This is a genomic window from Rahnella sp. PAMC25617 (assembly GCF_050606005.1).
Taxonomy (GTDB): Bacteria; Pseudomonadota; Gammaproteobacteria; order Enterobacterales; family Enterobacteriaceae; genus Rahnella; species Rahnella variigena.
In genome coordinates this window covers 1-57671 of record NZ_JBOCUM010000008.1, presented here as the reverse complement: position 1 = coordinate 57671, position 57671 = coordinate 1, and the positions used below count along the sequence as shown (strand labels likewise).

General features: G+C 49.8%; 45 protein-coding genes (1 of these 45 running past the window's edge). 21 read left to right on the top strand and 24 right to left on the bottom strand.

The annotated features are described in order from the left end of the window. On the top strand, positions 1–14 hold the final stretch of the coding sequence (gene fbaB, locus ACM615_RS11695) for a class I fructose-bisphosphate aldolase (protein WP_112286672.1). Its footprint begins 1036 nt before the window's first position; the window shows 14 of its 1050 coding nt (coding positions 1037–1050); the start codon falls outside the window, past its left edge; its stop codon occupies positions 12–14. 91 nt (positions 15–105) lie between these two features. On the opposite strand, the gene ACM615_RS11690 is transcribed toward fbaB, so the two are convergent. After that, positions 106–711 carry a helix-turn-helix domain-containing protein gene (locus ACM615_RS11690; RefSeq protein WP_112286673.1) on the bottom strand — a complete coding sequence of 202 codons (606 nt, stop codon included), beginning with the start codon at positions 709–711 and terminating at the stop codon, positions 106–108. Between the two features lie 383 nt (positions 712–1094). Here ACM615_RS11690 and ACM615_RS11685 point away from each other — a divergent pair, with 383 nt between their 5' ends. Together ACM615_RS11685 and ACM615_RS11680 are read left to right on the top strand one after the other, a co-directional pair. Then, positions 1095–2780: an Hsp70 family protein gene (locus ACM615_RS11685; protein ID WP_431011933.1), complete on the top strand. Its 1686-nt coding sequence runs from the start codon at positions 1095–1097 to the stop codon at positions 2778–2780. Between the two features lie 4 nt (positions 2781–2784). Beyond that, a complete protein-coding gene (locus tag ACM615_RS11680; protein WP_431011932.1) occupies positions 2785–4098 on the top strand; it encodes a hypothetical protein in 1314 nt (437 codons plus the stop codon). A gap of 45 nt (positions 4099–4143) precedes the next feature. Here ACM615_RS11680 and amyA read toward each other — a convergent pair whose 3' ends face one another. Both amyA and proP read right to left on the bottom strand, forming a co-directional pair. Continuing rightward, entirely contained in the window at positions 4144–5625 is a 1482-nt protein-coding gene (gene amyA, locus ACM615_RS11675; RefSeq protein WP_426784800.1) for an alpha-amylase, read from the bottom strand. Positions 5626–5747: 122 nt separating this feature from the next. Then, complete coding sequence (proP, locus tag ACM615_RS11670; protein ID WP_431011984.1) at positions 5748–7250, bottom strand: glycine betaine/L-proline transporter ProP; 1503 nt, start codon at positions 7248–7250, stop codon at positions 5748–5750. 283 nt (positions 7251–7533) lie between these two features. On the opposite strand from proP, the gene ACM615_RS11665 reads away from it, so the two are divergent. Next, entirely contained in the window at positions 7534–8715 is a 1182-nt protein-coding gene (locus ACM615_RS11665; RefSeq protein ID WP_431011931.1) for an oligogalacturonate lyase family protein, read from the top strand. Between the two features lie 3 nt (positions 8716–8718). Then, positions 8719–9039, top strand: coding sequence for a cupin domain-containing protein (locus ACM615_RS11660; RefSeq protein WP_431011930.1), 321 nt, complete (start codon positions 8719–8721; stop codon positions 9037–9039). 60 nt (positions 9040–9099) lie between these two features. On the opposite strand, the gene ACM615_RS11655 is transcribed toward ACM615_RS11660, so the two are convergent. The 3 genes from ACM615_RS11655 to ACM615_RS11645 all read right to left on the bottom strand — a co-directional run bounded on the left by ACM615_RS11655 (position 9100) and on the right by ACM615_RS11645 (position 11300). Beyond that, complete coding sequence (locus ACM615_RS11655) at positions 9100–9738, bottom strand: RpiB/LacA/LacB family sugar-phosphate isomerase (RefSeq protein ID WP_113878279.1); 639 nt, start codon at positions 9736–9738, stop codon at positions 9100–9102. 68 nt (positions 9739–9806) lie between these two features. Then, positions 9807–10568, bottom strand: coding sequence for a 2-dehydro-3-deoxy-D-gluconate 5-dehydrogenase KduD (gene kduD / locus ACM615_RS11650; protein WP_113878278.1), 762 nt, complete (start codon positions 10566–10568; stop codon positions 9807–9809). Between the two features lie 375 nt (positions 10569–10943). Continuing rightward, positions 10944–11300 carry a helix-turn-helix domain-containing protein gene (locus tag ACM615_RS11645; protein ID WP_112286681.1) on the bottom strand — a complete coding sequence of 119 codons (357 nt, stop codon included), beginning with the start codon at positions 11298–11300 and terminating at the stop codon, positions 10944–10946. A 357-nt stretch (positions 11301–11657) separates the two neighbouring features. On the opposite strand from ACM615_RS11645, the gene ACM615_RS11640 reads away from it, so the two are divergent. Continuing rightward, complete coding sequence (locus tag ACM615_RS11640; RefSeq protein ID WP_431011929.1) at positions 11658–12881, top strand: efflux RND transporter periplasmic adaptor subunit; 1224 nt, start codon at positions 11658–11660, stop codon at positions 12879–12881. Between the two features lie 16 nt (positions 12882–12897). Next, positions 12898–16050, top strand: coding sequence for a multidrug efflux RND transporter permease subunit OqxB (gene oqxB, locus ACM615_RS11635; RefSeq protein WP_112286682.1), 3153 nt, complete (start codon positions 12898–12900; stop codon positions 16048–16050). Between the two features lie 87 nt (positions 16051–16137). Here oqxB and ACM615_RS11630 read toward each other — a convergent pair whose 3' ends face one another. The 4 genes from ACM615_RS11630 to ACM615_RS11615 form a co-directional block, all read right to left on the bottom strand. Further along, positions 16138–16623 carry an RrF2 family transcriptional regulator gene (locus tag ACM615_RS11630; RefSeq protein WP_113878276.1) on the bottom strand — a complete coding sequence of 162 codons (486 nt, stop codon included), beginning with the start codon at positions 16621–16623 and terminating at the stop codon, positions 16138–16140. Positions 16624–17298: 675 nt separating this feature from the next. Beyond that, complete coding sequence (ompC, locus tag ACM615_RS11625; RefSeq protein WP_129640054.1) at positions 17299–18435, bottom strand: porin OmpC; 1137 nt, start codon at positions 18433–18435, stop codon at positions 17299–17301. A 605-nt stretch (positions 18436–19040) separates the two neighbouring features. Continuing rightward, complete coding sequence (locus ACM615_RS11620; RefSeq protein WP_113878274.1) at positions 19041–19229, bottom strand: hypothetical protein; 189 nt, start codon at positions 19227–19229, stop codon at positions 19041–19043. Positions 19230–19388: 159 nt separating this feature from the next. After that, positions 19389–19802, bottom strand: coding sequence for a hypothetical protein (locus tag ACM615_RS11615; RefSeq protein WP_113878273.1), 414 nt, complete (start codon positions 19800–19802; stop codon positions 19389–19391). A gap of 159 nt (positions 19803–19961) precedes the next feature. Between ACM615_RS11615 and ACM615_RS11610 the strand changes: the two genes are divergently transcribed. Next, positions 19962–21440: a glucosyltransferase domain-containing protein gene (locus tag ACM615_RS11610; RefSeq protein WP_431011928.1), complete on the top strand. Its 1479-nt coding sequence runs from the start codon at positions 19962–19964 to the stop codon at positions 21438–21440. Positions 21441–21636: 196 nt separating this feature from the next. Further along, entirely contained in the window at positions 21637–22416 is a 780-nt protein-coding gene (locus ACM615_RS11605) for a (S)-acetoin forming diacetyl reductase (RefSeq protein ID WP_129640057.1), read from the top strand. Positions 22417–22496: 80 nt separating this feature from the next. Here the strand turns inward: ACM615_RS11605 and ACM615_RS11600 are convergent, their stop codons facing one another. From ACM615_RS11600 to ACM615_RS11585, 4 genes are all read right to left on the bottom strand, one after another. Continuing rightward, the gene (locus ACM615_RS11600) at positions 22497–23363 is read right to left on the bottom strand and encodes a helix-turn-helix domain-containing protein (RefSeq protein ID WP_120163806.1); all 867 of its coding nucleotides are present in this window, start codon (positions 23361–23363) and stop codon (positions 22497–22499) included. Positions 23364–23398: 35 nt separating this feature from the next. Beyond that, positions 23399–23734 carry an SMR family transporter gene (locus ACM615_RS11595; RefSeq protein ID WP_113878269.1) on the bottom strand — a complete coding sequence of 112 codons (336 nt, stop codon included), beginning with the start codon at positions 23732–23734 and terminating at the stop codon, positions 23399–23401. Beyond that, entirely contained in the window at positions 23727–24344 is a 618-nt protein-coding gene (locus tag ACM615_RS11590) for a TetR family transcriptional regulator (protein WP_132964128.1), read from the bottom strand. The genes ACM615_RS11595 and ACM615_RS11590 overlap by 8 nt, the downstream gene beginning before the upstream one ends. A gap of 171 nt (positions 24345–24515) precedes the next feature. Beyond that, positions 24516–26024, bottom strand: coding sequence for a tannase/feruloyl esterase family alpha/beta hydrolase (locus ACM615_RS11585; RefSeq protein WP_431011927.1), 1509 nt, complete (start codon positions 26022–26024; stop codon positions 24516–24518). A 506-nt stretch (positions 26025–26530) separates the two neighbouring features. On the opposite strand from ACM615_RS11585, the gene ACM615_RS11580 reads away from it, so the two are divergent. Further along, a complete protein-coding gene (locus ACM615_RS11580) occupies positions 26531–26698 on the top strand; it encodes a YhfL family protein (RefSeq protein ID WP_112289511.1) in 168 nt (55 codons plus the stop codon). Positions 26699–26994: 296 nt separating this feature from the next. Here the strand turns inward: ACM615_RS11580 and ACM615_RS11575 are convergent, their stop codons facing one another. The 10 genes from ACM615_RS11575 to ACM615_RS11530 all read right to left on the bottom strand — a co-directional run bounded on the left by ACM615_RS11575 (position 26995) and on the right by ACM615_RS11530 (position 40707). Next, positions 26995–27816: an alpha/beta fold hydrolase gene (locus ACM615_RS11575; RefSeq protein ID WP_431011926.1), complete on the bottom strand. Its 822-nt coding sequence runs from the start codon at positions 27814–27816 to the stop codon at positions 26995–26997. A gap of 133 nt (positions 27817–27949) precedes the next feature. After that, a complete protein-coding gene (locus ACM615_RS11570; RefSeq protein WP_431011925.1) occupies positions 27950–28705 on the bottom strand; it encodes an alpha/beta fold hydrolase in 756 nt (251 codons plus the stop codon). A 732-nt stretch (positions 28706–29437) separates the two neighbouring features. Next, entirely contained in the window at positions 29438–31579 is a 2142-nt protein-coding gene (gene ovoA / locus ACM615_RS11565) for a 5-histidylcysteine sulfoxide synthase (RefSeq protein ID WP_431011924.1), read from the bottom strand. Between the two features lie 144 nt (positions 31580–31723). Then, positions 31724–32848 (bottom strand): tyrosine-type recombinase/integrase, encoded by a 1125-nt coding sequence (locus ACM615_RS11560; protein WP_113876418.1) that lies wholly within the window; start codon positions 32846–32848, stop codon positions 31724–31726. A gap of 211 nt (positions 32849–33059) precedes the next feature. Continuing rightward, positions 33060–33857: a fimbrial biogenesis chaperone gene (locus tag ACM615_RS11555; protein ID WP_431011923.1), complete on the bottom strand. Its 798-nt coding sequence runs from the start codon at positions 33855–33857 to the stop codon at positions 33060–33062. Further along, the gene (locus ACM615_RS11550; RefSeq protein ID WP_159282738.1) at positions 33854–34936 is read right to left on the bottom strand and encodes a fimbrial protein; all 1083 of its coding nucleotides are present in this window, start codon (positions 34934–34936) and stop codon (positions 33854–33856) included. The genes ACM615_RS11555 and ACM615_RS11550 overlap by 4 nt, the downstream gene beginning before the upstream one ends. Positions 34937–34952: 16 nt before the next feature. Next, positions 34953–37505 (bottom strand): fimbria/pilus outer membrane usher protein, encoded by a 2553-nt coding sequence (locus ACM615_RS11545; RefSeq protein ID WP_431011922.1) that lies wholly within the window; start codon positions 37503–37505, stop codon positions 34953–34955. Further along, positions 37489–38223, bottom strand: a complete 735-nt coding sequence (locus ACM615_RS11540) for a fimbrial biogenesis chaperone (RefSeq protein WP_132964123.1) — start codon at positions 38221–38223, stop codon at positions 37489–37491. The genes ACM615_RS11545 and ACM615_RS11540 overlap by 17 nt, the downstream gene beginning before the upstream one ends. A 60-nt stretch (positions 38224–38283) precedes the next feature. Beyond that, positions 38284–38841 (bottom strand): fimbrial protein, encoded by a 558-nt coding sequence (locus ACM615_RS11535; RefSeq protein ID WP_431011921.1) that lies wholly within the window; start codon positions 38839–38841, stop codon positions 38284–38286. Between the two features lie 318 nt (positions 38842–39159). Next, positions 39160–40707, bottom strand: a complete 1548-nt coding sequence (locus tag ACM615_RS11530) for a methyl-accepting chemotaxis protein (protein ID WP_132964122.1) — start codon at positions 40705–40707, stop codon at positions 39160–39162. An 875-nt stretch (positions 40708–41582) separates the two neighbouring features. Between ACM615_RS11530 and tssB the strand changes: the two genes are divergently transcribed. The 11 genes from tssB to ACM615_RS11475 all read left to right on the top strand — a co-directional run. Further along, positions 41583–42077 (top strand): type VI secretion system contractile sheath small subunit, encoded by a 495-nt coding sequence (gene tssB / locus ACM615_RS11525; protein ID WP_112289522.1) that lies wholly within the window; start codon positions 41583–41585, stop codon positions 42075–42077. Between the two features lie 31 nt (positions 42078–42108). Beyond that, on the top strand, positions 42109–43656 hold the full coding sequence (gene tssC, locus ACM615_RS11520; protein WP_112289523.1) for a type VI secretion system contractile sheath large subunit: 1548 nt from the start codon (positions 42109–42111) through the stop codon (positions 43654–43656). 14 nt (positions 43657–43670) lie between these two features. Next, positions 43671–45029 carry a type VI secretion system baseplate subunit TssK gene (gene tssK / locus ACM615_RS11515; protein ID WP_431011920.1) on the top strand — a complete coding sequence of 453 codons (1359 nt, stop codon included), beginning with the start codon at positions 43671–43673 and terminating at the stop codon, positions 45027–45029. Further along, positions 45026–45712 carry a type VI secretion system protein TssL, short form gene (gene tssL, locus ACM615_RS11510; protein WP_431011919.1) on the top strand — a complete coding sequence of 229 codons (687 nt, stop codon included), beginning with the start codon at positions 45026–45028 and terminating at the stop codon, positions 45710–45712. The genes tssK and tssL overlap by 4 nt, the downstream gene beginning before the upstream one ends. Beyond that, on the top strand, positions 45712–47403 hold the full coding sequence (locus tag ACM615_RS11505; protein ID WP_431011918.1) for an OmpA family protein: 1692 nt from the start codon (positions 45712–45714) through the stop codon (positions 47401–47403). The genes tssL and ACM615_RS11505 overlap by 1 nt, the downstream gene beginning before the upstream one ends. Positions 47404–47435: 32 nt before the next feature. Further along, positions 47436–47927 (top strand): Hcp family type VI secretion system effector, encoded by a 492-nt coding sequence (locus tag ACM615_RS11500; RefSeq protein WP_112289529.1) that lies wholly within the window; start codon positions 47436–47438, stop codon positions 47925–47927. A 162-nt stretch (positions 47928–48089) separates the two neighbouring features. Beyond that, the gene (gene tssH, locus ACM615_RS11495; RefSeq protein WP_431011917.1) at positions 48090–50744 is read left to right on the top strand and encodes a type VI secretion system ATPase TssH; all 2655 of its coding nucleotides are present in this window, start codon (positions 48090–48092) and stop codon (positions 50742–50744) included. Then, positions 50741–53074 carry a type VI secretion system tip protein VgrG gene (vgrG, locus tag ACM615_RS11490; protein WP_431011916.1) on the top strand — a complete coding sequence of 778 codons (2334 nt, stop codon included), beginning with the start codon at positions 50741–50743 and terminating at the stop codon, positions 53072–53074. Before tssH ends, vgrG begins: the two co-directional genes overlap by 4 nt. A gap of 11 nt (positions 53075–53085) precedes the next feature. Further along, entirely contained in the window at positions 53086–54009 is a 924-nt protein-coding gene (locus ACM615_RS11485; RefSeq protein WP_431011915.1) for a hypothetical protein, read from the top strand. Beyond that, on the top strand, positions 53999–57079 hold the full coding sequence (locus ACM615_RS11480) for a T6SS effector BTH_I2691 family protein (RefSeq protein ID WP_431011914.1): 3081 nt from the start codon (positions 53999–54001) through the stop codon (positions 57077–57079). Before ACM615_RS11485 ends, ACM615_RS11480 begins: the two co-directional genes overlap by 11 nt. Before the next feature lie 8 nt (positions 57080–57087). Beyond that, positions 57088–57671, top strand: a 584-nt coding sequence (locus ACM615_RS11475) for a DUF6708 domain-containing protein (protein ID WP_431011913.1), incomplete at its 3' end; no start/stop codon positions are given.

Here is a 57671-nt window from a genome sequence, read left to right as displayed (position 1 = left end):
TCACTATTGCCTGATGGTTTTTTAGCAATGTAAGTCTGACAGTGTAAGTTGAGCAATATGTGTCTGCTGGCCGGAAGGTTTCTTCCGGCTTTTTCAGGCATCATCTCAGAATATTTTGTTTTTAATTAACTTCAGACAGCTGAGTAATTCCGAATCTGATAGAAGATTGAATTTCGCCATTATCTTTCTTTTATGCACGCTGACGGACTTCTCCGCTATCTGCAATTTTCTGGCAATATGCCCCACATCATTACCCGCGTGGATCAGCGTTGCAACTCTGGCCTCTTTTGCAGACAACTCTGGTTGCCTGCAGTTGGCACAATCACGTGGCAACTGGTCAGGACTGCCTGTCGTGTGGTTCGCCCAGCCGCTGATCACCCGTTTTCTGATGTGTTCCAGAGAACTTTTACGGTTAATAAAAATAATGTTAGTAATACACAATGGCAGGTCTGTCATGAACGGCACTGTCCGGCAGTCGTACACGGCAATAATCAGACTGTGCGGAGTGCGTTGCTGAAATAGTGGCTGGCAAATAGTACTTTCGCCAGCGCTGAATCTTTTAACGATAATGTTCGCAGCAGGAATGTTTTCTTCAGTCAAATCAGATATCTGTACAGGAATTTTCTTTTCCAGAGAAAATATCTGCGTAAGGAAATTCTCCATACCATAACGATATGCTGCATTCGGATCATCAAAAATAATATTTAACATGACGGGCTTCAGCTTATTAAGATAATAAATAGCGCCTGTTATCCTCTTGCAGGCTTGCGGCTGATATTACTCAGTTATGGGGAGTGCTCAACATTTTTCGAGTCTACTTTTACACCATAAAAACTGTTGATTTTAAAATTCCCCTGTTCAATGAGTGAATTGTATCTTACGGATACTCCTTTTCTGTAATAACCCCGGATAAAGATAATCCCATGAGGGGTGGTTAATGACTCGCTTCGCCTGCCGCTTAATCTGATTAAACAAAATTCAAAAATTTTATCGGAACATCAAAGCAGTAACGCTAGAATGTTCACTATATTTTCTGCATTCAGCCGATCAAAATTCTCACGGTTGTTTCTCCGACTGTCTCAGGGGGCATACGGATGTTGATAGGGATAGATTTAGGTACTTCAAACTGTGCTGTTTCGATTTGGCAGGACGGTCAGTCTCTGCTGGTTCCCAATGTCTATGGAAAAAATCTGACCCCTTCGGTGGTCGGGATAGACGATGACGGGCATATGCTGGTCGGGGCCCCCGCACATGCACGCTTATTTACTCATCCGGAACTTACCCTCGCCAGTTTCAAACGTTTCATGGGAACGGATCATTCATTCCGACTGGGTAACCAGCATTTTCGTGCTGAAGAACTGTCCGCCCTGCTTCTGCGTAGCCTGAAAGCAGACGTGGAACAGCACTGTGGCTGCAAGTGTGACCGCGCCATCATCACCGTCCCTGCTTACTTCAACGATGTACAACGTAACGCGGTCAGGGCTGCGGGTGAACTCGCAGGGCTGCATGTTGAACGTTTGCTTAACGAGCCGACCGCCGCATCGCTGGCTTACGGACTGGCAAATCAGCAGGAACATAAATTTCTGGTGTTTGACCTGGGCGGCGGCACTTTTGATGTCTCGATCATCGATATGTTTGAAGGCGTGATCGAAGTCCGCGCCAGCAGCGGCGATGTCTTCCTTGGCGGTGATGATTTCACGCGCAGTCTTGCCAGCTGGATGTTGAACCAATATCCCCGTCTGGATAAAGAAAATACCGCATTGTTCGGACAATTACTGACACTGGCTGAAAAAGCCAAGTGCCAGCTGACGACTGAAGAGAGCACCACGCTGCAATACCAGTGGCAGGGCGAAACTCTTAGCTGGAACCTCACTACTGACATTCTGTTGCAGTGCTGCGAAAGCACGCTGGAGCGGATGAAAAAGCCGGTGATGCAGGCACTGCGTGATGCCAGATTCTCGGCCGATGAAATGGATCACATCGTGCTGGTTGGTGGTGCCACGAGGATGCCGCTGGTACGTCAGGCGGTAGCTCGTCTGTTCGGGCGCTTCCCACGCTGTGAGTTGCAACCCGATGAAGCCATTGCAATCGGGGCCGGTATTCAGGCCGGACTGGTGCTTCAGGATCAGGCACTCGACGATATTGTTCTCACTGACGTGATGCCATTTACACTCGGCATCGCTACTTCGCGTCGCAAGGGCGAAGGTTATGAAGATGGTCATTTCCTGCCGCTGATTGAGCGCAACAGTTTTGTGCCAGTGAGCCGGGTCGAAACCATCATAACGGTGTTTGACCAACAGAAACATCTGGATATCTGCGTTTATCAGGGAGAGTCCCGGCTTGTTTCCGATAACGTACTGCTCGGCATGCTCAGAGTTGATGTTCCTCCTCTCCCTGCCGGTGAGGCCAGCGCTGACGTCCGTTTCACTTACACTCTGGATGGTATTCTGGAGGTGGAGTGCAAGATCAACAGAACGGGTCTGAGCGAAAAACTGGTCATAGAAAAAGCGCCGGGCAGCCTCACACCCGAGCAAATTACAGAAAGCCTGCGAAAACTCGATGCCATCAAACAGCATCCGCGTGAACAACTGGTTAACCGGCAACTGGTGGCCGAAGCGAACGCGTATTATGAGCAGAGCCTCGGTGAACAGCGACAATATATTGCCGATCACCTGTACCACTTTGAACGAATTCTTGATACGCAGGATGCCCGCCAGATCGCAGCAGCCCGCGAGGAAATCGAGGAACTGATCGCGTATCTGCGCAAGGAATGGGAGTAAACGGATGGGCATCTGGTCAGTCTTAGACATCGAACCTACTGATGATCTGAGCATTATCAAACGCGCTTACGCCCGGAAATTGAAAACCACGCGGCCAGATCAAGATCCAGAAGGCTATCAGCGGCTGAGGGAGGCGTTCGAGCAGGCGAAGGGTTATGCGGCGCGCTCTTTGCAGAGTGACGTTGCCACGGAGATTGTCGATGAATCCCCTTCTTTCACCTTACCGACGCCGGTTCACATTGAGCCTTTAAAAGAGCTCACGCCAGATATTGATGATGCGCTGGAGCAAGAATTAGAGGCGTTAAAGCCGGTGACAGAAATCATTGATGTCATGATGGAAGATGAAACCGAAGGCCTGAGCCTGCTGAAATCCGCGCTATCCGGCGGGCTTTTACAAAATCTGCGTCTGCGGGAAGTATTCAGTCAGGAACTGGCTGCGCAACTGAGTGAGCGCGAGGGACTGTATTCGGCACTGCTTATTCATGTTTCAGAGGTCATGGGTTGGGATATTGACCATTATCAGCCGGAAGGTATTTCCCCATACCGGCTGGCGGCACTTCAGCATCAGGTTGAAATGACCGGTGCGAACTATTACTGGTCGCTCATGGAACGGGAGTATCAGAATTCAGCGCTTAACCGTTTGCGCCTGAGACTTCTGACAGTTGAAGGCGCTACGTTGCCGTGGTGGGCCAGACTGGTGCCAGATTTTATGACATCGCTGCACGACAAGCTCAGAGACATCAGGACTTATTATCCTGCACTGTTGCCGCGTTTAAATTCAGTTTTAGTGAAAACGTTGTCTGAAACCCGAGTGGTTTTGCGCTGGGGAATGGTATTTCTGACGGGCTTCTGGCTGTTGCTCATCATGCTGGCGACACGCGAACATCCGGATCCCTGGCGGTCACGTATCATACTCATTGCCATCATTGGCTTGTATATTCACGGCTACAGTTTTCTTGAACAAAAACTCCGTCGGTGGCCGCGAATATTGTGTGGCACGGTGTGCGCGTTCTCGCTGCTGTCGGTCGGTATTATTGTGAAGATAATGTTGGGCTTTTTCACGATGTTTAAGCCTGAAGCGGGAAACCTGGCTATGGCCGTCACCAATTACGCGGTACTCAGTGCCAGCAGTTTTTGCGTGCTATGGATGATGGCGCCAAAACACTGGAAGTGGTATGGCGTTCCACTTAACTCGATGATTATTTTAGTGATTTTTCCCTGGGAGTGTATGAAAAAAGCCTCAGGAGTGGTGGGTGTTGTGGCCTTCATTTTGCTGCTGGGAATGTATTCCCTGCTGATCGCTTTCGGCTTCCGTTAGTTATTGCGGGCGGGCTGCTTTTGATAAGCAAGCCCGCCCGGGTACTTATTCTGTCAGCACCCAGACACTGACACTGCCCCCGGCGCAGAAGAATACTGCCGATCCTTTTTCGTCAGTTTCGATGATCTCTTCGCGGTTACCCAGCAGGTCATGCCATTTTTTATGGCCGAAATTATCGCCCAGTTCGATGGCTTTTTCTCCGGCTTCACTGTTTGACATCACGACGACACAGCCCGGATGCTCGGCGGTACCGCTGCGGCTGAAGGCCAGACAGTTCGGGTGATCAAAATAATCGGTCTGAACGCCCCATGCGTGGGTTTGCCGCGCCTTGATCAGCGTTTCGAGTCCAGGGATCACCGGCATGTCGATGGTGTAACTGTTGCCATCATCGCCTTCATCTTCGTAATTCGCACCGCATAAGTCCGGATAAAAGACGATCGGCACGCCCTGTTCACGCAGTAAGATCAGCGCATAGGCCAGCGGTTTGAACCAGGGTTCAATAGGCGCTTCCAGTGACTGCAACGGCTGGGTGTCGTGGTTTGCCACCAGCGTGACGGCGTGCGCCGGATCGGCGGCTACCAGCGTATTGTCGAAAATCTGGCTCAGGTTGTAATCTGCGCCTTGCTTTGAAGCGTGATGAAAATTCAGCTGCAACGGCGCATCGAAAAGCATGGTTTTGCCTTCGACCTGCTCAATATAATTTTGCAGCGTCGGCACATCGTGCGACCAGTATTCAGCCACGATATAAATCGGTTCTTCTGCCTCATTCTGGACATGATCGATCCAGTCTTTATAAAACCATGCCGGTATGTGCTTGACCGCATCCAGACGGAATCCGGTGCAACCGGTTTGTTCCAGCAGCCAGCGCGCCCAGTATTTAAGCTCTTCGCTGACCGCATTGTTGCGAAAATCGACGTTGGCGCCCATCAGATAATCGTAGTTACCGAATTCGTCATCGACCTGATCATTCCAGCCGCCGCCGGTGTAATCATTAATGATTTTGAAGATGCCATTCTCGTCAGGATTTTCGATATGATCGACGCCGCTGAAGCAGTGAAAATCCCAGATGAATTTCGAATACTGGCCGTTGCGGGCAGCGAATATAAAGCGCGTCCAGGCATCTGCCTCAATGATGTCGTCACTGATTTCTTCACGATTATCGATATTGACGCGGTTTACCTGCACGCGCTCTTTCTCATCCGCACCCATTTTATGATTGAGCACCACATCGAGGATCACGCCCATTCCGTTAGACTTCAGCGCGTCGATGGCGGCGAGTAACCCCTCTTTGTCGCCGTATTTTGTTGCGCGGCTTCCCTTCTGGTCGAATTCACCCAAATCGAATAAATCGTAGGTGTCATAACCAACCGAGTAACCGCCGGAATCCCCTTTATAGGCAGGCGGGAGCCACGCGGCGGTGATACCGGTTTCTGCCAGCCATGCGGCCTTTTCGGCGACTTCCGGCCAGAGTTGTCCTCCGTCCGGGTAATACCAGTGAAAGAACTGAAACAACGTAGGATTCTGCATACAGGCTTTCCATTCAGATGACCGGGAAATGAAGTATGGAGCAGGAATGGAAAAAATGCGGCGCGGAGCAAAAAAAAGCCGGTCAGCGAGGTGACCGGCTTTGAGATTGCGCGGGATTATGATCAGTCAATATCAGGATGCTGCGCAATCAGGTTCTTTCTTTTAGCTTCAAGTTCAACAATCTGCGCGTCAATATCTTCGATTTTCTGTTCGATATTGTCGTGATGTTCCTGAAGGATTTCTTTCGCTTCTGCGCGATCCGACGCGGCTGGCGTCGCACCTTTCAGCGGACGGTTAGCGGTTTCTTTCATGAAGATACCGGTCACCAGGCCGATGATAGCCACCACCATCAGGTAGTAAGCAGGCATATACAAGTTGCCGGTGGCTTCGACCAGCCAGGCGGCGATGGTCGGTGTCAGACCGGCAATCAGCACGGAGATGTTGAAAGCTATCGCCAGCGCGCTGTAGCGGATGTGCGTCGGGAACATGGCCGGCAGGGTCGATGCCATGACGCCGATGAAGCAGTTCAGCAATACCGCGAGGATCAGAAGTCCGGCGAAAATCAGCCCGACAACACCGCTGTTAATCAGAATGAAGCACGGGATAGCCAGAATGAACAGACCCACGCTGCCGACCAGAACAAACGGCTTACGGCCAAAGCGGTCACTCAGCAAGCCCATGAACGGCTGTACAAACAGCATACCGACCATGATGGCGATGATAATCAGCACGCCGTGGTCTTCTGAGTAATGCAGGCTGTGAGACAGGTAGCTCGGCATGTACGTCAGCAACATGTAGTAAGTGACGTTAGTCGCAATCACCATCCCGACGCAGACGATCAGCGGTTTCCACTGCTTGGTCAGAATTTCACGGAAAGAGACTTTCGGCGGCTCTGCAATGTCCTTACGGGAATCGCTGTCGATTTTATCGACGTGCTGCTGGAACGTCGGGGTCTCTTCCAGTGCGTGACGCAGGTAGATACCGATCAGGCCAAGCGGTGCGGCGATGAAGAACGGAATACGCCAGCCCCATTCGAGGAAGTTGGTTTCACCGACAATGCTGGAAATCAATACCACCACGCCCGCGCCGAGGATAAAACCGGCGATAGAGCCGAAGTCCAGCCAGCTGCCGAGGAAGCCACGTTTTCTGTCAGGAGAATATTCGGCAACGAATATCGCTGCGCCGGTGTATTCGCCCCCGACAGAGAAGCCCTGTGCCAGTTTAGCCAGTAACAGCAAAATCGGAGCCCAGATACCGATGGTGGCGTAACCGGGGATCAAACCGATACAGAAGGTACTGACCGACATGATAATGATGGTGACGGATAATACTTTCTGACGGCCAAACTTATCACCCAACGCACCAAAGAACAGGCCGCCCAGAGGCCTGACGAGGAACGGAACGGAGAAGGTAGCCAGTGCGGCAATCATCTGAATGCCCGGATCGGCGCCCGGGAAGAAGACCTGACCCAGTGCAAAAGCGACAAAGCCGTATACACCGAAGTCGAACCACTCCATTGCGTTACCTAACGCAGCTGCGGTGATCGCCTTCTTGAGCTTGGAATCGTCAATGATAGTAATATCGTTGATTTGCATCGGTTTAACGCGTTTCTTTCTTAATCTAATCATGTACATCCCTTTTCTAAAATAACTTCACTGTGTAAAGCGTGAGGTATGTGTTCAGCACCCTTAATCTATTTTGGGTATCAATTGTTATTTACGAAACCATGACATTATAGAATGTTTTTTACAGAAGGGAAAAATGTGATCAATGTTGCATTTTCGGCAGCGACCGCCGCCAGTGTGCAACGGTAAGTGGTAATGTGTTTTCAATTTAATGAAATTGCATTTCAATTAATAAACAAAAGCCTAAACACGGCTGATTTTATTGCCACTTATGAGGTGAATCATGGCGAAAGGTTCTCAGATTCAATTCAATTTTCACACGGTTCAGGACGTACAGACCGGCGCGCGCGTGACGCGTCTGACCCCGCCCGATGTGCTTTGCCATCGCAACTATTTCTATCAGAAATGCTTTACCCGCGACGGCGGCAGGCTGCTGTTTGCTGGTGAGTTTGAAGGTAACCGCAACTATTATCTGCTGGATCTGCAGACGCAAAAGGCGGTTCAGTTGACGGAAGGCAAAGGTGACAATACCTTCGGTGGCTTCCTGTCACCCGACGATCAATATCTGTATTACGTGAAAAATGAGCGCAGTTTGCAGTGCGTAAAACTGGACGATTTCAGCGAAAAAACCGTTTATACCGTGCCGGAAGATTGGGTCGGATACGGCACCTGGGTCGCGAACAGCGAATGCACCAGTCTGGTGGGCATTGAAATCAGTCGTAAAGACTGGACGCCGCTGTCTGACTGGAAAATCTTCCAGGAGTTTTATCATAGTAATCCCCGCTGCCGCCTTTTGCGTGTCGATCTCATCAACGGCAAGTCCCACGTGATACATGAAAAGAATGAATGGCTCGGGCATCCGATTTATCGTCCCTTTGACGACCATACCGTCGCATTCTGTCATGAAGGCCCGCACGATCTGGTGGATGCCCGCATGTGGCTGGTGAATGAGGATGGCAGCAATGTGCGCAAGGTGAAGGAACATGCACCGGGTGAAAGCTGTACGCACGAATTCTGGGTACCGGACGGCTCCGCGCTGATGTATGTGTCTTATCTTAAAGGCCAGCATGACCGCCATATCCGCCGTTTTGATCCGCAAACCGGCGAAGATATTTGCCTGATGACCATGCCTGCGTGTTCGCATCTGATGAGTAATGAAAACGGAACGCTGCTGGTCGGCGACGGTTCCGGCACGCCGGTTGATGTGAAAGATACCGCCAGCCATACGATTGAAAACGATCCATGGCTGTATATTTTCGACGCCCGTACCCGTCAGTATGCCCCGCTTGCCGCCCATAACAGTTCATGGCGTGTGCTGGATGGCGACCGTCAGGTGACGCATCCGCACCCTTCTTTCTCGCCGGACGATCGTCACGTGCTCTTTACCACCGATCACGAAGGCCTGCCGGCGCTGTATCTGGCAGAAATTCCGGATGCCCTGCTCAGCTCGTTAAGAAAGGACTAACCGATGTTTGTATTTAAAAAAGAGATCCCCTTACAGGATTTAGGTGACGGTGTAAGCCGTCGCGTTCTGGCACATAACGGCAGCATGATGGCCGTCGAAGTGTATTTTGAAGAAGGCGCAGTCGGGCCGATGCATAACCATGTGCATGAGCAACTGACGTACGTGCTTTCCGGTCGCTTCAATTTCACTATCGGCGAGGAAACTCACGAAGTGACCGCGGGCGACACGTTATACAAAAAACCGTACATCACGCACGGCTGCGTGTGTCTGGAGAAAGGGGTACTCCTCGATACCTTCACACCGCAACGACAGGATTTTCTGTAACCCATAAAAAACCGGTGCCACATGGGCACCGGTTTTTTTTGTCATCAAGAAAACGAAATCTTACGCGAGGATTTCACGCACGAAGGTTTCGATCTCTTTGTTCTGACAGTTCTCGAAGAAACATTTCTGGAAACGTTCACCGGTCACGGCGGTTTTCACCAGTTCAGGATCGATGGCACGCAGCGTATCGAGATAGTTTTCTTTCACTACTGCGGCTTTCACCTGGTTCAGAATACCGGCGTTGCGTACCTGAGGTTCTTTACGGTCAGCCGGGTAGCCCTGGCCTTTCACGCCGGTAAAGGCTTTCTCGAAAATGAAACGCACGTTGAGTTCTGCGCCCCAGCCAAAACCTTTGGCGAATGGCAGTGACAATGCGTTGCCATTATTGATTTGCGCGAACAGGAAAGCATCCGCCGGATCAATACAGTAACCGCAATTAACGCCCGGATGAATGTTCAGTGACATCAGCGCGCCCTGTCCGGTGCCGCAGCCAGCCACGACAAAATCAACCGCTTTGGAGTTGAGTAAAATGCTGGCCATTATGCCCAGATGGATGTAAGTCAGGTGGTGATCCTGCTCATCAGACATGCCCACGTTGTACACCGGATATTCTTTCTCAGATGCCACTGCGTTCAGTTCTTTCAGGATAATCGCGTTTTTAGCGGCCTGACTGTTTTCCATCATCAATGCAATTTTCATGAGATTTCCTCTTTGGGCAGCGGTGTGACCCGCCGCTGTCGGTGATTATTGAGCAATAATTGGCGTAATTAACGAGCCAGCCAGCCGCCGTCAACGGCAATCGTGTAGCCATTAATATAGTCGGATGCCGGAGAAGACAGGAAAACAACCGGTCCCATCAGATCAGATGGCAAACCCCAGCGACCTGCAGGAATACGCCCCAGGATTTCTTCGCTGCGCGCTTCATCGGCACGAAGTTGCTGGGTGTTGTTGGTGGCCATGTAGCCCGGTGCAATGGCGTTCACATTGATATTGTGTTTCGCCCATTCGTTCGCCAGCAGACGGGTGACGCCCATCACGGCACTTTTCGATGCGGTGTAGGAAGGGACGCGAATGCCGCCCTGATAAGAAAGCATCGATGCAATGTTAATGATTTTGCCGCCGGTGCCCTGCGCGATGAATTGTTTTGCCACCGCTTGTGACATGAAGAAGACAGATTTGATGTTCAGGTTCATGACGTCATCCCAGTTCTTTTCGCTGAACTCAATGGCGTCTTCACGGCGAATAATGCCGGCATTATTGACCAGAATGTCGATATGGCCCATTTCCGCCACCGCACGTTCAAGCAGCGCCGGGATCACTTTAGTATCGCTAAGATCGGCTGTCAGGCTCAGGAAACGACGCCCTGTCGCGCCGACACGTTCGATGGTTTCAGTAGGTTCGACAATATTGATGCCGATAATGTCACACCCTGCTTCAGCAAGGCCAATGGCCATACCTTGCCCCAAACCGGTATCACAGCCGGTGACGACCGCGACTTTTCCCTTCAGAGAAAAATTATCCAGAATCATGATGTTTCCTTTTCATAAAACGGAGGCGAATGCGCTTTTCCGTAGGATTTTTGGTTGTCGGGCTGTGCCCGGCTCCTGAGTCATGAAAGGAGTTTAGCGAGAAAATTCACTCAACTCAACAAAATGAAACATCATTTCAATTTAGCTGAACTTTGATGTCGTTTTTTGTTGGGTTGATCACGTCCTGAGAAATACCGCTGCGCGGATGCCTGATATGTTCATCATAAAGTGAGGTGAAAATCACAGAAAAGTACGACGGAAAACATGGTGGGGATAACTGAGAGAGATGACGATCTAAGAGATAAACAGAGTTCACTGCCCGGCAGGAAGCCGGGCCAGCGGTACACACTTACCGGGAGTAAGTGGAGAGAAGAATCAGTGCAGGCAGCCCTGACATTCCGCAGACATATTCAGACCGCGGCGCCAGTCACCAGGCGTCTGACCGAACTGACGTTTGAAGCTACGGGTGAAAGATTGTTGGGAGTCAAAACCCAGCGAAATCGCCACGCTGACAATCGGCTCACCGCTGCTGGCCAGCATATCGGCAGATTTCTTCAGTTTTTTCTCACGAATGAATTCGCCCATCGGTAACCCAGTGTGCTCTTTGAACATCCGCTGGAGATACCAGCGCGAATAGCCTGCACGTTTGGCAACGGTTTTAATATCCAGTCGCTCTTCCAGATTGTGATCGATCCAGTCGATCAGGTCGTGAATGAAATCCTCGGTTCTCATGGGCAATCTCCTGCTTATTTTTTTGTTTGTGCGCCCCGAGGGCGACTCGTCTTTTTATAAACTGACCTAGTTTTCGTTTAAATGCAAGTTTTACTATTGCATTTAATTTGCCATTACCGGATAGTCACACACCCCGAAGTAAACATTCTGTAAAATAGCACAGAAAGTGTAACAGTAATTCTTGCACTTTAGTAGGCGCATCCCTACAATCCCCTCGAATCAATTGTATCAGTATTTGATACATTATTGTGCTGATGAACGGCACAAGTCCCAAAAAAGTCAGATCAGGCAAAGGACGTTACCCGGCGGACAGGCCGTGTATTGCCTGGCAGTACTTACTCACTGGAAATAAAAATAATGATTAACCTGCAAAAATCACAGGTTGTTGCACGCGGCCGCTCCGGTGGTTCGCATTTGACGTTGCGCCTTTCAGGGATCGCGCTGATGGTTGCCCTGCTTGCCGGGTGTGATAACAGCGTGGCACAAAATTCGGCTCCACCTGCCCCGCAGGTCAGTGCCGCAGATGTTTTGATTAAATCTATAAGCCAGTGGGATGCGTTTAACGGACGCGTGAAAGCGGTACAAAGTGTGCAACTGCGCCCGCGGGTGTCCGGTTACATCGATAAGGTGAATTATCAGGAAGGTCAGGAAGTGAAAAAAGGTCAGGTGTTATTCACCATTGATGACCGCACTTACCGCGCCGCACAGGAACAGGCTCAGGCAGAACTGGTCCGTGCGCGTAATCAGGCCGGTCTGGCGAGAAGTGAATCGGCGCGTACCGAAGCGCTGATGGGCACCCAGGCGGTATCAAAAGAAATCGCCGAGCAGCGACGTTCCGCAGCCTCTCAGGCGCAGTCAGATGTGCTGGCCGCTCAGGCACAGCTGGATATGGCGCAGCTTAATCTTGATTTCACCCGCGTAACTTCTCCCATTGATGGCCGCGCCAGCCGCGCGATGATCACTTCAGGAAATCTGGTGACCGCCGGTGACAGCGCCAGTGTGCTGACCACGCTGGTTTCGCTCGATACCGTTTATGTCTATTTCGACGTAGATGAAGGCACTTTCCTGCGTTATCAGGCGCTGGCCCGCGACGGTAAATTCAATGACAACCCGCAAAATCGTCTGCCGGTTCACGTGGGCTTAGTCGGTGAAGACGGTTATCCGCATCAGGGTGTGGTGGATTTCACCGATAACCAGCTCAATTCCGGCACCGGCACCATCCGTATGCGCGCCCTGCTCGATAACCGCGACCGTACTTTTACGCCGGGATTATTTGCCCGTGTTCAGATGCCGGGCAGCGCGCAGTTCAGCGCCATGCTGGTGGATGATAAAGCCGTGCTGACCGATCAGGACCGCAAGTTTGTGTATGTGGTCGATAAAGACGGTAAAGCCCAGCGTCGCGATGTGGAAGTCGGCAGGATGTCCGGCGGATTGCGGATTGTGCAAAAAGGTCTGGAAGCCGGTGATCGCGTCATCATTGATGGCGTGCAAAAAGTCTTTATGCCGGGAATGCCGGTGAATGCCAAAACCGTCAGCATGGCCGCCAATGTTGCCGCGCCTTCCCCTGCTGCCGTTCAATAAAAGAGAATCCTGACTCATGGACTTTTCCCGTTTTTTCATCGACCGGCCTATTTTTGCGGCTGTTTTGTCGATTTTGATTTTGGTCACCGGGGCTATTGCGATCCCTCTGCTGCCGGTCAGTGAATATCCTAACGTCGTTCCGCCAAGCGTGCAGGTACGCGCCGAATATCCGGGTGCCAACCCGAAAGTGATTGCTGAAACCGTGGCGACGCCGCTGGAAGAAGCCATTAACGGCGTGGAAAACATGGTGTACATGAAATCTGTCGCCGGTTCGGATGGCGTGCTGGTCACGACCGTCACTTTCCGTCCGGGTACCGATCCGGATCAGGCGCAGGTTCAGGTGCAAAACCGTGTGGCGCAGGCGGAAGCGCGTCTGCCGGAAGATGTCCGCCGTCAGGGGGTGACCACTCAGAAGCAATCGCCAACCTTAACGCTGGTGGTGCATCTGGTGTCCCCTTCCGGCAAATATGATTCCCTGTATCTGAGCAACTATGCCACGCTGAAAGTGAAAGATGAGCTGGCGCGGTTGCCGGGTGTCGGGCAAATCCAGATTTTTGGTGCGGGTGAATATGCCATGCGCGTCTGGCTGGATCCGAACAAAGTTGCGGCCCGTGGCCTGACGGCTTCTGATGTGGTGAAAGCCATGCAGGAGCAGAACGTGCAGGTTTCAGCCGGTCAGCTTGGTGCAGAGCCGATGCCAAAAGACAGCGATTATCTGCTGTCCATCAATGCACAGGGACGGCTTAAAGACGAAGACGAGTTCGGCAAAATCATACTGAAAAGTGGTGATAATGGTGAAATTGTTCGTCTGCGGGATGTCGCGCGTATCGAAATGGGTTCCGGCAGTTATGCGCTTCGTTCCCAGCTGAATAATAAAGATGCCGTGGGTATTGGTATCTTCCAGTCGCCGGGCGCTAACGCCATTGATTTGTCGGACGCGGTGCGTGCCAAGATGACTGAACTGTCGACCCGCTTCCCGGAGGGCATGACCTGGCGTGCGCCGTACGACCCGACGGTGTTTGTGCGAGATTCGATCAGTGCCGTTGTTCATACGCTGCTCGAAGCCGTGGTACTGGTAGTGCTGGTGGTTATCCTGTTCCTGCAAACCTGGCGTGCGTCGATCATTCCGTTACTGGCAGTGCCGATTTCAGTCATCGGGACATTCAGTATTCTGTATTTACTGGGATTCTCGCTCAATACGTTAAGCCTGTTCGGGTTGGTACTGGCGATAGGGATAGTCGTTGATGACGCCATTGTGGTGGTGGAAAACGTCGAGCGAAATATCGAGGAAGGACTCGCCCCGAGAGAGGCCGCGCATCAGGCAATGCGGGAAGTTTCCGGGCCGATCATTGCGATTGCGCTGGTGCTGTGTGCGGTGTTTGTGCCGATGGCGTTTCTGTCCGGCGTGACCGGTCAGTTCTACAAGCAGTTTGCAGTGACTATCGCGATTTCTACTGTGATTTCCGCCATTAACTCGCTGACGCTCTCCCCCGCGCTGGCTGCACTGTTGCTCAAACCGCATGGCGCGCCGAAAGACTTGCCTTCTCGTTTGATCGACCGTCTTTTCGGCTGGATTTTCCGTCCGTTCAACCGCTTCTTTAATGCCAGTTCTCATCGTTATCAGAGTGCGGTGTCGAAAACGCTCGGGCGTCGTGGTGCTGTATTTGGTGTTTATGTTCTGCTGTTGTGCGGCGCGGCATTTATGTTCAAAGCGGTGCCGGGCGGTTTTATTCCGACGCAGGATAAACTGTATCTGATCGCCGGTGTGAAGATGCCTGAAGGGGCTTCGCTGTCGCGTACTGACGCGGTGATTCGCAAAATCAGCGCCATGGGACTGAGTACCGACGGGGTGATTGATGCGGTCGCTTTCCCGGGACTGAATGCGTTGCAGTTCACCAATACGCCAAATACGGGTACGGTGTTCTTCGCCCTTAAACCCCTGAGCGAACGTACTCGAACGGCGGCGGAGATCAACGCGGAAATTAATGCCAAAATCTCGCAGATTCAGGAAGGATTTGCCTTCTCGATTATGCCACCGCCAATTCTCGGATTGGGTCAGGGTTCGGGTTATTCCCTGTATGTGCAGGATCGTGCAGGGCTGGGATACGGTGCGTTGCAGACGGCGATCAATACCATGTCCGGTGCCATTATGCAGACGCCTGGCATGGGTTATCCGATTTCCTCTTATCAGGCTAACGTGCCTCAGCTGGACGCCCATATCGACCGCGATAAGGCCAAAGCTCAGGGCGTGTCCCTTGATGACCTGTTCAGTACGTTGCAGGTTTATCTCGGGTCGTCGTATATCAATGACTTCAACCGTTTTGGTCGTACCTGGAAAGTCATGGCGCAGGCCGATGGCCAGTTCCGTGACAGCGTGGAAGATATCGCCAATTTGCGCACACGTAACGATAAAGGCGAGATGGTGCCGATTGGCAGCATGCTGAATATCACCACCACGTACGGGCCTGATCCGGTAATCCGCTATAACGGTTACCCGGCGGCAGACCTGATTGGCGATGCTGATCCGCGCGTGCTGTCTTCTGCGCAGGCGATGACGGAGCTGACTGCAATGTCTAAAAATCTGCTGCCGAACGGGATGAATATCGAATGGACTGACCTGAGCTATCAGCAGTCGACACAAGGTAACGCGGCGCTGATCGTATTCCCGATGTCGGTATTGCTGGCGTTCCTGGTACTGGCGGCCTTGTATGAAAGCTGGACGCTGCCGCTTGCGGTCATTCTGATTGTTCCGATGACCATGCTGTCTGCGCTGTTCGGTGTCTGGCTGACCGGTGGCGATAACAACGTGTTCGTGCAGGTCGGGCTGGTGGTGCTGATGGGACTTGCCTGTAAAAACGCGATTCTTATCGTCGAATTTGCCCGTGAGCTGGAAATGCAGGGCAAAGGGATAATTGAATCGGCTCTGGAAGCATGTCGTCTGCGTCTGCGACCTATCGTGATGACGTCAATTGCGTTCATCGCAGGGACCATACCGCTGATCCTGGGACACGGTGCCGGAGCGGAAGTACGCGGAGTGACGGGGATTACCGTGTTCTCCGGTATGCTGGGCGTAACGCTGTTCGGGCTGTTCCTGACGCCGGTATTCTATGTGGCGCTGCGTAAGCTGGTGACGCGTAAGAAAGTCGTCGTGGAAACACAAACTGCCTGATCTGAAAATCAGAATGCAAAAAGCCGGGAGAATATCCCGGCTTTTTTATGTGCTTTTTTAAGGTTTCACGGAAGGAAACGTTGAACGCTATTTAGAGCAGACCGAACCTTCTGAGTATTCAGCAGCTAAGTCCTTGGTGCATTTGTATTTGCCACCACGCTCGAATTCCGCCAGAGCATCTGCGACCGTGTGGCGCGCCAGAACCTGGAAGGAGGCCTCTTCTGCTTCGTTAACGATATTTTTGAAATACGTACAAGCATTGGCGCTGACAACACAACGGGCAGGAACGTCAGGACGTGCGGCCCACAGGCGCTTGTCTTCTATCACCGCGCAATAAATATCACGAAGTGTGATTTCTTCCGCCGGACGACCCAAGGTGATCGAGCCGGTGCGACCGAGAGTGGAAACAATAATGCCGTGCTGCGTCAGCGGCACCATCAGTTTGCGGATAAAACTGGAGTTGGCTTCCAGACCCGTTGCTAAAATCGCACTGGTGCAGCGCTGTTCAGCCTTTTGAGACTGAGCGATACAAAACACCATCTGCATAGCTGTCGGAAAGCGATAATCTAACATGTCATTGTCCTGAGAAACCAAGTCTTAGGTTAAGCACCCTATCACAGAGGAATTACCCTGTCCGTGATCTGGTCAATAATATAACAAAAAGACACGCCGTTGTACACGCAATTTATCAATACATTTCAATCATGTAGAGCACAAATCGCTTAATAAATAGCCCCGTCAAAATCCCCTTTTCACCTCTTTAAATTCAAGCGCTTGTAAGAAAACTCAGTAGGATCAGGCAAGCATTTGTGGAGTTTTTAGACGAATACAGCACGAGATACTTAACCAAAATATAACATGACGTTCATCGATCGGTTAAAACGATCAATGGCGGAAAACTGATCGTCAGTACCCATTTGAAGTTTAAGGTCTTTGCCATGACTATGCAGACACTTTGTTTGACAGGGAACGACGATGAGGTACTTACTGAATGTTCTGGTGTATGGCGGGATTATTTTTGTTGCTCTGGTTATTCTTGGGCTTTGTCTATAACAAGCTGACTGCATCGAGTGAAAAGGATTGCGCGGATAAAGGGGAAACAGAAGAGTGCTTTTACGATTAAACTTATCAATATAATATTAACAAACTGTTCATGAAAATCAGTAATGCCAAAAAAAGCCCATCCGAAGATGGGCTTTTAATATTGATATTTGCGATTTAAATCACAGCTATATTAAATCACGAGCATCAGAACTGGTATACCAGGCCGACTGCTACGATATCATCGGTAGAAATACCGGCTGCTTTGTAGAAGTCATCATCGTTATCCAGCAGGTTGATTTTATAATCAACATAGGTAGACATATTTTTGTTGAAATAATAAGACGTGCCGATTTCAACATATTTAACCAGGTCTTTATCATTCCAGTCTGAGTTCAGATGAATATCTGAGTTCAGATCCTTGCCTTTGGATTGCAGGTAAGCAATAGAAGGACGCAGACCGAAATCGAACTGGTATTGTGCCGTCACTTCAAAGTTCTGGGTTTTGTTTGCAATCGTATCATCACGATCACCGTAACCCGTCATATTACGGGTTTCGGAATACATAGTAGCCAGATAGAGACCATTAGCATCGTATTTCAGACCTGCAGTCCATACGTCAGCTTTATCGCCGTCTGCTGTTGTAAGATTTACCTGGTCGTTAGTACGGTCTGAAGAAGCATAAGCTGCTGCTGCACTCACACCCATGCCGAAATCATAGGAAGTAGAGATGCCGAAGCCATCGCCATTTTGCTGACGCATGGAACGACCACCACGGTTATTGGTGCCTTCTCCTGTGATATCACCGTCGTTTGCGCCCTGATACTGCAGAGCAAAGTTCCAGCCTTTCACTTCGCCGAAGAAGTCAGTGTTACGGTAGGTTGCCACGCCGTTGGTACGACCTACCATGAAGTTGTCTGCAGTGGTGTAAGTATCGCCACCAAACTCAGGCAGCATATCGGTCCAGGATTCAACGTCGTATACGACACCGTAGTTACGACCATAGTCAAAGGAACCATACTCACCAAATTTCAGACCCGCGAATCCCAGACGGGTCGCATTACCTGATGTTCCGGTACTGCCTTCAGAATTATCGGCCTGAATGTTGTATTCCCACTGGCCGTAACCAGTCAGCAGATCATTGATTTGTGTTTCACCTTTAAAACCGACACGGACATAAGTCTGATCGCCGTCTGCGCCAGCATCGTCAGAAAAATAATGCAAACCATCAACCTTACCGTACAGATCTAATTTGTTGCCATCTTTGTTATAGATTTCTGCTGAATGAGCTGCGCCTGCAACCAGTAATGCCGGGATAATAATCGCCAATGCTTTTAATTTCATGATGTCATTCCTTTATCATTTAATTGAATACTTGAATTTATTATATATACATTATCAATGAGTCTAAGCTCGTGTTAATACTACCTACAGAGTTCCGTTGCTCAGTAGATAAATTATCTCTTTTGGTTTTATTATTTATTGCTAATTATTTCATTAGGCTGTTTTGATATATTCCGTGAATGTATGTGCTAAAATATATGCAAAATTTATATTTATAGTAAGGCAATGTAGTGTGATAATTTAATTTACGAGTTCCGGCATCATCACTGGAATTCGATTTACCCTTCCTTGGTTTTAACTTAATAGATCGCGCCGTGTCCCCCTTAGCGGCTTTACAATTTACCCCGCCTGACTGCGGGGTTTTTTTTTGCATAAAAAAACCCATAACCGGCGAAAGTTATGGGCTCAACAATTGAGAGAGAACTAAAATTTCTACGACGAGGTCAGAGAGACTTTCCACAACAACCTTCATAACGGAGGCTGACACTGTGCCAGGCACAAGGGCAACACCGGTTATTAAGGGTACAACAAGCACTATCAGGAGAAACTCAGGTTAATCGCACAGCTCGTTCCAGTAGCTGAAGCGCATTAAACGTATATAGCGGTCAGGGGCGGCGAAACCAGGACGGATCACTGTTCCCCACATCAATACCATACAGACAACCGGTTGCCAGAAAACTTTCCAGCAGACGCGACGTGTCCTGCGCCATTTCTTCAGTCTGGTGGCGCGGCTTACGTTGAGTAATGCGCTGCCATAAGGAGCGGTGTTCAGCAGTTTGTGCGGTCGTTGACATAAAGGCCTCCGGTTATTCACGGCTTTCTGTTTAAAGCTTTTATGCAACAAGCTTTACAGACTCGTAGCAGACAGTATCTTCTGCTGGAATGACCTCAGTTAACCTTTTTCTGCCTGCAAACAGAACCAACGATTTATGCTTTCTTTATGAAGTTTTGGACTATAACTTCCCGAGCCAGACACCCTCGCAGAACAACTTCGCACACGCCAGACTGTTCTGATGACGCGTTTGCGGATCCCCTGGGGTTTGTGCCAGTTGCACCAGAATGCCGGTAAAGCATTGTGCCATCAGCACGGCGGAAATATCCTCACGAAACAACTTATTCTCCTGACTTGTTGAAAGATTTTCAGCCATCAGGTCACACAGTAATCGTTGCGTTTCCTGTGCCTGAGGAGGCAATAAAAAGGCCTGCTGGGTGCTTGCATCATCTTCTGCTAAAAAGTTAAGCAGTTTTCGGAAGCTTAACGCCATCCGGTCAAGCACCTGATTCTCCGCAACCTGCGGCGCAATTTGTAAAGAGCGTACAAGCGCGGTCAGACGCTCGTGAAAAGCAATAACATCGTTGTCGGTCATTTGTTTATCCTCAAGGTGTGTACTGTATGACGGGAAAACAAGATTGCTATCCGTCATGAGTTCAACCTGAACCTTCTTAAAACCAATCTGTTACTCACTCATAAGAGAAGGTAAACTTCGCCTACTATCCCGCATTACATTGAAAAAACGGTCAAGTTGATGAAGCCTCCTTTCCGCTCGTTGCTTTTAAGCATTTCTCTTTTTGTTCTGCCTTTGCTGTTGGCTAACATTTATTACATAGATGATAACGGGCGAGCTGCGCTCGGCTATACGAACTGGGGGCCAGATGGCAGGCCTCTGGCGGATATAGTGATAAAGGCACTTTTTCTGAGTTCCCATATATCGGATATCTTCCCTCTGCCTTTAATCGCTACCGTACTCATTCTTGCTGCCAGCCTAACGCAATTCTCTCACCATTTCCTGGCTGGTCGTTCTCTGAGTACTGTGTCACTCGTATCAATGACGGTTTTCTGTAATCCGTATTTGCTCGAAATTTTCTCATACCGCTTTGATGTTCTGACCCTTGGCTCTGCACTTAGTTTAAGTTTGATTTATTGCTGCCGGACAGATTCTGGTCATCGCTGGTTGCGTTTTATACTGGGGACCGGAATCATCGTTGCAATCTACTGCCTCTATCAGACCATGATTAATATTGCAGTGTTTATGATTATTGCCGATTTCATCCGCAATTTACATGAAAGGTGCGAACCAACATTAATTCTGAAATCACTTGCCAGACGTATAGCTGAGTTTTTTGTAGGAACGCTGCTATATCTGAAAGTTATTTTACCGGCTACATTTTCAGGACAGGACGTTGCTAATCACCCTACGATCGCAACAAATAATATTTCTGTCACCATTATTAATAATCTGAACAGCTATCTTAATTTCGTTAACTCTACTTTGGCAAAACATCAGGGAGGCGTGCATTTCCTGATGATTATTTGTTTGATTGCAATGATCTCTGCATTGGTAATTTCATTGCGCTATCTGCGTCTTCATAAAGGTCCACTCTCACTTTTAGTTTGTTTTGGGGCTATAATTGCTCCGTGTGTAGCAGTACTGCTCATTCCGGGAAGTCTGTTGTTATTAAAAAATTCGTTGCTTACACCACGTTCGCTTGCTGGTTTGAGTGGTTACATGTTACTGACCGCGTTGCTTTTTACCTATGCTCTTCCTCAGCGTTTAAAATCTATGAACTGGTTACTGATTATTCCTGTGCTTCAGTCGTTAATTCTGGTTTACACCTACGGGAATTCGCTTCGTGAGCAAGCTAAGTTTAATGATGATCTTGTACGCCAGATAAAAACAGATACTCGTGATCTGGACTATAACTCGGTCTATTTCATTTACAGTGGTCAGTCTGCGCATTCCCCTGTTTACAATAATGCGATGGTTAATTACCCCGTGCTCTCCGTGTTAATACCTGATTACTTTAGTAACTGGTATTGGCCTGTGGGGAATATGATGATGAATGGCCTGAATCAGCACTGGGCTTCTCCTGAAACGGGTATAAATACGGACGTAAATCGTTACATTTGTCATTCGGTAATTTTTTCCAGGAATCAGGACTACATAATGTGGAAACTTGATAATGTCATTGTTGTCGATTTTAACCGGACAAATTGCCAGCAATAAAAGTTATTTTTATCTGAGTGTGGATTTGCAACTTTCAATTATTTGAATTCTATAAGTTAATGACCGTGGCTAACAATTGCACATCCCGGCACTCAGGCGTAAACCAGTAAGTAGCTCACGTAAGGCGATCGGGTCGGTCAGACCGTGCCTTGCGCGCAGCACCTGAAAAGATACCGAATACATAGAGGATAGTGGTATGTCTAAAAATGGAAAAGTGGCTTTAGTAACAGGTGGTGGTCAGGGGATTGGCCGGGCAATTGCGCTGCGTCTGGCGAAGGATGGTTTTGCCGTCGCTGTCGTGGATTATAACGCAGACACGGCGAAAAAAGTCGCTGAGGAAATCAACCATGCTGGTGGCAACTCGGTTGCCCTGCTTGCCGATGTGTCAGACCGCGAACAAGTTTTTGCTGCGGTAGAGGCTGCTACGAAACAACTTGGTGGATTTGACGTTATCGTCAATAACGCCGGTATTGCGCCGACAACCCTCATCGAAGACATCACGCCTGAAATTGTAGACAAAGTTTATAATATCAATGTGAAAGGTGTGATTTGGGGGATTCAGGCGGCGGTGAAAGCATTCAAAGCTGCCGGGCATGGCGGTAAAATCATCAATGCTTGTTCGCAGGCCGGACATGTAGGCAATCCTGAACTGGCGATTTACAGCTCGAGTAAATTTGCGGTACGTGGCCTGACGCAAACTGCTGCGCGCGATCTGGCATATCTGGGGATTACCGTGAATGCGTACTGTCCGGGGATCGTCAAAACACCGATGTGGGAAGAAATTGACCGTCAGGTTTCTGCTGCTGCAGGAAAACCGGCGGGTTATGGTACGCAGGAGTTTGCAAAAAACATCACGCTCAAACGTCTATCAGAACCTGAAGATGTGGCTGCCTGTGTTTCTTATCTTGCAGGCCCCGATTCAGATTATATGACCGGTCAGTCACTGCTGATTGACGGCGGTATGGTCTTTAACTGATCCCCTTCCCGCCTGCCCAGCCTCTCGTTTCGGGAGGCTTTTTTATAAGTATAACTCTTCCCTGTCCCTTGCAAACCCGCTCAGAGCTGGGCCAGCGGAATGTAATATTCGCAGGTCACACCGTTCAGTGCTGATTCGCGGGAATACTTTTCAAGGTCGGGCTGCATGATGAACTCCAGACCCAGTGTCGGTAAAAATACCGAATACAGATACAGGATAAAATCATTCAACCGGCTGAGATCGTAAGGATAATTGATCTTCAGATAACGGCTGGCCGGAACCAGGATGGTGTGGCTGTCACTGAGTTTTACCTGATGCGCTACGGTGTATTCCATCTGCAGGGCATTGGCGACTTCGTCGTGAGTATCAGGGCGGCAATCTGAAAGTCCCCAAACCGGTGCCAGCAGGGATTCCGGCGTTTCCAGATAGCGCAGTAATTCGGCACGATGAACGTGGTTTTTACTGTTGAACAAAGCTTCTATCGGATACGAATGGACGACGGTTTCCCCTTCGAACGCCATTTCCGGCAAATCGACAATTTCATATTTCGGTTGAGGAAACTCATCGACGGTCAGCGGTGCGGTGATCCCGTTCATTGTCCATGACGCATTGCGGCGGTACATCCCCGGTGTTTCTGCAAAGTTCTTTTTGAATGAACGGGTGAATGTTTGCTGCGAGTCATAAGAGTAATACAACGAAATATCGAGGATCGGCATATTGGTAAGACGTAACGCGATCGCCGCCATGGTCAGACGGCGGTCACGGATGTATTTGCCCAGTGCGTAACCCGTTTTACTTTTAAACAAACGCTGAAGATACCACGGAGAATAGCCGGTTTTTTTCGAGGCTTTTTCCATGGTCAGACGGTCACTTAAGTTGACTTCGATCCAGTAGAGTAACTCTTTGATCAGGTCATCGTGAAAATCAGGTTTTTGTTCGCTCTGCAAAATGAACTCCCTGTGCTGCTATAAAGTTGCGCGGCTTAGTGCGCAACAGATTTTGAAAACACGTTCACTACGATGACGCCCGCGATGATCAGCCCCAGGCCAATAATCGCCGGCGTATCCAGCTTTTGTCCGTAACCAAACCAACCAATCGCAGAGACCAGAACAATACCGACGCCGGACCAGATGGCATAAGCAATACCGGTCGGCAGGGTTTTCAGAGTCAGAGATAATAAGAAGATGGCAATCGTATAGCCCAGCAATGTAACGACGCTTGGCCATAAACGGGTGAATCCTTCCGAGCTTTTCAGACTGCTGGTCGCGATGACTTCCGCCACAATAGCCAGTCCGAGAAGCAAATATGTTTTAAACATCTGTCGTTTCCTTACTGCAAGAGTTATGAGCATACAGCTCATTTTCAATGGCGCGGCCGAGGTTGTATTGCGCGCAGGTCGGGCTCAGTCCGAGAGTTTCCAGTCGCGACATGGCATCCATGCTGCTGCTCAGGCCAATCAGGCGCCAGGAAATATGCTCCGGCGATTCGCCCTGCACAAACTCCCCTTTCTGTCTGCCAAAGCTGATGGCATCAGACACCAGCTGATGCCAGTCAGACACTGAAAGTGCGAATGCAGCCTTCATCAGCGGTTCCTGTTCGGTCAGCAACATGGCTTCATGCCAGAGAGGGATCGCCATCAGAGATTCTGCGTCTTGCGGATCAACCAGCAACAGGTTCAGCCGTTCGCGGGCTGTCAGAGTCAGAGACTTTTCTTCCAGCTGGGCTTTGAGGATTTTCATCACCTGCGTATAGGCCTGAGCCCGCAACTGAGCGGCGCTGGAAAAATGATGATGAACCTGACCGGTTGCCGCACCGGCTTCTTGCGCGACACGACGAACGGTGGTCGCGGCCAGTCCTTCACGGCGGGCAATTCGCGCAGCAGCTTCCAGAATAGTATTGCGACGGGCTTCTTTACACAGGTAGACCACTGAAAAATCCGAAGCAGAGTAGGCAGATGAGGATAATGCCAAGACTTGGACGGATGTTCAAGATTTTTTGAGAACGTTCATTCACCTGTGATTTTATATAGGTAAATGACTTGCAATCTCTGTGAAAATTGTACTCGCCGAAAATGACAGCAGCCTGACGTTTCAGGCCACTTACTGATCAGTACACACAAAACTCGACGCTGACCTGATATCACCCTGCCCGTTATATTTCGGATACAACGGGTAATCACATAAGGGCATTTCACGTCCTGCCGTCGGTTTGTTGACATCAATCATAACTTGTTGTCCGGGTGGGATCCCATGATCGACCCACTTATCCAGCGTGCCGAGTGAATCCCAGCTCGCACGAAAAGTTCCGCTGCTGTGGGTAAAGCCGGGTGCCAGGTAGAAGCGTGCAAACTGACGGAGCTCTTTCTCGCCGAATTCCGCTTTCAGTTTTTCGTAATACGCCACGGTATTCCCCGGTGGTACTGCCATGTCTGCGGTACCGTGCATCAGCAGCAACTTACCGCCGTGCTGCACAAAGGCGCGGAGGTTCACATCGTCGTTATCGACCTGCGCAGCAAGCTCTTTGAGGCGCGGCTGATGTGCGGCCGGGTCGAATTTCAGAGAGTCGTAATCCGCATTACGCATGACTTCATAACGGACGGCCTGATCGCCCATCATATAAGGAAAAGAAATAATGATATTTGTGGCTTCGGGTTTCGGCTTGTCTGCGCCGGAGCCAAATACGCTGACCAGCGCGGAAGCGTCAGCACCGCGTAATATCGGCCAGGGCGCAAAATGATCGCCGGTAGGCAGTTTTATGCCAAGTTGTACGGGCTTATTCAGCAGGTCGACCAGCGCTATTTGCGTGTCTGAAAGACAATTTGACCCGGTATCTTTGCCCTGCGGACAACGCAGATGCGCAATTTTAAATGTCGCACTACAGGCATCAGGATTGGCGACCACGCCGTCGGCCAGACCGTCCAGTTTATCGCAGGCACCGGTCACGGCGTTGGCAATCAGCGCGGCTTTTGCTGGTGAAATCCACGCACCCGGCGTGTTGTAAATTGCCTGCCCGATACGGATACCCGCCATGTGCAATTCGACGACGTTGTAAACCGGATGAATGGCGATCGCGCCGTCATAGTCGAGCGGGAAGCGCTGAATTGCAGCAAGTGCTTCGTGTCCACCCTGAGAATTGCCCTGAAAATACAGGCGCGAGGGTTTTTTACCGTAAGCTTGTGTGATGAGTGCGACCGCGACATCGTGGGTTTTCTTAATCTGAGCACCGGCAAAATTATCCCAGGCTTCCTGGTTGAGAGCAAAAGACGCATCGGAGACGCCGCCCTGATGCCCGGAATCGCTGCCAAAAGTCGCGTAACCTTGTTTCAGCGCGCCGGGTGTAGCGGCTGGCGCCAGCCGGGCAGTATCGGCATCCTTAACGGCACCGTCGAATCCGCTGCCGCCGAGTTGCAGGGCTTTACCATTCCATATGAGGGGCAGGTAAAGCTGAAAATTAATATCAGGTGCTGTCGCATCAATGGGTTTAATCAGTCCTTCGAGTTTGCAGTGCTGATTACCGGGATGACCGGCCATCGCAACATTGGTCACCAGCGCGCCGCGGGTTGGCAAACCTATTTTGGCAGCATCGATGCGGGAGTTTTTTAGGGCCACGCATTGCGACTGGGTTATACCTGCCGGGGACGCTTCGGCTACATTTGCTGAGAACAAATTAGCGAAGAACAACGCAAAACAAAAAGTATAAAAACGCGCATTCATCAGACAGCTATCATCCTATTGCGTAAAAGTGGCAGTTTGTCATTAAATGATCTGCGAAAACAGCCCTCCGAGGAGGAAATAGTCACTCACGACATGATGGATATGGCACACACATCTCATCACGCAAACAAATGAACTCAGGTGTAATAGCCTCATTATTTATGATTAGAACTGTTTTTTATGTGTATATGCCAGGTGCTCTGTAATTAAAATAATATATCCACTGTGAGTTATCATTTTAATGAATGATACGGCTGCGTGTGTATTTAATATTGGCATGATGAATGAAATAAAACTAATTTTTAATTTGTCTCTCATTGGTAATTAAAGGTATATTGCTGCCGCTCGCCTGGTTGCGAGTGCGATTAATATTAATCAACTTTTTTGAAAAGGAATTTTACATGAAGTCTTTAGTCAAGTTGTTTGTCCTCGCTGCTGTGGTCTCTACGCTTTCGGGTTGTACTGGTAGCGTTTATAATAAAGAAAAGAACTGCGATTACATGTACTTACTTCACCCTGCTATTTCAATTTCTAAAATGATCGGTGGTTGTGGTCCGACTGATAAATAATGTTATTTTCAGTGTAAAATATGCCGGGCGATGATGTCCGGCATTTATATAATAACACGCTTGTTTCTTAATAATTTCTTAAAACGTTCAGCAGACACCGCTGGTACCCTCTGCCTTATAGAGCGTTGCCGCTAATCTTCGTCAACAGTTATGTACCAAACTTCTTAATTCATGACAATTTCATAATAAACTACCTGAATTTTAGATTAACAATCTAAACGTAGACCAGTCGTCTGCAGGCAAGTTATAAACATTCCATTTTACTAGAGCTTATTTGCAGATTTCTCCACATCGTATTACTCTTCAATGAATCGCAGCAGGTCTTCATTAATCGTCCCTGCTTGGGTGATTGTCATCCCGTGGCCAAATCCTGCATAGACCTTGAGCTGCGAATCTTTGACGAGTTGCGCGGACAGAATGGCAGAGTCGGCCAGCGGAACGATCTGATCGTCATCACCATGCATGATCAGGGTTGGCACATCGATTTTCTTAAGGTCATCAGTGAAATCAACCTCAGAGAACTGTTTAATACAGTCATATTGACCTTTAATCCCCCCCTTCATTCCCTGAAGCCAGAAGCTTTCTCTCACACCATCAGAAGGCGTCTCTGACGAACGATTGTAGTTGAAAAACGGCGTGGTCAAATCCTTGTAGAACTGTGAACGGTCTTTTTCGACCGCAGCACGGATGCCATCAAACACTTCCATAGGCAGACCGCCAGGATTGTTCTCGCTTTGCAGCATAACCGGAGGTACTGCGCCGATAAGTACTGCTTTGCTGACGCGTGCCGAGCCATACGTACCGATATAGCGTGCGACTTCACCACCGCCAGTAGAGTGTCCAACCAGAACAACATCGTTGAGATCTAACTGTTCGATGAGTGATGATAAATCTTCAGCGTAGGTATCCATATCATTGCCTTCCCATGTCTGACTTGAGTTGCCATGGCTGCGGCGATCGTGAGCTATTACACGGAACCCCTGCTGACCGAAGAACAACATTTGCGCGTCCCATGCATCACTTGATAATGGCCAGCCGTGGGAGAAAATAATGGTTTGTCCCTTGCCAAAGTCTTTATATGCAATCTTAGAACCGTCTTTCACCTGAATAGTTTTCATCACTTTATTCTCTTTTCTGTTGGCGACGCCTCATGGGAGGCGCATTTGATGTAGAGGTGTTTTTTTCGTATGTTTGCTTTTACACCTGGCAATCATTCAATAATGGCTGGCCAGGAAAGCATTTCACTGATGTTTACTGAGATAAACTTTGTGCCGCTTTCTCGATCAGGGTCGCAATTTTCTCCGGTTGCGATGCGTAAATGGCATGGTTGCCTTTCAATTCAGTAACGGTGCTGTGCGCGCGTTTTGCCATAAAGCGCTCCAGTTCTGGATTAATAGCACGATCCTGCGTCGCCACTACGGCCCAGCTTGGCTTCGTTTTCCATGCCGGAACGCCTGCCTGGGCACTAAATGCTGCTACTGCAGGCATGAGTTGAGATTGCGCCAACAGATTTGTTTCTTTGACTGGCAAGTCAGCAGCAAAGTCCGCGTGGAAATTTTCCGGTTTGATATAAAGGAAGTGATCTGGCGTTTCAGTAATAGACTGAGCGGCTGGCGGATATTTTTTCGCCAAACTCAGCAATGACTCACCTTGCTCCGGCTGAAACGCTGCGATGTAAACCAGGCCGGCAACAGAGGGATCATTTCCCGCGTCACTGATGATCATTCCGGCGTAGCTATGGCCAACCAGCAATGATTTACCACTTTGTAACGCCAGAACGCGTCGAGTCGCCGCGACATCATCAGCCAGCGAGGTTTGAGGCTCCTGAACAATCGACACTTTATAGCCTGCTTTATTCAGGATGCGGGCCACTGGATCCCAACCTGAACCATCCACAAAAGCACCGTGTACCAAAACGATGTTTTTAACCGGCGCCGCCATTGAAGACTGAGCATAAACTGACAGAACCAGGCTTAAAGCCAGAGTAGTCAATGATTTTTTAAACATGATTAATTTCCTGTATTTAAAATTGATTGTTAAATTAGACCGGTCGTCTAATTGGCTCTTAAATAAAAAATTTACCCGTACCTGCTGTTCTGGCCAATTCTGCGTGCTGTTTCTTTATACCGGAACGGCTGTTGTGCTCTGTCGCGTAGTCGCCGTGCCATGTGTGTAAGCTAACAGCTATTAGACCAGTCGTCTACATGTAATTAATAAAACTTTTTCATCTTACCTTCGCAGGCACCTTCTCATTCCGGTTACCTGTCACGACGATATAACCCACTAATTTTAATGCTTGTTCAACTGCGTTTGTTCACGTATCGATGATGCACTTAGTCGGCTTTCCTTGCCCAAACTGCCTGAGTATTTGTGAATTCACGAACACCAAATCGCGAAAGTTCGCGACGATACCCCCTCTTTTTCACACAGCTATTGGCCCGATTCTACTTTGTGGTCCAGCGGATCGCCAACCTTCGACAGTCTGACGGCGGCGCTGAACCAGAGCGGCTGCTTTCAAAGCTAGTGTGACGCGAGCCCGCAGTTGGTTGAAGGGGAAATGGTTTAATCCTACCTTTTAGTTACAACATTCTATATATTTGAAACATCAACAACAGTGACTAATTCAGCTTCATTTTAACTATCAGTCGATCAGGGAATGAACACCAGCTCTTGCCAATATGATCTCCGAAGACATGAAAAAGCGGTCGCATAGCGACCGCCTGAGTTCTCAAAAGAGTCTTATCGTTTACGCCATATCGTCAACTGCGCGACGGTATGTTGGAATTTTCTTGCAGTTTCCCGGATAACGAATGGCACATCTTGTGGCTGCTGAATTTCCTCAAAATCACTGGCCAGAAGGCGGCGCAATGCCTGATGGGTAGTCACTGCTTCACCGTTCTCACGGAAACCCCCTACCCAGTTCTCTTTTGGGGTGAATTCTTCAAGCCAGGTATACGGCGATGACAGCATCAGCAATCCGCCTGAGCGAATCATTGGTGTGATGTCTTTCAGGAACCGCGCCGGTTCACGCAGACGGTCAATCAGGTTTGCCGCCAGAACCAAATCATACAATTCAGCCTGCGGTTTAAGATTGCACGCATCACCCTGCACAAAACTGACACGTTCTGTCTGCTGCGCATTGATCCCTACCTCTGTCAGCGTCGCCTGGCAATAATCGACCAGATCACCCTCTTCCGGGATCACATAACGACAAGCTTCGCCTCTCGCCAAAGCCAGAGCGACATCGATGAACCGCGCGGAATAATCCATGCCCACGACGGCATCAAAATGACGTGCAAGCTCGAAACTGGCGCGGCCGGTCGCACAGCCGATATCCAGCGCTCTGCCTTTCTGACTGACATTTTTTACAGCTATATCAACAAGTTGTTCGGCGTAATTTGGTACGTTAAAGTGGCGCGGACCGTACTGGAAATCCAGATACTGAGCCACTAAACCATCGGTTTCATACGGATTCACCGTGATCAGTTCCTGATGACTGGACACCACATATCGGAAACCTGCATGCTGGAAGAAGTGACGGCGGAACGCGTAACGGGAAGATTTCAATGCCTCGTTACCGGTCGAAATCCAGCTTCCGCCTTTGATCATCGAGTGTTTACCATCAAAAGTCGGCGTCGAAAAATCGTCATATAACGGATGCACACGGAAACCATCAAACCCGCTGATGGGGGTTGATGCCCATTGCCAGACGTTCCCGACAATATCGTAAAAATCGCCCTGTGCGAAATGATCTACCGGACACGAAGAAGCCCAACAGGCCAGATTGATATTACCCGGCGCAGTCTGCCAGTCTGGCTGATCGCCAGGCACCTGATTACGTAAAATCATCCATTCTGCTTCGGTCGGCAACTGAACAGATTCGCCGGTTTGTTTTGCTTTCCAGCGACAAAATGCCGCCGCTTCCAGCTGATTGACTTCTGCAGGCCAGTCCCACGGCATCGGCACTTCTTCAGTCATCAGACGTAATTTCAGTTGCTCAGATTCACGCGGCGAACCGACCCAAAATGTCGGCATTTCTGCCTTCGCAAACTCACGCCATCCTGCACCTTCTTCATCCCACCACTCAGGGTTCTGGTAGCCGCCCGCCTCGACGAAAGTATAGAATTCGGCGTTGCTCACCAGCATTTTGCTGGCGCTAAATGCCTGGATTTTATGCTCTGACGTGCCGTATTCGTTGTCCCAGCCGTACGTGTCGTCCTGCTTACCTAGTGTGACAACGTCACCTTTCACGGCTACTGTTTCGTTTTCAGGCACCGTTTTCCGGTCATGTCTTGCCAGTTCACACGCAGGCCAGTGTGCCTGAGGTTTAACCCATTCCACTGGTAACTGGCGGATCAGTACGCTGGACGTTTCAAGATGGATGCGTTCATGCTCGATACCCATCAGGATCACCCACGCCGGGCTGTTCCAGTCGATCGGTAAACTCAGTGGCATCGTATCGATAATGGCGAGCACTTCTTCGCGAACTTTGTTGCGATATGTCCGTAAATTGGCGACAGATGGCCAGTTATAGTTCTGATCATCGAGATCGTCCCAGCTCATTTCGTCCACGCCAATCGCCAGCATCGCCTCGATGTGGGAATCAATACGCTTAGGAATTAAACCTGCCGCCATGAGCTTGTTGATATAAAAAGTGGCGGTATGACCAAAATAGAAAATCAGCGGATGGCGCAGGGAAATCGCTTTGTTGAAGTAAGCACGTTCGTCCGCCAGACAATCAAACAGGCTTTCATACAGTTCCCAGGTCTGAATATAGTAATCACGTATTTCCTGACGTTTTTGTTCCGCCGTTCCTGTGCTTAGTAAAATAGTCTGCGTCGGTTCCGGCAAGCTGTTTGCGTTCTCTGGTTGTGAAAGCATCATTAATTCCTCTGTCCTCTGGCAACGCCAAATCAATACTCAAGTGTAGCAGCTGATATCAGCGGCTTATCTCCGGCGCGTGCGGGCCGGTCTGTTAGTCGTTAAATCACAAAAAATTGCAGATATTTCTATTGCAAAAAAAACCTATCTTTCCATATAAAGCAGCGATATCGCAGGAACTTGCAGGGATTCACCCTCAAATTTATGGCGCAAATCGAAGTAATCCGGCGCGCTGATAATGCCCTGAATATTGTCAGAAAATGCTTCCAGCGCCTTTTTCATTTGCGGCAGATAGTCGTGGGTATCGTAAACACGGTCAATACCTTCGAGCGAATGATTCATGATTTTACGGGCAACATCGTTAGGGACATTCAGGGAGGATAATTTGGATCTGGCTGTCCGGCGCAAATCCCGTGTTGCAAATGGCTCAATGCCCAGCCCTCTTTCTGCACGTAACATCCGGCGGATAACCTGAGTGACGGCCCCCCGCGATAACGGTTTTTGTGCATCGAGCGGCGACGGAACCAGCCACGGACTATTTTTTGGACTGGCCGCCAACAATGCTTCCACACAAGTCACCATTAAAGATGTCAGGGGCAGGCTATGATCGCGGGCTGATTTATTGCGCGTGCCCTGCCGCCAGACGCCAATTCGCAGATGAAACTCCTCTTTTCTGGCACGTACGATTTCATCCGGACGCCTGGCAGTCAGTAAACAAAGGCGTAGCGCCCAGCGACATTGTTCCGAAATATCCCATAAATCAAGACCATGCCAGAAAATCCAGATTTCAGCATCGGTTAATGCCCGCTCGCGGGGCGGCGTATTTCTTCCCCCGACGTCACGGCGTTTCATGGAACTCAAGGGCGAATGGGCGAGATATCCCTGCGTTTCCGCCCAGCCAAAAAATTGCTTACACAGGGCAAATACCCTTTTGGCTTCGGAAATTTTTCCGTCCGCTAACAACACATTGAATAAGCGATTCAGACGCAGGCGGGTAATTTTGTTGAGTGGCACATCGCCAATCACCGGCAGGACATGTTTCATTAAAGAGGAAACGGCAATTTCCGGACGACGGCGTGTCAGGATCAACGAAAGCCGGATCCAGACATTGATCACCTGCCCGACCGTCGCGTTACCCTCTTCGTCAAAATCATCCAGCTTTGCGAGCGGCGTCATTTTCACATTCTGAAGATAGGCAAGCACATGCCGGCCAACATTCTCGGCAGCAAAATGTGTTTCGTTGATCGTTCCGGATACCGCGTTGCTCATCAGCCCTATTTCACCTGAAAAAATCACAGGGCGGTTTTATAACAAGTCATAGGATCTTAGGCAAAAGGTTTATGACTCCAGACCTATTAAGTCTGGAGTCACAATGACAATCTATAAAGAAAAACAAACGACTTAGCAGAAGGATTATGACGTCAGTGACGGGTTAAAAAACCTACAAACTGGACAAGCAGTCCAGTTATCCTGATGCAGCTCACTGGACAATTGCTACTGTTTCATTCAATTCTGCAGGATGATATTCACTTATGACACCGTAATCATCAATGTAACGGACGGTCATCGACAATTGTCGGCTGTCAGTAAATTGAATAACAGGGAGACTGATATGGCTGAATGGTGCGATCATTCCGTCATGAGGTAAATTATTTTCCCAATGCGCTTCTCCATATTTTATTTGTGTCAGCGTCACGTACAGCGGCGAACGATTTTCAATTTGGAGTCGGGACTTATTGCTATCTTTGACGTATGAAAAATGTAATTTTTTTACCGCGTCACTGCTGGTTATATCTCCCAGCGCATTGGGACGATAGCAAATTTTAATTCTGGTGCGGATGGCCATTTGTAACACAGGGTTATCCTCCGACACTGGCATTTTCGGCGGGACTTCAAGAACATTGAGCCAAAACAAGGACTCCGAATCAGCCGTAAGGGAAGGCCCTTTACCGGTAAACAATACACGTATACCCAGCGAACTTTTTGGCTCAAGCCTTGCTACTGGCGGCAAGACAACAAAGGGAACATAAATATGCTCAGGTTTTTCTTCAGGCTCTTCTTTATCAATCCATAATTGCATCAGTGCAGGTTTTGCCCCTTCATTGATAATACTGAGGGACTCATCATTTGCTTTTTGGCTGAATATTAACCGCGTTCGGTTAATGTAAGTTTCACCTATTCCCTGTTCTGTAGTCATTGTCCAAAATAATACTGAAGCTAAAATAAAACAGGGTAAGGATAATAGGATTTTCATAGAAAAAATATTTTTGTTAGTCATTTATATTTCAGCGTAAAAGTCACTGAACCACTCACATTGCCGGAAGATACAGCATTCTCTGTTTGATACAAACCTGCCCTGAGAGGAACAGAGTAATTTGTATTGGCCGTTCCTGAATCATAACTGGTGAGCAGATAATCCGTATTGAACGTCACGGGAATGTCCTGATCCGTGAGCATTTGCAACGCGACGCCGCTTGCCGTAGAAGTACTGTCCGGCGCAAACACTCCCTGTGAATTATTTTTAATCGTTGTTGTTGGCATAAACGAATAACTGATGCTGGCCAGCCCAGCAGGACATTGCGTGAAATTGAGCTTAAAGTCTGTTCTGGATGTTGTGTAGCCTGGACCGCTAAAGTCAGACCGCGCGGCTGGCGGGAGTGTCACATCCACATTGGGTGTTGTACAGGTGCCTCCCGTGGTATTAATGACCAGCCCACCCGCAAGGAACTCCGCAATCATATAAGTACCCCCACCGGTGCTGGAAGCGCCGTTGTAAAACTGATAATGCCGCGTATACATCGGATCAAAAACAGGCGTAGTACCCGCAGTCAGCGTATTTGCTGTCTTTACAAAACGAATTTGTACATCAACCCCGATATTAAATGAACGTCCGCTGTCGTAGGTGACAGGGAAGAGTTCCGCTGGTGTTTGGTAAATACCAGCAGCTACAGTCAGCGGATACCAGGTGCTGGTTTGACCTTTCACCGTATAACGCCAGCGGGCGATGTACCCCAGTCCGGATTTCACCGTTGAATTATAAACGCTGTAGGCCTGGCCTTCTGTCGACGTCGTATTCCAGATGGGGTAAGGAGGATAACCCTGAACCGCGAGTTGCGGTGAAATCGTCTGAGAGGAACTTCTTTGCGCACAAGTCCACGCGGTCGGATCTGATGATGTTATCCACCCGCCCAGCAGATCTCCCACAACAGCATCTTTCCCAATCTGAATAGTGGTTGTAGAGAAATACTGGTAATAAGAATTTGTCCGGCTGCAATCGACCCACGTACCATCCCCCCATGCCGGATGACTTATACCGGCGAACGCAATAAAGAGGATTGACCTGAAAATTTTTGCCATAACATTTCTTCCCTGTTTACTGGCACACCACGTTCGCACGCCTGAGATTATCTTCCTCTGACGGATTATCAGCGGGCAGCTGGTACAATAATTCACATTGCTGCGACGGCGAACTTCCCCATTTCACATTGAGTTTTCCTTCGCTTTTTTTTACCCGAATAAAACTCTGGCTTCCTTGTGCGATATATCCAACCCTCTCGTTCTTCTCATCTGTAACAGGCGTGCCAAACGGAATTTCCTCGTTACGAACCGAGCTGATTTGCAACAAAGCGGAATAACCAAAATCCGTTTCATATTTCAATAACACCACCGCACCGGCCGTCGGAACGCTATTCTGGCGGGTGACGTCGAGAGCAATATCATTGGAAAGCCCTTTTGGATCCAGTTCGATGCTATTCTGCCGATACGGTGTTAAATAAGGCACTGCGGCTTTACCTGATTTATCCAAAGCCAGGCTTGAATTATTCGCCACTTTCGCGCCGCTGGCATGGTTCGCTTCCACAACTGCCATGGTGTCGCCCATTATCGGCGTGAACACCACACCATTTCCGTAAGCAATTGCGCCGCCGGAAAGCGTTGCCCCATACTGCTGGTAGCCTTGTCCGGCTGAAAAGCTTCCTCCTAACCGGGTATAAGGTGAATTCCAGTTCCCACTGGCGCCTGCGGTATTGCGGTTACCCATCGATGAATAATGATCTGCATTGCCGAAAGCACTGTAAGTATATTGACGCTCATCGCCAGCGGAACCCGAGACCGAATTCTGAATCCCCTGATGATCACGTTCCTGTACATAGGTGGAATTGAAATAAACCGAATTTGCGCTGCTACCCAGAGGTAGTGAAATGCCTACGGCAATTTTGTTGTCCCAGATATTTTTCACCAGATCCCGGGTACGGCTGGCATTAATATTCAAATTGAACCATGAGAAAGTGTTGGTGTATCCCATTTGGTATTCAGTATCACGCCCGCCTCTGTTCCAGTAATCCTGGGTGCTTGCACTGATATTCAATGTTCCCCAGACCTCCGACAAATCCTGTGTTGCGCTGATCTGCACACGATTTTTACGATTGATACTGCTGGAATAAAAAGCGTTTCCGGCAGAGGTTTGCTGGTCCCGTATCAACATTGCATCATCAATACTGTAGTAACCGGCGCTTGAATAACGATAATTTGCCAGCGTGATATTCGTGTTCACCACTGGCAGTATTTTTGAGAAAGCCAAACTGTAACTTTGCCCCTCTTTTGAGATTTCGTTATGTAACTGAGTACGGGCATGAGTGATATCCGAAGATATCGCGCCCAGCGAAGTATTCAGTGCAATCCCCCCGGCCACCGACTGATACTCTCCTCCCCCTAATACACCTCCGTAACCCGTGATCAGATTGGTAAAACCGTGCCGTATAGTGCCCATTGCAATCAGGGGTTTTTCATTCACGGTCGAATTACGATAAGTCCCGCTTATCAGTGTGTAGCGGGTTGTCCCTGGCCTTAATAGTTCAGCTATCGACGCATAGGTCACGGTAAAACTACGCTCGCTGCCATCCGCTTCTTTCACTGTGACCAGCAAATCTCCTCCAGTGCCTGTCGGATACAGTTCATCTATGACGAACGGGCCAGGTGGAACCGTGGTTTCATAAATACGCGTGCCGCGCTGTGAAATCTGAACTAATGCAGTAGTATTCGCCACGCCACTGATCACCGGTGCGTATCCGCGCTGCGAGTCCATATACATTCGGTCATCGGATGCCAGCATGGCCCCGCGAAAACCCACGCTATCAAAGACCTGTCCTTCCGTCATAGACTCACCGATCACCAGCTTACTGCGTATCGGCACTATCGCACGTTCGACATAAGTGCTGGCGTTATCATATTCCCATCCATTTTCATCGCTCTGGTTAAAAGACCCTTTATATCGCAAACGCCAAACATCCCAGTTTATACCACCGAGAAGTCCGAGATATTGAGTAGAGATACTTTGCGTTTCTGACATTTCTGAATGATAGGCGTTATAGTCATATTCTAATGTTGCCGCTGTGATACCTTTATCCCAAAGTTCGGGGCTGACATATCCTCTGGCATGGCGAAGTAAATAGATCTGCGGCGCTGTCACATTAAGATGTTGAGTGGTAACGTCATAACTGGCATCGAGTCCGGGAAGCAACATATTAATATCAGCACATTGATGGGGATCTTTAAGCTGATAAATGACATTTTCATCGAGTTTTTCACTATCAATACCCAACTCTGATAGCAATTTTATATTGAAACACGCATGGGCTATTTTTGATTGACTATCCGGAAGTGAAAAATTAACGTCTGTACGCCCTTTCCACCTCTCATTTATATACAGATCCACCCGATGTATTCCGGGTAGTACAGGGTTTCCTTGCGCATAATCATTAACGTCTATTGCTGACCGCATAAATGCACTATTAAACATAACCGTATCAGAACCTGCATAACAGACGACGTGAGAGAACAGCAGTGCAGACCAAACTGCTCTTCTTAAGATCGCCATGATGAATGAATTTTTACGCGAGCCAGATATCATTTCATAATATCTGTTCATTGACTGATTCCCCGCCATAATCATTTATGATGCTATAGAATAACTTTTCGCCCCGTATATCTTTATTGTCAGTAGACTTCAGGCTGAATTCTATTTCACTTTCAGGATTAACCATTCTCTTCGTAAAATTTACGACACGGGAAAGTACCGGTGATGTTTTTGAGTGTCTGACTTCCAGCTTACTGAAAGTGATAAAGTAAGGTGAAGGATTGATAATTGTTAGTTTGTTGCCAATCAATGATACTTTTAACTGTTTATAAGCTTGAGGTGGCGAAGGTACTAAGTTATCTGGTCGGTAAAACAACTTTATCCGGGTACGAAATGCCATTTGCAATACATTATCACCTGCCTGAATCCTCTGTGTCGGCTTTGGAGGCACTTCCAAAAGATTAAACCAGAACAGCGATTCCCGATCCTGTGGTAAATGCCCGTTCAGTGCCATCAGCCGTATCGCCTGACCTCTCTCTGGATCGATGCGAATGACAGGAGGGTTGACAATAAATGGGACATTGACTTCACCGGGCCGGGCTTTCGGGTTGCCATCATCCAGCCACATTTGTACCAGATAGGGTTTTTTACCCTTATTCATTAATTGTATTACTGATTCTTTATCTTGAGCATGGAACACAATCCGCGTTCCGTTAATGACAACTTCCGGATATGCTTTACAGGAAAAGAAGCAGGTTAAAATAATACTGATGAATATAGACTTACACATCCCTGATGTTCCTCTTTATTGAGACAGGGGTGAAACTCCTGCTTCACCCCTTTTTATCGGTTACTCGTATGTCATCGTGTAATCAACTTGCGTGGTCACCGTTCCTGCCACAGAAACTCCGGTGGCATAATAGCGGGCGAAATAATTTAATGTCCCGCTGCCGGCGCTGATATCAACCGGAATATCATTTTGGCCATCGGTTACCGGAGATCCGGCGACTATTGACTCCATACTGGCATTTAATAATTCAACCTGAACATTTTTTGCTGCATCCGACGCGGTGGTATCTATATTGAGACGGCCGGTGGCACTATCAACATAAGTGCCGGGTTCATAATAAGTGCTCGCCGTGCCTAAAGCCGTACCTGAACAACTTATCAGTGAGATATTAAAAGGTGTCGCACCGGCAGTTTCACCCGGCGCTTTTAAACTGTTTGCTGAAACAGTCGGTAATGTCACGGCCGCATCCTCACTTCCACCATTAACAGCAATTGAACAGGTAGTATCTGTTACCTTGCCATTAATAGTAATAGTTCCATCGACCGCTATTTCCGACGCAGCAAACGTAGATGTCATGACTAACGCAAGCATGGGTATGACGTGTTTAGTATTATACATATGCACTTCCCTATATACGTAAGGATTGATCACTAGCTAATAATGATGGCATCAATATATAATAAGTCTTTCATCAATCCGACAGATAAATATATACAGAAGTTCATTATTAACGTCACGCATCATATACCGAAAATTATGATAAGCAATACAAGTTACTTGAATAGGCAGAGTTTAATTTTGGGGAGGGTTAATTAATAGTTATTTATATAAAAAGTTCTCCTAATAACATTCAAAATATACTCGGCCATAAAAATATAATAACCAAATTAGTCGTCAGGGTATTTGCGTGCAAACACCCTGAACTGATGGGCTATGTTACGCTGTCGCCAGCCTGAATGCCGAAACAGACTGCGTCAGATAGAGAACCTGCTCTTCAAGCGAGGCCGCTGCTGCTGCGGACTCCTGCACCAGCGCCGCATTCTGCTGAGTTACGCCGTCGATTTCGGTCACAGCCTGCTCAATCTGGCTTATCCCACGGCTTTGCTCATCAGATGCGGTCGAGATATGTTCCATCAGCACATCAACCTGAGTCACGGAAGAAATAATTGCCGAGATAGAATCCCCGGTACGCGATACCTGTTCAGATCCTTCCTTTATATTGGCAACGGATTCAGAGATCAGACTTTCAATTTCCTTCGCTGCGACAGCACTGCGCTGCGCCAGACTGCGCACTTCGCTGGCGACCACCGCAAATCCACGCCCCTGTTCGCCGGCACGTGCGGCTTCAACGGCGGCATTGAGCGCCAGAATGTTGGTCTGGAACGCAATGCTGTTGATGACGCCTGTTATGTCTTCGATTTTCTTAGAGCTGCTGTTAATACGACTCATCGTTCCGATCACATCCTGTGCCACCTTTTCACCAGCACGCGCATTTTTAACGGCTTCACGTGTCAGGCCACTGGCACGGGTGACATTCTCGGTATTCTGTTTTACGGTCGCCCCAAGTTCTTCCATGCTGGCCGCGGTTTGTGTCAGTGCAGCCGCCTGTTGTTCTGTGCGGGAAGCCAGATCAATGTTCCCAGCCGAAATTTCCTGCGATGCATGAGCAACGGTATGACTGGTGTCACGCACCTGGCCGATAATGCGGGTCAGCGACTGTCGCATATGCTCAATAGACTGCATCAGTTCTTCAATTTCACTGCGTGACCGGGCATTGACCGGCACAGGGGTATCGAGATAACCCTCGGCAATCTGGCGGCAATGATCACGTGAATTCAGAAGCGGCGTCAGAACGAAACGTTTAAGCAAAATCACCACGCCAATAATGATGATCAGGAACAGCAGACCAAAACCGATGGTCAACCCGATGCCAAATTTGAAATTATCCTGCGCATCATTGTTGAGATTTCTGGCGTACTGCTCGTGTAGCGCCAGCACTCTATCTAGTACGATTTCATACTGTCGATCGAGTTTTATGACTGTCGGGATCTGTGCTTTAAACCGCGGCTGGTCACCCGCTTTAGCGGCATCGATCAGCGGCTGTATTCCGTTCTGACGATATTCCAGATACGTGGCGCGATATGCCTGGGCCAGTTCATCCTCACCCGGCAGTTTAGGTGCATCTATATAGGCCTGAAATGCGGCATCGGCCTTCACGATGACCTCATTGACGCCGTCGAGCGCAGCGCCGGTTTGCTGACCATTGCCGCTTTCAATTTCCTTCATATACTCCATGACGCGAACGCGCGAGGTGCGGCTGTGATTGATAGGATCAATCACGGACAGAACCACCCGGATCTCCTTGTTGACATCATCGAGAGAATGATTGCTTTGGGTCAGCAACCAGATATTTGACAGCATACTGGTGAAAAAGAGAGCGAAAAGAACTACAAGAACAAGTAAAGAGGACTTTTTAAGCGACATCGGTAGATTCTCAAAACAGAGCAAGGATCTGTTTATCGGCATTTGGCTTAAAAGGTTTAATGACTGTTTCACCCTATCAGGAATTTAAAAGACGATGCTCGCCCCGCCATCAAATCTTTAGCCATATCTGATACCGCCTTGCACTGAAGAGGCGGTTTCAACTGCCGACACAGCATAAAACTAACAAATTTTCTTATACTTTTAAGTAAATGAAAACAGCACTCCAATCTCTTACATTGAAACTGTAAAGTTATTTATTCCTGGAGGAAAAGTCTTAAGCAACATCTAAAATAGATGTTCCAGACTCATACCACCCTCCTTATACAAAATGAATAATCATTCAACACATGAATATTCCTATAAAAAAATATGAAAAATCCTATTAATCAACCCTCGCAACAAAATGAAAAATCTTTCATGAAATAAATTCACTTCAGATATTTCCTGTGTTTTCTGCATTATTAATCCTAATGAAATTTGCGCTTTTATTGTTTTTTCTACAAACCGATCTTCCTCAATGCCTTATCCCATGCCGCCTGCGCGGGAATTGAGAGAAAATTCCTATATTTCAATGTGATGATCCGTTATCCTGCGATCCAAGCGATGTAATACTTAGTTACAAATTATGATTTTCAATAGAATCACTAATGTTTCTAAAATGCCAGCGACAGGTAATTATCTGAAATTTTACTTTTTCAGATAAATTCAATACACACTGCGAAATGCTCCGAAAAATATCAGCTCGCTTGTGACCCTGAAGTTATTCGCACGTTATTATGATGCGGCATGGACAAATTTTTATGGCAGGGTTGCCAGCCTCAATGTATTTTTCAGATTCATTGGCAGCGTTTATCACTCCACAGTAAGGGATAGGCATGTCTAATAGTTTTCAGGAAGAAATCCCCAAAGCCCGCGTTAATATTAAACTAGATCTCCACACGGGCGGCGCACAGAAGAAAGTCGAATTACCTTTAAAATTAATGGTAATGGGAGACTACAGCAATGGTAAAGAAGACCGACCTTTGTCAGAACGCGAAAAAGTTAACATCAATAAAAATAACTTTAACAGCGTTCTGGCTGAGTTCAGCCCTTCACTTAATCTGACCGTTGAAAATACGCTGGCTGGCGATCATAGCGAAGAAAACATCTCTCTGAACTTCAACGAAATGAAAGATTTCGAACCCGAGCAGGTTGCACGCCAGATCCCTCAACTGCGCGCCATGCTGGCCATGCGCAATCTGCTGCGTGATCTCAAATCCAATCTTCTGGACAACGCAACGTTCCGCAAAGAACTCGAAACCATTCTTAAAGATCCGTCCCTGAGCAATGAGCTTCGCAGTGAACTGAACGCTCTGGCACCTAAGGCATAACAGCCTCCACTTAACGGATTAATGCGAGAAAATGCTTATGTCAGTCAATACTGAAAACTCTTCTTCAAGCCAGACTACTGTTCTTGAACGCCCTGAAGCGGGCACCGTTTACGCCTCCCTGTTTGATAAAATCAATCTGACGCCGGTGACTTCACTGGGCGACCTGAATGATTTCCAGGATACCGCTGCCCTGGCTGATGTGACCGCCGATCAGCGTGTGACGGCAGCCGTTCAGGTCTTCCTTGAGCGTCTGAAGCAATCTGGCCAGACCGTTGAGCGTCTGGATAAAACGCTGCTCGATCACCATATTGCAGAACTGGACAATCAGATCAGCCGTCAGCTCGACGCAGTGATGCATCACCCTGATTTTCAGCGAGTGGAATCCGGCTGGCGTGGTCTGAAATTCCTGGTTGACCGCACCGATTTCCGCCAGAACGTCAAAATTGAAGTGCTGGACGTTTCTAAAGACGACCTGCGTCAGGACTTCGAAGATTGCCCTGAAATCATCCAGAGCGGCCTGTACCGTCACACTTACATTCAGGAATATGACACACCGGGCGGCGAACCCATCGGTTCTGTAATTTCAAACTACGAGTTTGATGCGTCAGCCCAGGATGTCGCGCTGCTGCGTAACATTTCAAAAGTGTCCGCTGCCGCACATATGCCGTTCGTTGGCGCCGTCGGTCCCAAATTCTTCCTGAAAGATTCCATGGAAGAAGTGGCTGCGATTAAAGACATCGGCAACTACTTTGACCGCGCAGAATACATCAAGTGGAAATCCTTTCGTGATTCTGATGATTCCCGCTATATCGGTCTGACTATGCCACGCGTGCTAGGTCGTCTGCCATATGGTCCGGATACCGTTCCTGTTCGCAGCTTCAACTATGTTGAAGAAGTGAAAGGTCCGGATCACGAGAAGTATCTTTGGACCAATGCAGCGTTCTCGTTTGCAGCCAACATGGTGAAAAGCTTCATCAAAAACGGCTGGTGCGTGCAAATCCGTGGCCCGCAAGCTGGCGGTGCGGTGACTGACCTGCCGATCCACCTGTATGACCTCGGCACCGGCAATCAGGTGAAAATCCCGTCAGAAGTGATGATCCCTGAAACCCGTGAGTTTGAGTTTGCCAACCTGGGCTTCATCCCGTTGTCTTACTACAAAAACCGCGATTATTCCTGCTTCTTCTCCGCCAACTCCGCACAGAAACCGGCGCTGTATGACACTGCTGATGCCACAGCAAACAGCCGCATCAATGCGCGTCTGCCGTACATCTTCCTGCTGTCACGCATCGCGCACTATCTGAAGCTGATCCAGCGTGAAAACATCGGCACCACCAAAGACCGCCGTCTGCTGGAACTGGAACTTAACACCTGGATCCGCACGCTAGTCACTGAAATGACCGATCCGGGCGATGACCTGCAAGCCTCTCACCCGCTGCGTGACGCCAAAGTGACCGTAGAAGATATCGAAGACAACCCTGGCTTCTTCCGCGTGAAACTGTACGCCGTACCGCACTTCCAGGTGGAAGGGATGGACGTGAATCTGTCTCTGGTTTCTCAGATGCCTAAAGCGAAAGCCTGAAGCCCGGAGGCACGATGAAGATTGAACGTCCGCTGTGGACACGAGGAATCCTCGTGTCTCCACAGCAGTTTCAACAACAGGCCTCTTTTGAGGCCTGGACAAACGAATGTATTGCGCAAATGGGCATACTTCACCCGTGGGGTGTGCTTCATGCGACCTTTGAACAGGATGCGCTGGCACAAGGACGTCTGAAAGCTGAGCGGCTGCATGTCCGTTTTCAAGATGGCATATTGGTCGATACCGACTGTGCAGATTTACTGCCGCCAACACTGACGTTGTCGGCAAACTTACCGGCAGACGCCAATGAAGCAATTGTGATGCTGGCGTTACCACAAGTTTACGCGAATGGCGGAAACTGCCTGCAGCCCGATGAACGGGCTGAACGTCCGGTACGCTATCGTCAGGCCTGGCGGGATGTCCAAAACCAGTATGGCGATGACAAAAAACAGGTCGCCGTCATGTCGCATGAATTGACGCTGCGACTGGATATTCAGGAAAACGGTGACTATCAGATCTGTCCGGTGGCACGACTGCTGCGTGATGCCCAGGCACGGTGGATACAAGATACGAACTTTATCCCACCTTTGCTGAGTCTTCAGGCTAGTCATTGGTGTACAGAGCAGCTCGAACTGTTGATGGTGCAACTGAGGGCGCGTTTAAAACGCCTGATGGGAATGCGCCGTGAAAGCAATGCGCGCATGGCAGACTTTGCAGTTGCCGATGTGTCCCTGTTCTGGCTACTGAATGCACTTAACGGTGCAGAGCCCGTGCTGGGCAATTACCAGCGCAACCCCCAGGTTCATCCTGAGCGCCTTTACCAGGAGCTGGCTCGTCTTGCCGGAAACTTGCTGACTTTTTCCCTGGATCATGACGTCGCCGCTATTCCGGCCTATCAGCACGTTAGCCTGACTACGGTCTTCCCGCCGCTGTTTACCTTGCTGAATATTCTGCTGGAAGCCAGCCTGCCGTCGCGCGTTGTCGCCATAGATCTGGTACATGAACCCCGCATTAACCAGTGGCGTGCAGCCCTGCACGATCCCCGCCTGCGCGAACGCGAAGAGGTCGATTTCTATCTGTCCGTGCGCTCTACCCTGTCTTCTGCCCAACTGCAAACCCAGTTCCCGCAACTGTGTAAAGTCGGTGCACCGGATGATGTCGGTAACGTCGTCAATGTGGCACTGAGCGGTATTCCGCTGCGCCCGTTGAGCCATGTTCCTGCCGCCATTCCGCTTCGTCTGGAAAATCAGTATTTCTCTTTGGATCTCACCCATCCTGCAGCGCAGCAAATGATGGAAGCGGGCACCTGTGTCTTCTATGTGCCTGGCACGCTGGGCGACATTCAGCTTGAACTGTTTGCGGTGTTACGCGCATGAGCCAATCCATGAGAATGACAACACAGGCTGTTGATATCGATGCCCTGCTCGCGGATACCTGGTTGCAGGTTATCAGCCTGCGTCAGGGAATGAACTGCCCTGAAGGGGAAGGGCAAATCCTCTGGAAGCGCTGTGTGGCTGATATAGAACGCGTGCAACAGGCGCTGAAAGAGGGGGACGTCAGTGAACAAAACTGTCAGCACATCATGTATGCCCAGTGCGCCATTCTGGATGAGACCGTTAAAGGCCGCAGCGTCCAGGATGATGCTTACTTTGTCTGGTGTAATTCTCCGCTGCAGGCGTACTTCTTCAAATCACTTGACGCGGGTAACCAGCTGTATGAACGGATGCGTACCGTGCTGCGGGAACCCGCACCCGACATGGCAGTACTTACCTGTTTTCACCGGGTACTGATGTTAGGTTTTCTCGGCGGTTATGCCTCACAGGCAGTGACCGAGCGCGAACAGCTGGTTGAGCAACTTACAGCGCTTGTACCTGCATTTAGCTTTGCGTCATCCCGTCCTGTTCTGGCAATGGCGTCTTCCCGTCATCGCCTCGGCATAGGGTTACGTTACTGGCCGGTACGCCTTGGACTCGCAGGACTGATTGTCGCCTTGCTGTGGTGCGGACTGTACCACTGGCTGTCCGGATTATTGACAACGTTGTTGCCGGGGTCCGTGTAATGAGTCCTATGTGGCGACGTGGTTTATGGCTATGGGCGGGTATTCTGGCTGGCATTCTTTGTCTGACGTTCCTGCCTTTTTCAACCGTGATGCGCTGGCCAACCTTCGGACTGGTGGTGACCATCTGCCTTGTTGGGATATGGCGTGCGGGTCAAAAGCAAAATTCAGAGTTTGCAGAAAAGCACTTCGACGGGCTTCCGCCGGAGAAATACCGCCTGCCAGTCGTATTGGTCTGCGGCGACGATCTGGCATCGCTGTTTGGTAAAGATCACGTACATCTGACTGCTCAGGGTTGCTGGCTCCGGGTCGACGAAAGCAATTCTCTGCGGCAGTTTGCCCGACAGTTGTTATGGCAGCGTCCAGAGTGGGCGAAACAGCTGGCCGTCATGGTGGCAGTAAATCCTCAGCAGCACAGCGACGAACGCGAACTCACCACCTGCCTGTATGAGCTGCGCTGGCAGCTTGTGCAGTTACGCCGGGATATTCGCCGCCCACTTCCTCTGCTTCTGAGTAGCACGATTGCCACCGCCACTGCAGACGCGCCTGTCTGGTTATCGCAACAAAATGATCGGTCGGTGACGCTATGGCCAACAATAACCATGCCGGAAACGCTGGCAAACTGGCAGCGGGAGGATGGCAGTGCCCGGCAGGTTGAACGGGTCAAACAGACCGTCATTTTCGACCAGCAAAATAACTGGCTTAATGCGTACGTGCTGCCTGCATTGCAGGCGCGTAACGATGATGTCGCCTGTGTTTCTCCGCAACAGGTTGTCCTGCATCAGGTCGGCGGCCTGAGGGGTATTGTGTCCGCCTCGCTCTGGCAACAATGGCTTAGCGCACACACCTCTCTGACACAAGTCGCCGGATGGCATCCCGAAGAGGGCGTTGATAGCAGTCTGCAAACCTTCCCTGACTTTATCTTTACTGTCTTGCCTTCCGGCAGCGGCGTGTCATCTCGTCGTCGTACTTTACGCCATGGTGTCACCCTGCTGACCGTCACGGTGGTTGCCGCGCTGTGCAGCAGTGCCTGGCATAACCGCCAGCTTCTGCATCGGGTGGCTTTCGATATCCGCCATTACGACAGTATCGGGATGACAGATTACGGACCAAAGGCAAAAGCGGTGGAGATATTACGACGCGATGCCGCACAGCTTGATGACTGGTTCCGTAATGGTGAGCCGGTGCGTTTTAGTCTGGGTCTTTATCAGGGGGAACGCCTGCGTCTGCCTCTGATGGCAGCAATCAAAAGTTATGTCCCGCCCCCACCGCCACCTGAACCCGTCGAAAAAGAGGCCCCAAAAACGGTGCGCCTTGATTCCCTGTCGCTGTTTGACACGGGCCAGTACGAGCTCAAACCGGGCTCGCTCAAAATGCTGGTGAATGCACTTGTGGATATCAAGGCCAGGCCAGGCTGGCTGATTGTGGTGGCCGGACACACGGACATTACCGGTGACGCAAAAGCCAACCAGACATTGTCGCTCAAACGTGCCGAGTCATTACGTGACTGGATGCTCTCAACCAGCGATGTCTCCCCGACCTGCTTTGCCGTTCAGGGTTATGGCGCAACACGCCCTATTGCTTCAAATGATACCCCGGAAGGCCGTGCGGCTAACCGTCGTGTCGAAATCAGTCTGGTGCCACAGGCAGACGCCTGTAAGGCAACAGCAACCCCAAGTTCATCAAATGATTGATGAATGTTTACCTTAGAAATGGAGAACTACCCATGGCAATTCCTGTTTATCTGTGGCTGAAAGACGACGGCGGTGCGGACATTAAAGGCTCCGTAGACGTTAAAGATCGCGAAGGCAGCATCGAAGTGGTGGCACAGGATCACAACCTGTATATCCCGACCGATAACAACACCGGCAAACTGACGGGTACTCGTATTCACACCCCGTTCCTGTTTACCAAAGAAATCGATTCTTCCAGCCCGTACCTGTACAAAGCGGTGACCACCGGCCAGACCCTGAAATCCGCAGAGTTCAAATGGTATCGCATCAATGACGCTGGCCAGGAAGTGGAGTATTTCAACACCAAACTGGAAAACGTCAAACTGGTGAAAGTCGCGCCAAAAATGAACGACATCAAAGACCCGGCGTTTGAAAAACATAACCACCTCGAAATGATCGAGCTGCGTTACGAAAAAATCACCTGGACCTACAAAGACGGCAACATCATTCATTCCGATTCCTGGAACGAACGTACTACCGCGTAACACCCCACAGCAGACGGTTCGCCGTCTGCTGTTTTTGTTTCCTGAGCCGCTGCCTGGCGGTTGAGCAAACAAAAACACCACCGGACATCGACCTTATGGGCCTGGGTTTCCTGCATAGGAAAAGGCTAAGGGCGGTAGCGTACCTAAAAAAGGGAATTCAGCATGGAACAACAGTCAGCCGTATTACTTCGCCGCTTAAATCCGTACTGCGCGAAAGCGCTGGAAGCCGCCGCGACGCTCTGCCAGACCCGCGCCCACAATGAAATTACCGTCGAGCACTGGCTGCTCAAACTGCTGGAACTGGGCGAAGGCGACATCACCGTGCTGGCCCGCCGCTACGAATGGGATATGGATGCCTTGTGGCAAAGTCTGCTGGCACATCTCGATGCCCTGCCGCGTTCCGTGCATTCGCGTCCGCAGCTTTCCCAAGATTTACAATCGCTGATGAAAGCGGGCTGGCTGGCCGCATCGCTGCAGGATGACAACCAGAGCATCCGCAGTGTCAATCTGCTGGAAGCGCTGATGGCGCAACCACGCCTGTTGCGCTGCGAAGGTTTATGGCCGCTGTTCAGCCTGAGCGAAGAACATATCCGCCGCCTCAAGCCAGTGCTGGATGCCTTGTCCGAAGAGCGCCCGGAGCTGCAACAACAGGAAAGCCTTAGCCGCACACCTTCCGCACTTTCTGAAAACTCAGCGACGCAAAAAGCAGAGTCTGGTGTTACCGGCCAGTCGTTAAGCGAAGCGCTGCAGGCCGCGCTGGATAAATTCACGCTGGACGTCACCGCTAAAGCCAAAGCCGGGCAGATTGATCCGGTGTTTGGTCGCGATAACGAGATCCGTCAGATGGTGGATATTCTCTCCCGTCGTCGTAAAAACAACCCGATTCTGGTCGGTGAACCGGGCGTCGGTAAAACCGCGCTGGTGGAAGGTTTGGCGTTACGTATTGCGGAAGGCAACGTGCCCGACAGCCTGAAAACCGTCAGCCTGCGCACGCTGGATTTAGGTCTTCTACAGGCCGGCGCCGGAGTAAAAGGCGAGTTCGAGCAACGCCTGAAAAACGTCATCGACGCCGTGCAAAAATCACCCACACCGGTTCTGCTGTTTATCGATGAAGCGCACACTATTATTGGCGCTGGCAATCAGGCCGGTGGCGCCGACGCTGCTAACCTGCTCAAACCCGCGCTCGCCCGTGGTGAATTGCGCACCATCGCCGCCACTACATGGAGCGAGTACAAACAGTATTTTGAGCGCGATGCCGCCCTTGAGCGCCGCTTCCAGATTGTCAAAGTCGATGAGCCAGACGACGAGATGGCCTGCCTGATGCTGCGCGGCCTGAAATCCCGCTACGCGCAGCACCACGGCGTTCACATCACCGACGAAGCCGTCAAAGCCGCCGTCAGCCTCTCCCGCCGCTACATCACCGGCCGCCAGCTGCCGGACAAAGCCGTTGATCTGCTCGATACCGCGTCCGCCCGTGTACGCATGAGCCTCGATACCCTGCCGGAAGAACTGACCCGCCTTAAGGCGCAGATAGCCGCACTGGGAATGGAGGAGCAGGCATTGCTGGAAGATATAGCCCTCGGCAGTCAGACCCACGGTGAACGTCTGGAAAAAATCGGTGAGCTGGACCGCGAACTCAATGCGCAGCTTTACGCTCTCGAAGCGCAGTACGAATCCGAAAAAGCCCTGACACATAAGCTGCTGGAAATCCGTCAGGACATCAGCCGTCAGGAAGATATTCACGCACTGCAACAAGAACTGGCCCAGTTGCAGGGCAGCGCCCCGCTGCTGTCTCTTGACGTGGACGTCCGCACTGTTGCGACAGTCATTGCCGACTGGACCGGCGTGCCGCTGACCAGCCTGCTGAAGGACGAACAGACTGACCTGTTGCAGCTGGAAAACCATCTGGGCAAACGTGTTGTCGGACAGGATCATGCGCTGACCGACATGGCGCAACGCCTGCGTGCCGCCAAAACCGGCCTGACGTCTGAGAATGGCCCGCTGGGCGTCTTCCTGCTGGTCGGCCCGAGCGGCGTAGGCAAAACCGAGACTGCCCTTTCCCTTGCCGACTGCCTGTTCGGCGGCGAGAAATCCCTCATTACCATCAACCTCAGCGAGTATCAGGAAGCGCATACCGTCTCTCAACTGAAAGGTTCACCTCCGGGCTACGTCGGTTACGGTCAGGGCGGTATTCTGACTGAAGCCGTGCGTAAACGTCCGTACAGCGTCGTCCTGCTCGATGAAGTGGAAAAAGCTCACCGCGACGTAATCAACCTGTTCTATCAGGTGTTCGACCGCGGCTTTATGCGCGACGGTGAAGGCCGCGAAATCGACTTCCGTAATACCGTGATCCTGATGACCGCTAACCTCGGCAGTGACCATTTGATGCAACTGCTGGATGAACAGCCGGAAGCCACTGACGGCGATTTACAGGAACTGCTGCGCCCGATCCTGCGCGACCATTTCCAGCCCGCCCTGCTCGCCCGCTTCCAGACACTGATTTATCGTCCGCTGAACGCCGTTGCCCTGCGCACTATCGTTGAGATGAAACTGGCACAAGTCGCGAAACGTCTGAACAAGCACTACGGCCTGACCTGCTCCATAGAAGAAAGTCTGTACGACACGCTGGTCGCCGCCTGCCTGCTGCCAGATACCGGTGCGCGCAACATCGACAGCCTGCTCAATCAGCAAATCCTGCCGGTACTGAGCCAGCAACTGTTGCAACGCATGGCCGGGCAACAACGCACCACGGCGCTGGCACTGGGCTGGGATGAGGAAGAAGGGATCACCCTGGAATTTGACGGAGTAGAGAAATGAGTACAACCGGACTGCCTTTTTTCGACCACAGTCATCATAAATTAGCCATCCGCGGCAGCAGCGCGCAACCCGATGTTCTGAGTTTCACCAGCCTGGAAACGCTCAGTAAGCCTTTCCATTACGACATCGAATTTACCAGTGCTGACCGGGCTATTGATCCGAAATCGATGCTGATGAAGGACGCTTCACTGACCCTGCAGGCGCCGGTGGCCGACGCCTTTGGTGTCTCAGTCCAACAGCCGCAGCGCGTAATACAGGGCCTAATCACCGCCTTTAAACGTCTTTCCACGTCGAAAGATGAAAGTCATTACGAAGTCCGCCTGCAGCCGCGTCTGGCTTTGCTCGCCCGCAGCCATCAGAACTGTATTTATCAGGACATGTCGGTTCCGCAGATTGTTGAAAAAATCCTGCGTGACCGTCACGACATGCGCGGACAGGACTTTATCTTCACACTGAGTAAAGAGTACCCGCGTCGCGAACAAACCTTGCAGTACGGCGAGGACGACCTGACCTTTATCTCCCGACTTCTGGCCGAAGTCGGGATCTGGTTCCGCTTTACCGCCGATCCTAAACTCAGCATTGACGTGGTCGAATTCTATGACGACCAGCAGCATTATCAACAGGCGCTGACGCTGCAGGCCGTACCCCCATCCGGCATGCACGACGTCGGCGTCGAATCGGCATGGGATTTGTCCAGCCATTATCAGGTGGTGGAAAAAACCGTCTCCACCCAGGATTACAACTACCGCACCGCGACCACGGATTTATCCGGCAGCGCCGATGTTACCCGCGGGGATACCACAACCTATGGCGAAGCCTATCATTACGCCGATAACTACCTGACCGCCGGTGGCGGTGGACGCGATCCGGAACCGGAAAGTGGCGCGTTCTATGCCCGCCTGCGTCACGAACGTTACCTGAACAATCAGGCGCGCTTTTCCGGCATCGTGAATGCCGCAACCCTGGTGCCGGGTCAGGAGCTCAAAGTCACCGGCAGCGATGCGCCGGCACAGTTTGCGCAGGGCGTGGTGATCGTGTCTATCCAAAGCTCGGCGCGTCGCGACAAAAGCTTTGAAACAAAATTTGAGGCCATTACCTGGTCTGAAGATTACTGCTTCCGCCCGGAGCCGGAGCCTAAACCGGTGATGGCCGGTACTCTGCCCGCCCGCGTCACCAGCACCACCGTCAACGACACCTACGGTCATATCGATAAAGACGGGCGGTATCGCGTCAATATGCTGTTCGACCGCGACGCCTGGGAACAAGGCTACGAAAGTCTGTGGGTCCGTCAGGCGCGCCCTTACGCCGGCGACACCTACGGCATGCATATGCCGCTGCTGGCCGGCACCGAAGTAGCGATTGCCTTTGAAGACGGCAACCCGGACCGCCCTTATATCGCCCACGTTCTGCATGACTCTGCGCACGGCGATCACGTCACCATCCAGAACTACAAACGCAACGTACTGCGCACGCCGTCGAACAATAAACTGCGCCTCGAGGACGAGCGCGGCAAGGAGCACATCAAGCTCAGCACCGAATACGGTGGTAAAAGCCAGCTCAACCTCGGCCATCTGGTGGACAGCGGCAAACAGCAGCGCGGTGAAGGGTTCGAGCTGCGCACCGACAGCTTCGGTGCCATCCGCGCGCAGCAAGGGATTTTCATCACTGCCGATGGCCAGGGTCTGGCACAAGGAAAAGTGCTGGAGATGACGGCAGCAATCGAATCGCTACAACAGGCACAAGGGCTGGCAAAGGCGCTCAGTGATGCTGTGAAAACTGCACAGGCGGAACTGGCACAAGTAGCTGAACAAAAATCTCTGCTTGAGTCTTCGATGAAAGATTTACAGCAATCCGTTCTGCTCATGAGCGCACCCGCGGGGATTGCCCAGGTATCACCTCAAAGTATTCAGATCAGTACGGGTAACAATTTCATTCAGACATCGGCTGAAAACAGTGATTTCACAGTATTTAAAAAATTCACCGTCGCTGCGGGTGAAATTATCAGCCTTTTTGCTAAGACGCTTGGCATAAAAATGTACGCTAACAAAGGCAAGGTGGATATTCAGGCTCAGGGTGATGCAATGGCATTGACCTCCCTTAAAGATATGAAAATCATCAGTAAAGATGATGAGGTTTATATCCAGGCCAGCAAGAAAATCACACTGGCCTGCGGGAAAAGCGCGATAGTGATTGAAAGCTCAGGTGTCACGATCATGACCCCCGGAGAGGTGAATGTTAAAGGGATCTTTAACCAGATTTTGCCACAGAGTTTTAGCCCGGCACCGGCAACGTTGCCGCCTGAGGCCAAATGCGTGGAATGTGAGAAATAATGGAAAACGCGATGGAACTTGATCAAAAGATAACGATACAGGATCGGCTGAATCAGCATCCATCACTGTTTCGTTATCTGTTATTAGATCCTTTAAAAACCATCTCACATCTCAACCCTCTCCACATGGATAATTTGCAACAGTCACTTGGAAAGGAGGCTATCTATCCGGTTCTTCGCCGTGATCTGGCTTACTCGCCTGAACATTGCCCGCAACTTATCTTGCTGGCATCTCCGGGAGAACATTGCGAGTTCTCATGGCTTGCTGATTCTGAAAGTTATGCCCGCAATGAGGCCCTACAGGAAAAACGCTATTTTAGTGCCTGGCTCACCAGCGCACAGGAACCAAAACAACTTGCAGCATCACTCGCAAAGCAATGTAACCAGATAATAACCGATGTATTTTTGCCTTTTTTCGAACCGCTATGCTTTGAATTACTCAAGGTAAAAAGCCCGGAAGATGGACTTGCCGGACGTATCTGGCCAGTGAGCCAATGGTGGTTTATGACGGTATCCGGGAACATCGCCTTTCAGGCAGGTAAAAATGTTGGCGAAAAAAGCTGGCTTAACTGGGGAATTGAAATGGACTTACAGGATTTTCGTTCTATCAGGAAGCTTCTGTGGTCCTGGCATGAAGCGGAGGCTGGGCTTCCCTTTGATGCGGCAATGCAGGCGGAGGAGGCATGGGAAAACACACTCGATACCGGCTTGAAAGATACAGATGACCGCAATTATTGGGCACTGAATTATTTGACGATGCGTGTTGATATTGGACAACACCCTGCTGTGAGAGTGTTAATACAGCAGGCTATTGATAATCCATCGCAACGTATCTCAGCGCTTTTACAGACATTATCGGATGAAGTCTGGCTGGAGCTTGAAAGTCAGACAATAGCGCAACCCAGTATGGATGGGATAAATCACTATGGGGCTTAAAGATCAGGCCAGGATGAATGCTGATATCAGTCAGCAAGCTACGTCGACACCATCAGGCTGTAAGGCGTGCCAACGTAAAGGATTACCAATCTTTCCACTACGTGTGGCCGCTGTACCCGCAACACTGTTAAATTCCGGCTGGAAACCGGGAGTTCCAGAGCAAGACGCTGAACTGACAGGTGGAGAATTTAAGTATTCCTTGCGTACCCTGCGTATGGGGTACTTGTATGTGTTACTCGATCAAAAAATCTGGCAGGGATATGCGGTTACAGCTGAGGGTTATCTGCGACAATTTGATCCGATGGCAATGCCGGAAAGTGAGACCGTTGAACCCCTTAGTCAGCGGTGTTTGCAGCAAGGGCATGAAATTTCCGCGAGTTTCATCAATATTGATGACGAAAAATTTTCTCAGGCCTGGCTGGCATTCAGTAGTGACCCCTGGAGCAAGGAAGTACTGAAAGATTACAAAAGCGGCACACGCCCGTCGGGGCGCTTTACAAAAATTTTATTGAAAACCCTGAAAAACAGCCCAGCCAGCGTTCCGGAAGCGTTGGTCATGGACCCCGCGCTCACCTCGATGAAAGCAAATGTGGCAGAGTTCGCGACCACACAATTTGTCAATACGGAAAAAATGCCTGGGCAGCCCCCAGGCGGGGCACATGGGTTTTACCCACGTCTGGAAAGTGCAATCGCACTCGGATTTCGGGTTGCTCAGCTGGGTTTACAATATCAATGTCAGATAGCGGCGCTAGCATTGAACGACACTGTTGGGATAATACAAGAGCTAAATAACAGCCGTATGCAGGTTGTGGAAGCCCGGCAAACTTATAACGAAACGCCAGCCATTTACCATAAGCAAATGATTTCTTCTGCTATAGAACAATATTTAGCATCGGTAAAAACCGCAGTTGAAGAGACCAGTCAGCCCCGCTATACCTTCCCGCAAAACACATCAACTGTTTGGGGCGGAAAGATGCTGCCTAAAGAGCAGGTGGCCCGTGAGACCTACGCAGAAAAACTGGCTCGTTTACAACAATATTATAACGAACCGGTACGTGCCGATTTCGCAAAGCAATATCAACAAAAAATTGAGGGCTACCAGAAAAGAATAGATGCCATCGGCAAAGATCTGGCAGCCTGGTATCAATCTCAACTCTGGCTGGCGGTAATCAACTACGATTATGCCCCGGAAACCTGTATCCCCGGCTGGGTCGCTCAGTTTACAACGTTAACCACATGTCTTCAGGGAGGAAGCACTGATAAAGAAACGGAAACTGTATGGCATGAGTGGCTCAGCAATAAAGAAGGGTTAGTCTATACGGGGTTACTTGGATACAAGAAAGATGTTTTCAATGCCGTCTACGATGGCATTAACTGGTATACCAACGCAAAAGTGTTCCTTGGTTCAGATGAAATCGGTGGATTAGTCGGTTCTAAAACGCTTCGCAGAGCCCTGGTGCAACGTACACTGGCAATGAGCGGATCCTACAGTCGCCTGGTTTCTCAGCTTGAGCAATCAGCACAGGACGGTTACACCAGGGTAATGCAGGGGTTTATTTACATGACGTCACACAAAGAAGTGACTTTGTTTAATCTGAATATAACTCTGGGAGAGTTTCAACAATATATCGCCGACTTGCACCTTAGTGCATCAGGTAAGTCATTCGTATTTGAAGGATTATCTGATGAAGGTAAAAAGTTAACTCGTAGCGTATCTTCAGGTAGCCAGTTTAAAATAAGTGATCCTGAACTGCTTAAACGCCGGATAAATGTCACGCTGGTCAGCGATATGTCACCAGATGCCCTCAAAGCTGCAGTCCGAAAGTCAGGAAGCAGTGTGTCTGCTATAGCACATAATCCGCTGACGGATATACGTCATCTTAATCATTATTCTGAACTTCGTATTTCATCACTGACTCTGGCAGAGAGTGCCAGCGGTGAAGTAGTTTCATTATCTCAGGCTCAGATTCAGGAAACGCTTCGCAATCACGCTCAGATGACTCGCCGGATTGTGAGTGGCAACACAATGGGAGTGGGATTGGCCGCCGGGATGCTCTATTTGCAAATCACATCCCTGGAAGCCAACCGCAAGGCGCTGGATGCAACTATTGGCAACGATACAAAAGCGCGACTGGCTCTGCTTTCCAACATGACCATGGTTGTCAGTTCAATGACCGAAACCGCAGGGTTTGTGCGAACCCTCGCGATGGAAAAACCCTGGGCACTGACAAATGCCCACTGGCTGATCCGTGCTGGCGGGGTAATTGCCGGTGTCGCGGCAATCATTGATGGTATTGGGATGTTTATAAAATGGTGGGATGCTGGACAGACTGGTGATAGGGCAGCCGCCAGATGGTATTTCGCTGCTGGGGCTAGCACTGTAGCTGGAGGTATTATTGCGGGGTATGCAGCTTATGCCAGTTCATTTGCCTTAATGGGCCCGGCAGGTTTAGCCGCATTACTTCTGATCGCTGGGGCAGCCTTAGTAATTCAGGCAGAAAAAGCCTCTAGCACGGCTTTTGAGCTTTGGTTACGCCGCTGTTGTTTTGGTTATCATCAGGCTAATGCCCCCGCCTGGAATGAGAAAAGTCCTCTCGACCTGAAAGAAGCACTTACTGCATATGATGCCATCGTTAATGGTCTGACTGCTGAAGTAGGATATCAGGATAAATTCACAGAAGTAGTCGATGGTCAGGATTTGATCAGATTGCGGATTGTATTGCCGTGTTGTGATGAAAGCGCGGCGGCCTGGGACTATAGCCTTTTTGTACCCGTATCTGCAGGCTCGTCACAAAGCTATCCACTGCTGGCGACAACGCACAATATCCCTATGTCCATGACGGCTCGCCTGGAACCACTGGCAAAAAAATCAATGATGGGTTCCCCCCCCTCATGGCGACCGGGAATAGGGAGTGCCAGTCAGCACTGGCTGGATGGCGACCTGATTATTGAAGGCGAAGCTTGGGTAGATACCCGTCATTTCACGAGTGTATCCCTTGAAGTGAATTACTGGCCTGACAGATTGGACCAGAACCGAGTGCTGAGATTAAAAATCCAGGTTAAGGATTAGGAAAAAATATGGAAAATAATCAACGTCATGATGGTCCCTGGCGCATTGAGCCCGAAATGCTGCAAGCCGCGCTGGAGACAGAATTTGCGGGGCGGCCTGCTTTAACGCCTGCCTTAAAAAATTGGGTTGAAGATTTACCCGGGCAAAATGAAGAGCAGAAAACCGCCCCTCGCCTTACCTGGGTCAATGAAATAAATGATATCTGGATGGAAACCCCACGATTTGAAAATATATTATGGTGGGGGGCGTGGGTGCTAGTTATTGCAGCATTAATACCTATCATAATGATATCTTTTTCTTTTTTTCAACCTTTTATTTATTCTGACGTTTTATTTATCCCAATAATATTGGGTTTCTTTTTGATTATATGCTCTTTATTTTTAGTAAACTTAAAAATGGCCTTATTTGTACCCCGAGGAACTCCAATTCGTTTTAACCGTCAGCGCCAAAAAATATATGTGTACGAGTATCAGCGTAAGTGGAATCCTTGGGTTCGCTGGCCAACGACCATCAAAGTGTTCGACTGGGCTGATGTTCAAGCACAAATGACGCGGGAAACCGGAAGTTACGATCAGGGCTACCGGCTGTACGG

What these genes read in the sequence shown, in the direction of transcription:
- ACM615_RS11690 (WP_112286673.1), bottom strand. Translation starts at nt 711, where the DNA reads ATGTTAAATATTATTTTTGATGATCCGAATGCAGCATATCGTTATGGT.
- ACM615_RS11685 (WP_431011933.1), top strand. Translation starts at nt 1,095, where the DNA reads ATGTTGATAGGGATAGATTTAGGTACTTCAAACTGTGCTGTTTCGATT.
- ACM615_RS11680 (WP_431011932.1), top strand. Translation starts at nt 2,785, where the DNA reads ATGGGCATCTGGTCAGTCTTAGACATCGAACCTACTGATGATCTGAGC.
- amyA (WP_426784800.1), bottom strand. Translation starts at nt 5,625, where the DNA reads ATGCAGAATCCTACGTTGTTTCAGTTCTTTCACTGGTATTACCCGGAC.
- ACM615_RS11665 (WP_431011931.1), top strand. Translation starts at nt 7,534, where the DNA reads ATGGCGAAAGGTTCTCAGATTCAATTCAATTTTCACACGGTTCAGGAC.
- ACM615_RS11660 (WP_431011930.1), top strand. Translation starts at nt 8,719, where the DNA reads ATGTTTGTATTTAAAAAAGAGATCCCCTTACAGGATTTAGGTGACGGT.
- ACM615_RS11655 (WP_113878279.1), bottom strand. Translation starts at nt 9,738, where the DNA reads ATGAAAATTGCATTGATGATGGAAAACAGTCAGGCCGCTAAAAACGCG.
- kduD (WP_113878278.1), bottom strand. Translation starts at nt 10,568, where the DNA reads ATGATTCTGGATAATTTTTCTCTGAAGGGAAAAGTCGCGGTCGTCACC.
- ACM615_RS11645 (WP_112286681.1), bottom strand. Translation starts at nt 11,300, where the DNA reads ATGAGAACCGAGGATTTCATTCACGACCTGATCGACTGGATCGATCAC.
- ACM615_RS11640 (WP_431011929.1), top strand. Translation starts at nt 11,658, where the DNA reads ATGATTAACCTGCAAAAATCACAGGTTGTTGCACGCGGCCGCTCCGGT.
- oqxB (WP_112286682.1), top strand. Translation starts at nt 12,898, where the DNA reads ATGGACTTTTCCCGTTTTTTCATCGACCGGCCTATTTTTGCGGCTGTT.
- ACM615_RS11630 (WP_113878276.1), bottom strand. Translation starts at nt 16,623, where the DNA reads ATGTTAGATTATCGCTTTCCGACAGCTATGCAGATGGTGTTTTGTATC.
- ompC (WP_129640054.1), bottom strand. Translation starts at nt 18,435, where the DNA reads ATGAAATTAAAAGCATTGGCGATTATTATCCCGGCATTACTGGTTGCA.
- ACM615_RS11620 (WP_113878274.1), bottom strand. Translation starts at nt 19,229, where the DNA reads ATGTCAACGACCGCACAAACTGCTGAACACCGCTCCTTATGGCAGCGC.
- ACM615_RS11615 (WP_113878273.1), bottom strand. Translation starts at nt 19,802, where the DNA reads ATGACCGACAACGATGTTATTGCTTTTCACGAGCGTCTGACCGCGCTT.
- ACM615_RS11610 (WP_431011928.1), top strand. Translation starts at nt 19,962, where the DNA reads ATGAAGCCTCCTTTCCGCTCGTTGCTTTTAAGCATTTCTCTTTTTGTT.
- ACM615_RS11605 (WP_129640057.1), top strand. Translation starts at nt 21,637, where the DNA reads ATGTCTAAAAATGGAAAAGTGGCTTTAGTAACAGGTGGTGGTCAGGGG.
- ACM615_RS11595 (WP_113878269.1), bottom strand. Translation starts at nt 23,734, where the DNA reads ATGTTTAAAACATATTTGCTTCTCGGACTGGCTATTGTGGCGGAAGTC.
- ACM615_RS11580 (WP_112289511.1), top strand. Translation starts at nt 26,531, where the DNA reads ATGAAGTCTTTAGTCAAGTTGTTTGTCCTCGCTGCTGTGGTCTCTACG.
- ACM615_RS11575 (WP_431011926.1), bottom strand. Translation starts at nt 27,816, where the DNA reads ATGAAAACTATTCAGGTGAAAGACGGTTCTAAGATTGCATATAAAGAC.
- ACM615_RS11570 (WP_431011925.1), bottom strand. Translation starts at nt 28,705, where the DNA reads ATGTTTAAAAAATCATTGACTACTCTGGCTTTAAGCCTGGTTCTGTCA.
- ovoA (WP_431011924.1), bottom strand. Translation starts at nt 31,579, where the DNA reads ATGCTTTCACAACCAGAGAACGCAAACAGCTTGCCGGAACCGACGCAG.
- ACM615_RS11560 (WP_113876418.1), bottom strand. Translation starts at nt 32,848, where the DNA reads ATGAGCAACGCGGTATCCGGAACGATCAACGAAACACATTTTGCTGCC.
- ACM615_RS11555 (WP_431011923.1), bottom strand. Translation starts at nt 33,857, where the DNA reads ATGACTAACAAAAATATTTTTTCTATGAAAATCCTATTATCCTTACCC.
- ACM615_RS11550 (WP_159282738.1), bottom strand. Translation starts at nt 34,936, where the DNA reads ATGGCAAAAATTTTCAGGTCAATCCTCTTTATTGCGTTCGCCGGTATA.
- ACM615_RS11545 (WP_431011922.1), bottom strand. Translation starts at nt 37,505, where the DNA reads ATGAACAGATATTATGAAATGATATCTGGCTCGCGTAAAAATTCATTC.
- ACM615_RS11540 (WP_132964123.1), bottom strand. Translation starts at nt 38,223, where the DNA reads ATGTGTAAGTCTATATTCATCAGTATTATTTTAACCTGCTTCTTTTCC.
- ACM615_RS11535 (WP_431011921.1), bottom strand. Translation starts at nt 38,841, where the DNA reads ATGTATAATACTAAACACGTCATACCCATGCTTGCGTTAGTCATGACA.
- ACM615_RS11530 (WP_132964122.1), bottom strand. Translation starts at nt 40,707, where the DNA reads ATGTCGCTTAAAAAGTCCTCTTTACTTGTTCTTGTAGTTCTTTTCGCT.
- tssB (WP_112289522.1), top strand. Translation starts at nt 41,583, where the DNA reads ATGTCTAATAGTTTTCAGGAAGAAATCCCCAAAGCCCGCGTTAATATT.
- tssC (WP_112289523.1), top strand. Translation starts at nt 42,109, where the DNA reads ATGCTTATGTCAGTCAATACTGAAAACTCTTCTTCAAGCCAGACTACT.
- tssK (WP_431011920.1), top strand. Translation starts at nt 43,671, where the DNA reads ATGAAGATTGAACGTCCGCTGTGGACACGAGGAATCCTCGTGTCTCCA.
- tssL (WP_431011919.1), top strand. Translation starts at nt 45,026, where the DNA reads ATGAGCCAATCCATGAGAATGACAACACAGGCTGTTGATATCGATGCC.
- ACM615_RS11505 (WP_431011918.1), top strand. Translation starts at nt 45,712, where the DNA reads ATGAGTCCTATGTGGCGACGTGGTTTATGGCTATGGGCGGGTATTCTG.
- ACM615_RS11500 (WP_112289529.1), top strand. Translation starts at nt 47,436, where the DNA reads ATGGCAATTCCTGTTTATCTGTGGCTGAAAGACGACGGCGGTGCGGAC.
- tssH (WP_431011917.1), top strand. Translation starts at nt 48,090, where the DNA reads ATGGAACAACAGTCAGCCGTATTACTTCGCCGCTTAAATCCGTACTGC.
- vgrG (WP_431011916.1), top strand. Translation starts at nt 50,741, where the DNA reads ATGAGTACAACCGGACTGCCTTTTTTCGACCACAGTCATCATAAATTA.
- ACM615_RS11485 (WP_431011915.1), top strand. Translation starts at nt 53,086, where the DNA reads ATGGAACTTGATCAAAAGATAACGATACAGGATCGGCTGAATCAGCAT.
- ACM615_RS11480 (WP_431011914.1), top strand. Translation starts at nt 53,999, where the DNA reads ATGGGGCTTAAAGATCAGGCCAGGATGAATGCTGATATCAGTCAGCAA.